At 49.4% G+C, this 42,814-nt stretch carries 40 protein-coding genes, 1 tRNA gene, 3 pseudogenes and 1 riboswitch; of the genes and pseudogenes, 17 read left to right on the top strand and 27 right to left on the bottom strand.

Features of this window, described 5'->3' with window-relative positions:
* Positions 1 to 826: 826 nt before the first annotated feature.
* From NFR61_RS08745 to NFR61_RS08730, 4 genes are all read left to right on the top strand, one after another.
* On the top strand, positions 827 to 1,804 hold the full coding sequence (locus NFR61_RS08745; protein WP_251623142.1) for an IS982 family transposase: 978 nt from the start codon (positions 827 to 829) through the stop codon (positions 1,802 to 1,804).
* A gap of 323 nt (positions 1,805 to 2,127) precedes the next feature.
* Complete coding sequence (locus tag NFR61_RS08740; RefSeq protein ID WP_117703491.1) at positions 2,128 to 2,304, top strand: ribonuclease P; 177 nt, start codon at positions 2,128 to 2,130, stop codon at positions 2,302 to 2,304.
* 13 nt (positions 2,305 to 2,317) lie between these two features.
* Positions 2,318 to 2,647 (top strand): molybdenum ABC transporter ATP-binding protein, encoded by a 330-nt coding sequence (locus tag NFR61_RS08735; protein WP_211478768.1) that lies wholly within the window; start codon positions 2,318 to 2,320, stop codon positions 2,645 to 2,647.
* Between the two features lie 8 nt (positions 2,648 to 2,655).
* Positions 2,656 to 2,913 (top strand): hypothetical protein, encoded by a 258-nt coding sequence (locus NFR61_RS08730; RefSeq protein WP_251623140.1) that lies wholly within the window; start codon positions 2,656 to 2,658, stop codon positions 2,911 to 2,913.
* A 145-nt stretch (positions 2,914 to 3,058) separates the two neighbouring features.
* Here the strand turns inward: NFR61_RS08730 and tatC are convergent.
* The 9 genes and pseudogenes from tatC to NFR61_RS08685 form a co-directional block, all read right to left on the bottom strand.
* A pseudogene (gene tatC, locus NFR61_RS08725) lies at positions 3,059 to 3,463 on the bottom strand (twin-arginine translocase subunit TatC); the annotation flags it as partial.
* A 4-nt stretch (positions 3,464 to 3,467) separates the two neighbouring features.
* Positions 3,468 to 3,662: a Sec-independent protein translocase subunit TatA/TatB gene (locus NFR61_RS08720; protein ID WP_251623138.1), complete on the bottom strand. Its 195-nt coding sequence runs from the start codon at positions 3,660 to 3,662 to the stop codon at positions 3,468 to 3,470.
* 4 nt (positions 3,663 to 3,666) lie between these two features.
* Positions 3,667 to 4,725: an alpha/beta hydrolase gene (locus NFR61_RS08715; RefSeq protein WP_251623136.1), complete on the bottom strand. Its 1,059-nt coding sequence runs from the start codon at positions 4,723 to 4,725 to the stop codon at positions 3,667 to 3,669.
* A complete protein-coding gene (locus NFR61_RS08710; RefSeq protein ID WP_251623134.1) occupies positions 4,722 to 5,855 on the bottom strand; it encodes a cupin domain-containing carboxymuconolactone decarboxylase family protein in 1,134 nt (377 codons plus the stop codon). Before NFR61_RS08710 ends, NFR61_RS08715 begins: the two co-directional genes overlap by 4 nt.
* A 108-nt stretch (positions 5,856 to 5,963) precedes the next feature.
* Positions 5,964 to 6,770: a helix-turn-helix domain-containing protein gene (locus NFR61_RS08705; RefSeq protein WP_251623132.1), complete on the bottom strand. Its 807-nt coding sequence runs from the start codon at positions 6,768 to 6,770 to the stop codon at positions 5,964 to 5,966.
* 107 nt (positions 6,771 to 6,877) lie between these two features.
* On the bottom strand, positions 6,878 to 7,444 hold the full coding sequence (locus NFR61_RS08700) for a flavodoxin (RefSeq protein ID WP_251623130.1): 567 nt from the start codon (positions 7,442 to 7,444) through the stop codon (positions 6,878 to 6,880).
* Positions 7,445 to 7,459: 15 nt separating this feature from the next.
* On the bottom strand, positions 7,460 to 8,671 hold the full coding sequence (locus NFR61_RS08695; protein WP_251623128.1) for an alpha/beta hydrolase: 1,212 nt from the start codon (positions 8,669 to 8,671) through the stop codon (positions 7,460 to 7,462).
* Positions 8,672 to 8,675: 4 nt separating this feature from the next.
* Positions 8,676 to 9,707: an alpha/beta hydrolase gene (locus tag NFR61_RS08690; protein WP_251623127.1), complete on the bottom strand. Its 1,032-nt coding sequence runs from the start codon at positions 9,705 to 9,707 to the stop codon at positions 8,676 to 8,678.
* A gap of 140 nt (positions 9,708 to 9,847) precedes the next feature.
* Entirely contained in the window at positions 9,848 to 10,624 is a 777-nt protein-coding gene (locus NFR61_RS08685; RefSeq protein ID WP_251623125.1) for an alpha/beta hydrolase, read from the bottom strand.
* Between NFR61_RS08685 and NFR61_RS08680 the strand changes: the two genes are divergently transcribed.
* Positions 10,610 to 10,930 carry a hypothetical protein gene (locus tag NFR61_RS08680; RefSeq protein ID WP_251623123.1) on the top strand — a complete coding sequence of 107 codons (321 nt, stop codon included), beginning with the start codon at positions 10,610 to 10,612 and terminating at the stop codon, positions 10,928 to 10,930. The genes NFR61_RS08685 and NFR61_RS08680 overlap by 15 nt on opposite strands.
* Here NFR61_RS08680 and NFR61_RS08675 read toward each other — a convergent pair.
* The 9 genes and pseudogenes from NFR61_RS08675 to NFR61_RS08635 form a co-directional block, all read right to left on the bottom strand.
* Positions 10,900 to 11,619 (bottom strand): dihydrofolate reductase family protein, encoded by a 720-nt coding sequence (locus NFR61_RS08675; RefSeq protein WP_277613066.1) that lies wholly within the window; start codon positions 11,617 to 11,619, stop codon positions 10,900 to 10,902. The genes NFR61_RS08680 and NFR61_RS08675 overlap by 31 nt on opposite strands.
* 2 nt (positions 11,620 to 11,621) lie before the next feature.
* A pseudogene (locus NFR61_RS08670) lies at positions 11,622 to 12,618 on the bottom strand (aldo/keto reductase).
* Positions 12,619 to 12,633: 15 nt separating this feature from the next.
* On the bottom strand, positions 12,634 to 13,731 hold the full coding sequence (locus tag NFR61_RS08665; RefSeq protein WP_251623121.1) for an iron-containing alcohol dehydrogenase: 1,098 nt from the start codon (positions 13,729 to 13,731) through the stop codon (positions 12,634 to 12,636).
* 11 nt (positions 13,732 to 13,742) lie between these two features.
* A complete protein-coding gene (locus tag NFR61_RS08660) occupies positions 13,743 to 15,155 on the bottom strand; it encodes an aldo/keto reductase (RefSeq protein ID WP_251623119.1) in 1,413 nt (470 codons plus the stop codon).
* Positions 15,156 to 15,166: 11 nt separating this feature from the next.
* A complete protein-coding gene (locus NFR61_RS08655) occupies positions 15,167 to 16,681 on the bottom strand; it encodes a 4Fe-4S binding protein (protein WP_251623117.1) in 1,515 nt (504 codons plus the stop codon).
* 5 nt (positions 16,682 to 16,686) lie between these two features.
* On the bottom strand, positions 16,687 to 17,625 hold the full coding sequence (locus NFR61_RS08650) for an EFR1 family ferrodoxin (protein ID WP_251623115.1): 939 nt from the start codon (positions 17,623 to 17,625) through the stop codon (positions 16,687 to 16,689).
* 183 nt (positions 17,626 to 17,808) lie between these two features.
* Positions 17,809 to 18,498 (bottom strand): flavodoxin, encoded by a 690-nt coding sequence (locus NFR61_RS08645; protein ID WP_251623113.1) that lies wholly within the window; start codon positions 18,496 to 18,498, stop codon positions 17,809 to 17,811.
* Between the two features lie 14 nt (positions 18,499 to 18,512).
* A complete protein-coding gene (locus tag NFR61_RS08640) occupies positions 18,513 to 19,667 on the bottom strand; it encodes an iron-containing alcohol dehydrogenase (RefSeq protein ID WP_251623111.1) in 1,155 nt (384 codons plus the stop codon).
* Positions 19,668 to 19,687: 20 nt separating this feature from the next.
* Positions 19,688 to 20,662 carry an aldo/keto reductase gene (locus NFR61_RS08635; RefSeq protein ID WP_251623109.1) on the bottom strand — a complete coding sequence of 325 codons (975 nt, stop codon included), beginning with the start codon at positions 20,660 to 20,662 and terminating at the stop codon, positions 19,688 to 19,690.
* A gap of 228 nt (positions 20,663 to 20,890) precedes the next feature.
* Between NFR61_RS08635 and NFR61_RS08630 the strand changes: the two genes are divergently transcribed.
* From NFR61_RS08630 to NFR61_RS08615, 4 genes are read left to right on the top strand one after another with little or no spacing between them, the layout of a single operon-like run.
* Entirely contained in the window at positions 20,891 to 21,493 is a 603-nt protein-coding gene (locus tag NFR61_RS08630) for a flavodoxin (RefSeq protein ID WP_251623108.1), read from the top strand.
* Positions 21,494 to 21,521: 28 nt separating this feature from the next.
* Positions 21,522 to 23,051, top strand: coding sequence for a M20/M25/M40 family metallo-hydrolase (locus NFR61_RS08625; RefSeq protein ID WP_251623106.1), 1,530 nt, complete (start codon positions 21,522 to 21,524; stop codon positions 23,049 to 23,051).
* Positions 23,052 to 23,079: 28 nt separating this feature from the next.
* A complete protein-coding gene (locus NFR61_RS08620) occupies positions 23,080 to 23,769 on the top strand; it encodes a flavodoxin (RefSeq protein ID WP_251623104.1) in 690 nt (229 codons plus the stop codon).
* Between the two features lie 14 nt (positions 23,770 to 23,783).
* Positions 23,784 to 24,623, top strand: a complete 840-nt coding sequence (locus tag NFR61_RS08615) for an aldo/keto reductase (RefSeq protein ID WP_251623102.1) — start codon at positions 23,784 to 23,786, stop codon at positions 24,621 to 24,623.
* Positions 24,624 to 24,865: 242 nt separating this feature from the next.
* On the opposite strand, the pseudogene NFR61_RS11195 reads toward NFR61_RS08615, so the two are convergent.
* A pseudogene (locus NFR61_RS11195) lies at positions 24,866 to 25,042 on the bottom strand (tyrosine-type recombinase/integrase); the annotation flags it as partial.
* A 282-nt stretch (positions 25,043 to 25,324) separates the two neighbouring features.
* Between NFR61_RS11195 and NFR61_RS08605 the strand changes: the two are divergent.
* A complete protein-coding gene (locus tag NFR61_RS08605; protein WP_251623098.1) occupies positions 25,325 to 26,554 on the top strand; it encodes a site-specific integrase in 1,230 nt (409 codons plus the stop codon).
* A gap of 13 nt (positions 26,555 to 26,567) precedes the next feature.
* Entirely contained in the window at positions 26,568 to 27,788 is a 1,221-nt protein-coding gene (locus NFR61_RS08600) for a site-specific integrase (protein WP_251623096.1), read from the top strand.
* 155 nt (positions 27,789 to 27,943) lie between these two features.
* On the opposite strand, the gene NFR61_RS08595 is transcribed toward NFR61_RS08600, so the two are convergent.
* The 5 genes from NFR61_RS08595 to mtaB all read right to left on the bottom strand — a co-directional run bounded on the left by NFR61_RS08595 (position 27,944) and on the right by mtaB (position 33,362).
* On the bottom strand, positions 27,944 to 29,176 hold the full coding sequence (locus NFR61_RS08595; RefSeq protein ID WP_251623094.1) for a site-specific integrase: 1,233 nt from the start codon (positions 29,174 to 29,176) through the stop codon (positions 27,944 to 27,946).
* Between the two features lie 253 nt (positions 29,177 to 29,429).
* Positions 29,430 to 29,514: transfer RNA gene (locus NFR61_RS08590), tRNA-Ser, on the bottom strand.
* A gap of 89 nt (positions 29,515 to 29,603) precedes the next feature.
* Positions 29,604 to 30,938, bottom strand: a complete 1,335-nt coding sequence (nhaA, locus tag NFR61_RS08585) for a Na+/H+ antiporter NhaA (protein WP_251623146.1) — start codon at positions 30,936 to 30,938, stop codon at positions 29,604 to 29,606.
* A gap of 36 nt (positions 30,939 to 30,974) precedes the next feature.
* Positions 30,975 to 31,991 carry an NAD-dependent epimerase/dehydratase family protein gene (locus tag NFR61_RS08580; RefSeq protein WP_251623092.1) on the bottom strand — a complete coding sequence of 339 codons (1,017 nt, stop codon included), beginning with the start codon at positions 31,989 to 31,991 and terminating at the stop codon, positions 30,975 to 30,977.
* 87 nt (positions 31,992 to 32,078) lie between these two features.
* Positions 32,079 to 33,362 carry a tRNA (N(6)-L-threonylcarbamoyladenosine(37)-C(2))-methylthiotransferase MtaB gene (gene mtaB, locus NFR61_RS08575; protein ID WP_251623091.1) on the bottom strand — a complete coding sequence of 428 codons (1,284 nt, stop codon included), beginning with the start codon at positions 33,360 to 33,362 and terminating at the stop codon, positions 32,079 to 32,081.
* A 97-nt stretch (positions 33,363 to 33,459) separates the two neighbouring features.
* On the opposite strand from mtaB, the gene lpxB reads away from it, so the two are divergent.
* A complete protein-coding gene (lpxB, locus tag NFR61_RS08570) occupies positions 33,460 to 34,599 on the top strand; it encodes a lipid-A-disaccharide synthase (RefSeq protein WP_251623083.1) in 1,140 nt (379 codons plus the stop codon).
* Positions 34,600 to 34,616: 17 nt separating this feature from the next.
* The gene (locus tag NFR61_RS08565) at positions 34,617 to 36,437 is read left to right on the top strand and encodes a thioredoxin domain-containing protein (RefSeq protein ID WP_251623081.1); all 1,821 of its coding nucleotides are present in this window, start codon (positions 34,617 to 34,619) and stop codon (positions 36,435 to 36,437) included.
* 9 nt (positions 36,438 to 36,446) lie between these two features.
* Here the strand turns inward: NFR61_RS08565 and NFR61_RS08560 are convergent, their stop codons facing one another.
* Both NFR61_RS08560 and kbl read right to left on the bottom strand, forming a co-directional pair.
* Entirely contained in the window at positions 36,447 to 37,232 is a 786-nt protein-coding gene (locus NFR61_RS08560) for a glycoside hydrolase family 16 protein (protein ID WP_251623078.1), read from the bottom strand.
* 74 nt (positions 37,233 to 37,306) lie between these two features.
* Positions 37,307 to 38,497: a glycine C-acetyltransferase gene (gene kbl / locus NFR61_RS08555; RefSeq protein ID WP_251623076.1), complete on the bottom strand. Its 1,191-nt coding sequence runs from the start codon at positions 38,495 to 38,497 to the stop codon at positions 37,307 to 37,309.
* Positions 38,498 to 38,604: 107 nt separating this feature from the next.
* Positions 38,605 to 38,727: riboswitch (FMN riboswitch) on the top strand.
* 76 nt (positions 38,728 to 38,803) lie between these two features.
* On the opposite strand from kbl, the gene ribD reads away from it, so the two are divergent.
* The 4 genes from ribD to ribH are packed head-to-tail and all read left to right on the top strand — an operon-like array spanning position 38,804 to position 42,318.
* The gene (ribD, locus tag NFR61_RS08550) at positions 38,804 to 39,949 is read left to right on the top strand and encodes a bifunctional diaminohydroxyphosphoribosylaminopyrimidine deaminase/5-amino-6-(5-phosphoribosylamino)uracil reductase RibD (protein ID WP_251623074.1); all 1,146 of its coding nucleotides are present in this window, start codon (positions 38,804 to 38,806) and stop codon (positions 39,947 to 39,949) included.
* A gap of 1 nt (position 39,950) precedes the next feature.
* Positions 39,951 to 40,583 carry a riboflavin synthase gene (locus NFR61_RS08545; protein ID WP_251623072.1) on the top strand — a complete coding sequence of 211 codons (633 nt, stop codon included), beginning with the start codon at positions 39,951 to 39,953 and terminating at the stop codon, positions 40,581 to 40,583.
* Between the two features lie 28 nt (positions 40,584 to 40,611).
* Entirely contained in the window at positions 40,612 to 41,838 is a 1,227-nt protein-coding gene (locus NFR61_RS08540) for a bifunctional 3,4-dihydroxy-2-butanone-4-phosphate synthase/GTP cyclohydrolase II (protein ID WP_251623144.1), read from the top strand.
* 18 nt (positions 41,839 to 41,856) lie between these two features.
* Entirely contained in the window at positions 41,857 to 42,318 is a 462-nt protein-coding gene (gene ribH / locus NFR61_RS08535) for a 6,7-dimethyl-8-ribityllumazine synthase (RefSeq protein ID WP_251623070.1), read from the top strand.
* Between the two features lie 99 nt (positions 42,319 to 42,417).
* Here the strand turns inward: ribH and NFR61_RS08530 are convergent, their stop codons facing one another.
* Complete coding sequence (locus NFR61_RS08530; protein ID WP_251623068.1) at positions 42,418 to 42,702, bottom strand: hypothetical protein; 285 nt, start codon at positions 42,700 to 42,702, stop codon at positions 42,418 to 42,420.
* Positions 42,703 to 42,814 lie beyond the last annotated feature (112 nt).

The raw sequence follows: 42,814 nt of genomic DNA, 5'->3' as shown, positions 1-42,814 counted from the left end.
TTCCTCCAAAAAGTCAATGCACTTTTGCTCGTCTGAAAACCTCGAATAAATCTCAAAAATTGACTTTGCTTCAAATTTTATCATTTCTAATGCGCTTATTTTGAGATGATAGTGCATAACAAATATACATTAATTCATATTCATCTACACCATATTTTGAAAGAAATTTGAGGTTTTCGGGAATTATTTTGAGATGAAAATCAATAAGTTCTGTTGGAATATTATTGTACAGAAATCTTTATATTTGTAGCGTTCATCAAAGGATGAACGAACATATCGGTTTTAAACACGGAAAGTGTTTAGGCTTTCATTCTCATTAGTAAATCTGGTAAATGTTATTTTAATATATAATAACATGTTATAAATGAGAGTTTTATGTAAATATTTCTCTAAATAAAGAAACAAAATAGAAACAAAAACATCTTTTTTACGATTTCCCGTTTTTTTTGCTTGCACTACTTTTCATTCCTTTCAGTTGTTCACACTCGAAGTCCTTTTTCCAACCTTCTTGCATAATCTTTGTCTTCAGACAAGCATCGCAAACCTCAAAGTGCAAACCTCGATTTTCTTTCAAGGAACATCCGTTTTACAAAGATACGCTTTTTTATAAAGACATAAACATACGGACAGGTAAATGTACCTGCCTATATTTAGTTTAGCATATATATATGACTAATATCCTAAACTAAACTATTTCTTCGGTTCTTTTAGTGGTATATTTTATGCAACCAAAAGAGAAGAGAATCCCACAGCCTGTATTTTCTCTTTTCGCTGCAATCCTATTTTATTTACTCGTTGGTTGAATTAAGGATCTAAATATTTACAAATGGAAAAGTTGCACATATCGCTGATTTTTAGTAATTTAATGGTGACAAAACCGTTGAATACTATTTATCTGCTTATGCGCAACTTCATAACAAATTTCGTCAGAATCCTCGGAATCTGCAAGGATTTCGCCGGAAATCGTGTCAATGAACTCGGAAATGTACCTCGTTGTGGTGTTGTTCCCAAGTTTTCCGATCTGGAAGTCATCGCTCTTGGCATAACAGCTGAGTCATTTCACATTGACAGTGAGAACGATCTGTTTTATCGTCTGCACCATGAGTGCAAAAACGACTTGCCAAACCTGATTAGCCGCAGACAGTTCAATGCCCGTCGTAAGCTGACAGCACGGCTCGCAGAGGAAATCCGCAAGGATGTGGCAACCTCCATTGATGGAGGGGAAAATGTTTTCTGCATTGACACTAAGCCCGTAAAGGTATGTCAGAACGCAAGAGCCAAACGCTGTGCAATGGGACGGGACAATCCCGAAGCAGCTCCGGACTGGGGCTATTGTGCATCGCAAGGAATGTATTATTATGGATATAAACTCCATGCTGTCTGCGGAATAAGCGGTGTTATCCATTCCTTCGACATGACAACTGCAAGTGTCCACGACCTCCATTACCTCAAGGATGTGCAGTGGGAATATCATGACTGCATGATGCTTGGTGACAAAGGCTATCTCAGCACAGAAGTGCAGCAGAATCTTTTTGACGTCGCCAACATTACTTTGGAAGTTCCGTATCGGTTGAACCAGAAGAATTGGAGACCGCCTACATGGGCATACAGAAAGTTCCGAAAGCGGATTGAGACCGTTTTCTCCCAACTCAACGACAGTCTTATGATGATACGTAATTATGCAAAGCAATCCTGCGGACTTTTCACCCGAATGGCAGGTAAAATAGCCGCTATGACTTTCATGCAATATGTCAATCTCGTTAATCATCGTCCGATTGGACAGATAAAATATTCACTAATTTAATTCAACCAACAGGTTTATTTATTCCCTTTTATCGGATCTCCCGTTGTGGGAGTTGCACCATTGCGTACCGACTTTCGGTCTGTTTGATGAGAATTGTGTCGCAAAGGTATATGTCCTGTCTTTCTTTTGTGCAAGGTCGGAGCCTGACGGTTCACGACCAAATCTCCACACACTGCAATCAGAGGTAGTATTTGCTTGTGAAACCCTGCATAAAGAGCCAAGACACCTTATGAGGCGACATAATTTCAATCAATCCCGAAAGTAGTAAATACTACATGAGGGATAAAAAAGAAAATCAAATGACAACAGAAAACAGCAATCGTATGTACGAATCAGAAGAAGTAACCGAAATTATTGGCGCACATTGCAGCCTACTCGTTCCATACAAAGGATACACAGAGGGAACGGTTGTGGGAGATTACGGCAACAAAATAGTCGTCCGTCTCAACAATGGTAAGGAGATAGCGGAATACCGTGATGAAGTAATTATCTATGATTAAAAAGGGAGAAGTTATGGGACAAATAGCATTCAAATTCGTCAAATGGGATGTGCCGGAATTGGCGACACTGAAAGACTGCAAGGTTTACAGGTTACGAGAGTGCCTCAATAATGGAGGCAAATTGACCCGTGATGACAAAAATTGGATAACGGAACAAGTAAGAGGATGCTGCCGTTTTCAGAAAGGCATCGCATTGATGGGCTATTACTTCGATTTCTCGGATGTTCTCAAGCGATATTACGTCAAACAGTACGGACATATTGCTGAATATTACGCAATCGACAAAACAGCCTTGCGTTCCTCACTTTACGGGAGAATTGAGAATATTGTTGAAGTTAAATAACCAAGAACATGAAAGTTACAATCGAACATGTCTTCTGTCGTTACAGCGATGAAGCAACGGACATTTATTTCCGCATCATCAACACAATCCTTTTTTCAATCGACGAAGCGGAATTGCGTGCCAGCATGGAACGTCTGAAAACGGAAATACATCTTGACGATTATTTCGTATTCGGCTACGGGGCACATCATCTGTGGGTCTGCCAAAGACGCCCCAGCGATCAGGCTAAAATTTTTGAGAACCGGGTAATCATGGCTGAATTTTGATGACGGTGGGAACAGGCTGAAATGGATAACGGACAATTTCAGCCACCCGCCATTTCCTTTTGTATAATCCTATCTTTCTTTTTTGGCTGCGCCATATCCTTTTGTAAAACCGGTCATTCGTGAAAAGCGGACTTCCGCTTTACCCATAACCTCCACCGACCACCCGCACGACGTATTTTCGTTCATTGGCATACAGAGCCGGAGACACGAAGCGGAACAACTGGTATAGGATGTATGGCGACGCGCAGAGGATTCCGGCACATAATGCGGCTTTCATGTGGATGATGAACTGCTCGGCCAGTCCCGTGTTGATGAGTTTCACAAGAAAATCCGGCGCATCGGCTTCCGTCACCAGACCGCTGAACGCATAGAGCAAGCGATAAGTGACGAAGTCGGCATCTTTGGGTGCAAGGATGACGGCGAACAATTCCTCCTTGAAGCAGAATGCCGCCACGCCGAACCCGACGGCGACCAGCAGGCTTCTCACGACAGTCGCCCGCAGCACGTCGAAGTGATCCCAGAACGATTGTCTGTCCGCATCCGTTGCCATCCGCTTACTCTTTTTTTGCAGGTTCTTCCTCGATTTCTTTCTCGATATTGTTCATCCCCTCCTTGAACGAACGTACTCCCTTGCCGAGACCTTTCATCAGTTCGGGAATCTTCTTGCCGCCGAAGAACAACAGCATGACCAATGCGATGAGCAGCACTTCCTGCATGCCCAGACCGCCGATAAAAAGTAGATGTGTCATATTATTACATTGTTTTATCAACTTGATACAGCCACTCCGACAAGTGATCTGCTAATACATCATTGTTGAGATCCTGCATCAGGAAGTGTGTATTGCCATAGATGCCGATTTTGGGAAGTTCGACCAACGTTGCATTGCCTCCGTGGCGATTCACGGTCTCCACGAACTTGCGAGCCATTTGCAGGCGCACGCGCCAGTTTTCGTCGCCGAGGTTCTCGGACGGTGTTTCGGGAATATAGTCGCCGAAATAGAGTATAATCGGAATCTGTGTAAGGCGCGCGAACTGCTCCATCGGAACGGGCGTTCCGGCTACGCCTCCCGTTAGCCCGTCGATACGTTCCGGCACTTCGCCCTCGGGAAACACGAAACCGCCCGGTTCATACGCAACGACCGCCTTGACCTCAGGGTTCTGCATGGCAGCTATCCAACCCGGAAATCCGCCGGCCGAGTGGGTAACGAGGACATGGTCGCCGATGCGGTCGGCCAATGCGCCGAGAGCGGGAACGTCCTGCCGGTGGTCGCTCAGATCGGGCGTCATTTCGCGGAAGAACTGCGAGAGCGACACGGAGTCTTTCGGGAACTGCACTCCGTCGTTATAGTTCGGCCATATGCCGAGACGCCATATGTCGAACCAGAACATCTCGTCGGCCACAGGCTTGACCGCAGTGGTCGCCGATGTTCTTCCCGCACGCCCCCGACCGGGCAGATCCATGACATAACTGCTCCACCCGCGGCGCAGCATCAACGTAGCGAATCCGTCGCGGCCGTCGGGTGTCATCTGCCAGCAGACGCCCGAACCGCCGTAACCATGTACATAGACCAGCGGCAGCCGATGAGCGTCGGCGGGTATCTGAAAATCCACAAAGGCATGGTCGGCACGGTAACTCTGTCCGGTCTCTTCCTGCTCCGCCCAGCCGACGAATTTGCGGTTGTCGTATCCGCCCTCTCGCTGTATGGTCACTCCGCCGACAGTGAAATGTCCCTGCTTGGCGATAGTTATGTTCTGCGCTTCCGTTGTTCCGATAAAAGCCATAAGCACTGCCGATAAGATAATCCTTTTCATTTTTGTTGCGTCAATTGGTTCAATACTCCGCGAAACGGTTCAGAATACATTTTGCCGAGGTTCGTCTCCACGATATTCAACAATGCTGAAAGCTGTTCAGCCGTGATGCCCAGATGCAGGCAGATCGACATGTGTCCGTATGCCATCGGCTCCACACCGCCCACGCCGGCGAGAACGGACACCGTAGCGAGTTCCCGTTCTCTGTAAGTAAGCAGGTCGCGCTCGAAAATATCGGCGAACAAATGCTCTTTCAAGAAGCGTTCAACGGTCGGGGCGAATACGGCATATCCTGCTTTCGGAGCATCCGACGGCACACCCGATATTTCGGCGAGTACGTCGCGTCCGCGTTCGTAACGGCTGCGGTTGTCTTCTCTTACCGTCGCTTCCCGACCGACGGGATCGTCGATGCCTTTCGCTTTGCGTTCATCCACTACTTGCATGAACGTCTGGATAGCCCGCAGGCTGCGCGGAAATCCGCAATAGGCGTAGGCGTGAATCAACACTTCATTTACCTCATTGACGGTCATACCGGCCTCCAAAGCCTCCGTGAGTGCCGGTTTCAGATGTTCCAGATCGCCTTTGCCCGTATAGGAAGCCACTGCGACAATGGCCTGCTCTCGGGCGGTCAATGTCTTGTTCGCTTCCGCATAGCGACTTTCGGTCGTCGCTTCGCGGTATTGTTCGTCGCTTACAGGGTCGAGCCAAAGGGTCGCATTCGTCTGCGGATTGCACTCGATAGCCACGTGGGCGAACCAACTGTCGGGCGCTGCACCGTGCCAATGCTCCACATCGGGAGCGATTTCGACGATATCGCCCGGAAACAACCGACGGGCAGGCTGTCTTTTCTCCTGATAGTAACCGATACCTGCCGTAGCGATCAGAATCTGTCCGCCCTTGTGCGAATGCCAACTGTTTCGGCAACCCGGCTCGAAGGTAACGTTGAACATCGGAACATTCAGTTCCCTGTGTTCGCTCAACGGTGCGAGCCATACTTCGCCCGTAAAATTGGGATTCGGGGATATTTTATCGCCCAGCGGATAGGGTTGGCGAAAGGCATTTGCATCCTGTGCATAAGCTCCTGCACATGATATGGATAACATGGCTGTAAGAAATAGATTTTTAATGTTCATATTATTTTTCGTTTTTTGCAAAGGTAATGGCAAGCCCTAAAAACGACGATATAAAAAAATCGGTAAAAACTGCTGTTTTTACCGATTGTATGAACTTGTAAGAATCTGCTACTCCCTGTAATCCGACGGTTTGACACCCAGATTCTGTTGCACGTAGCGACTGAAATAAGCGGGTGACGAGAACCCGAACATGTCGGAGATCTGAACGAACGTCAGCGATTTGTCCCGCAACAGGCGCGTGATGTCGAGGATCGTATAGCGGTTGATCCAGTAGTTGGCCGCATAGCCGCTGACTTTCTTCGACACCTCCGAGAGGTATTTGGAGGTTACGCACAAGCAGTCGGCATAATAGGTCACCTCGCGATGTTCCTGGTAAGTTCCCGCTTCCAGCATCTTCAGAAAACGGTTCATGATGGAGGCGTTCTGCGTGGAGATGTCGCTCTCGCCGTACAGGCGGGCATGAAAATCAAAGAAGTCAAGAATGGCGGCCTGCATGGCATTGACGAGCGTCTCGCGGTAGAACCGGTGTCCGGTATCGGCAATACGCTCTTCGAGCCGCTCGAAATCGCGCCGGCAAACGATCTGCTGCTCCGGCGTGAGGTGCATCACGGGATTGAGGAACAGCGCCAGCGAACCCTTCATGCCGTAGTTGCTCTGCGGCGTGCACAACTCGATGAACCCGGGTTTCGCGTAAATGATCTTGCATCGGAAATCGTTCGACGGTTCGACTCGCTCCACCATTTTCCGCTTGCGGATGATCGACAAGTCGCCGGCGTACATCTCGAAATCCCGCTCATTGAAGCGGTAACGGCACGTACCGTCCAGGCAGAGCAGATGCGCCAGATACTCCTCTTCGGAATCCGTCGGTACGATGCCCAACCTGTCAGCAACTATTATGTCGTTTCGATATTCCATGCCGTTTAACTTCTCAGATGCAAAAATACGAATATTTTAAGAAATAAACGTGCAATCGTTTCAACTGCGATTGCACGTTTTGTTGTTTTTAACAAAGTTGCGACTCTCTATCGTATGATATTTATTGTTCGCAGCCAATTCTCAACTCCGTTCGTATTTCTTCCGGTCGCACCAAATCCTTGTAAATGTAAGGAAGCGGGCGTAAGTTCCACAATCTTTACAAGCGTCTCTTCCCGATAGGTCGAAGCGTAAGTACAGAATGGGATGATAATCTTGTCAGAGAAATCATAGTCCGAAGTTTCGAGGAATGACCATATTGCCATCGGTGCTGTATGCCACCATACCGGACAACCTACAAAAATAACATCGTAATCATCAAGATTATCCACTGAACCTTTCAACTCAGGGCGAATGCCGTTATCCAACTCGTTCCGTGCGACCACCGTACACTCGTTGTAGTCAGACGGGTAGGGATTGACTGTTTCTATACGAAACAGCGTACCTCCAGTCATATCCGCAATTTCCTCCGCCAAGTGTTGCGTATTGCCGCCCCAACTGAAATAGGCGACGAGGATTTTCTTCTCTGCCGGGCGGGCAGTCCCGAATACGGTCTGTGCATCAGCTGCCGTCCAGCACAGCAGGACGGCGAGCAGGGTCATTAATTTCGTTTTCATAATTATCTTTTGTTTTTAATTGTTAGCCATAATTTCAGTCATCCATCTGTCGAAGCTGACCATCCACGTCTCATGGGTATATCCGAAGCCGTGCGGCAGTCCCTCGTATTCGTGCTGTTCCACTTCGACACCCGCTTCGCGCACGGCATCGGCACACTGCTGGAACTGGCGGTAGAACGGGTCGCGCGTGCCGTAGGCGAAGAATGTAGGCGGAATATCGGCTGCCCGGAATTTCTCCACGTCGGTCGAGGCGACGCTCAACCGGCCGTAGAAGGCGTAGATCATGCCGATGGTGCATACGTCGGCCGACACCTCGTCGAACGTATCGGGACGGTAGCCGGCTGCGAGTGCCGTCCCGTTTACCAGTCCGTCGAAATTGAGCGCTTCATCGCCGCAGAGAATACCTCCGGCCGAGAAGCCCACAGAGGCGATGTCATTCGGATCGATCCCATAATCGGCAGCGTGGCGGCGGACGAAGCGGACGGCGCGCGCCAGATCGAGGCTGCCCTCCTCCATCCGGTAGGGCTGCACGCGGTAGTTCACGACGAATGCCTGATAACCGTGCCGGGCAAACCATTGAGCGACGGGCGTTCCCTCCATCCGGTCACTGCGGAACATAAACGCTCCGCCCGCACACACGAGCACCGCGCCCTTTACTTCCGTGCCTTCCGCCACCGGAAAGTAGTTCATGTGGGGACGGAACGATGGCGGATCCTGATAGGAGCCCTGACTGCCCGTATAGTTCGTGACCTTCGCCATATTGCCCTCCGGCCACAGATAGATGGTCGAAGACAGCGGGTTCTGGTCATCATCCCCGACGACCGGCGGCGTGTCGTCATCCGCAGCGGCACGGGTCGTGAACCGGCGTGTTCGGCCGTACACTGCGCCTTCGGCGGTCGTGGCATACGCCCGAAGATAATAGGATGTATTTGCCGCGAGTCCCGTGGCGTAGCAGGCGAACGAAGCAGCATCGCCCGCACCGGCGCTGCGGTTGTCGTCGATGGTCGGATTGTCGGTCGTCGCCCAGCAGATGCCAAACTCCGTAACTGTTTGCGTCTCGCCGATAACGCTACCGCCCGAGAGGGCGTTGTCGGAAGCGATGGCCGTCACTTCGGCGGTTTCGACACGGATGCTGGAATCGGGTGCGCTATTGCCGCTGTCGGCACAACCCGTTGCGGTTGCGCTGACGAGCAGTGACAAGATAGATGATAAAATTGTAGATTTCATAGTATTACAGATTCTTCCCGAAAAACTCTGTCAGCTTGTTTACCGCCTGCTCCACGTATTCCGGCACGTAGTAGGTCTTGATATGCGTGGCGCCGGGAATCAGGAACAGCTCCTTGTCCTGAGTACCCGTGGCACGGCTGTAGCATAATTCCGTCATGTAGAATGTATCTGCAATGCTGCCGGTCATCATCAACAGCGGCCGGTCGATCAGGTACATCCCTTCGCTGGCATCGAACGCCATCAGATCGACCAAACTGCTCTTCGTGTAACGGAACGTGGAATTGGGGTGCGCGTGGGTTTGCAGATAGTATCCGTATCCGTCGCGGTAGAGGTCGAACGGCAGTGCGGCTGCCTGCTCGGGCGTAACGCCGCTCATGTCGCCCATGTATTCAATCTCTCCGCCTTCGGCTTCCTTCTGGCGGGCAGCACAGGCATCGGCCAGACGCTCTTGAACGCTGTTTATCTGCGAGTCGAGAAATCCGTTGCGGCGAACGAGTCCCGTGTTGAACATGCTCAAAGTGGCTATTGCTCTGAACCGTTTATCGGTCTGCGCGGCCGCCAGCGTATAACCGCCACCGCCACAGATGCCGAGGATGCCCACCCGTTCGGAGTCGACGCCCGGATATTGCAGCAGAATATCGGCCGCACGATGGATGTCCTCGATGCGGTTGGCAGGCTTGTCCGTGTTGCGCGGCTCGCCCTCGCTGGCCCCTTGATAGGCGGCATCGAAAGCCAGACAGATATAACCCTGTTCCGCCATGCGCTGGCTGTAAAGACCTGCCACCTGCTCCTTCACGCCGCCGTTGGGATGCGCCACGACGAGGGCGGGATAGCTTTTTGCCGGGTCATAATCTGCCGGTGTATAGACGTTGGCGGCGATTTTCAAACCGCCGAGGTCGTAGGCAATGGGATGAATATTAACCTTGCCGGCTGCATTTTCCGTGATTGCGCCGGTATAGACCAGCCCCCATGGATTCGAATTGTGGCTCTTGAAAGCGGACATATCTGCCACAGTAAATGATTCGTTCGTTTTCATTGTCTCTTGTGCATTTGATGTATTGCATACAGCCAGACCTGCCAACAATACGATTGTAATTATCCTTTTCATTGTTAATCATTTATATTACATATTACTGATATGCAAATGTAAAAAGCTGCCGGCAATCTCAGTTTACATTATTTCCGGTCGGAATTTCCATTTTTACGGAAAATATATTTCTCCCAGAACTTTACGGCATCTTTTTCCCAGCCTTCCGCACTCGTCCCGATACCCAGTCCGAAGCCGTGACGCAGACTCGGGAAGAGATGAAATTCGGCATCGATGCCCAGCGCGTTGAGATTCTCCACCCGCCGCTGCATGACCGACGCACTCGCTATGCCGTCGTTATCGCCGATGACTACGTAAGTCGGCGGATCGTTGCGCGTATAGTCGGTATGGCTGGTGTAACCCATAACGACGACGGCCGGACGCGGGTTATCGGCCTCGATGAATCCCTGTGTCGAGTAGGAACCCAGATAGGCCGCCATGCGCGCGCCTGCCGAGCCGCCCCACAGCGAGTAATCTTCAGTCGATACCTGCAACTCTCCGGCATGGTGCAGGATGAAGTCGATGGCCGCGGCGAGGTCTTCGCACGCCACCTGCGCACCGCCGGTCCGATACTGGATGGAAAAGGCGTTGTAGCCCATTTCGCTCAAAGCGATGGCCAACGGAAATCCTTCGTGAATCGCTCCGACATACGACCAGCCGCCGCCCGGGCAGACGACGGCGAACGGCCGCCCCGCTTCGCCCCGGAAAAAGAAAAGGCCGGTATTGTTCTTGCGTGTATCCGCACGCTTTTCAGCATCGGAATAGATGTCGTAAAAGAGACGATTGCCTGCATGGACATAGTCAATCATTCGGTTGATGGTCTCTACGGCCCGCTCGCCCGTCACGTAGTTGTGATAAGGCAGCATGCTCGCGACGTTTCGAAGCGGCAAATCGTCATCGTACCTCCGTTCGGCAGGCAGGATGAACTGCCCGAATCCTGCGAACGCTTCGTGGGCTATCGCATCTCCGACCGTATGGGAGACGGTCAGGTGGCCGGATGTCGGTCGCGTCGGATCGTCATCGCCCGGCGTTTCGGGCTGCTCTGCCGGCGGTTGCGTATTAGGCTTCGACGGTTCCGCCTCGGACGAGGTACAGGCGACCGACAACAAGCACAGCAAAGAAATAACCATTATGTTCGTTTTCATTTTATGACCTTTTTATGGAATTTATAGCGCAGCCATACGACACCGTGTTCCCGCTGCGAAGCAGAGAGCAGTTGCAGGCTTTGTCCCGCAGCCGGACGGTCGGTCGTACTGCCAATATATTCGAAGATAGAAGGCACACCCAAAAGCCCGTCGATACCGGGATAAACGACAAGACTCAGTTCGTCGATCAGCTCCCCGGCCAGCAAGGCTCCGTTCAATATACCGCCTCCCTGTACCGAAACGGAGCGGATGCCGAACTCACGGCCGACGACTTCGAGACCGGTCCGCAAATCGACCGCATCTTCGACAATGACGTAGGAAATCCGCTTCTCGCGCAGATGGACGAGGTACTCCTCCGTGGCATTCCGCCCCACGATGACGAGTATATTGTCGCCTCTCAGAGAGGAAGAAGTAAAGAAAATGTCGGCATCGGGATCGGCTACGATGAACATCCGCTCCGAACGGCGTTCGCCGATGAATACGGCAGGAGTATCCGGCTGTACGGGATGTCCGGAGATGGTGAATTTATAGGAAAATACGGCACGGACGGTGTTCTTTCCGAACATCCATGCATCCGTGCCCAGTTCGCGGCCGATGGCGGCATAGACCTGCAACAGCGCCGAGGCGGGCGTGCCGTCGAACGGTTCCGACCAACGGTCGTTGAGCAACCGCCCATCGACGGAGCTCATGATATGACAGATTACTTTCGGTTTCATAGCTATTTTTTTACGGGCGATCCTCCGAACACTTCGCTCATCGGCATCGTCGCAAGGGCGTCGTCGATGGACTGCACCTGTTCGGCGGTCAGGCGGATGTCGGCGGCTCCGATATTCTCTTTCAGCCGGCACAGATGGCGCGTTCCGGGAATCGGCACGATCCACGGACGTTTGTTCATCATCCACGCCAGCGCGATCTGCGACGGCGTGGCACGGTGCTCCTCCGCCAAGCGGTCGATAAGCGCGAACAGCGTGCGGTTCTGCTCGAAACTCTCCGGGCGGAACTGCGGCATCGAAGCGCGGTAGTCGGTCGCGGCGTCGAACCGCGTGTCGGCGGTGTAGCACTCCGTCAGCAGTCCGTTCGCCAGCGGCGAAAAGGCCACAAAGCCCACACCCAGCTCTTCGAGCACGGGAAACAGCGCCTCATGTCGGCGCGCCATCATCGAGTAGCGGTTCTGCACGGCTGCGACGGGACAAACCGCATGGGCGCGGCGCAGATACTCTTCCGTCGCCTCCGAAATGCCCCAGTATAGGATTTTCCCTTCTCGGATCAGATTGGCCATCGTGGCTGCTACGCTCTCCGGTTCGACCTTCGGGTCGATGCTGATAATAGAGGTCTATGCGGTCGGTGTGCAGGCGGCGCAACGACTCTTCGACCGAGCGGCGGATAGTCGCCGGACGCGAATCGGGAATCAACGCATGCGGCCCCGCACCGTGAGGATTGTCGAACGTCAGTCCGAATTTGGTAGCCAGCACGATCCGGTCGCGGAACGGTCGCAAAGCCCGGCCCAGCAACTCCTCGTTATCGTGTGGGCGGTCTGCCGTACCATAGACCTCGGCCGTGTCGAAAAAAGTATAGCCCATCTCCACGGCATCGGAGAGCAGTTCCGTCATTTCGTCCTTGTCGGCAGGTGCGCCGTAGGCGTGGCTCATGCCCATACAGCCCAGCCCCACGGCGGACACTCTCAGTCCGCTCAATCCTAATGTTCTGTAATACATGATATTTATCTTGCTTTATCTGATTAATGAATCCATAATGCCAAAAACTTCATCCTCACACAATTCCGTATCGCACGGGATACCAGCGACCTGTTCGCGCGTGATTCTGCCGTCGTAGTACATCTCCACGCCGAGACCGGCGAACAATTCAATCAGATTTCGGGATGATTCTTCGATGGATGAATCGAAACCGAAAGCGTCCCGGTAATACTTCACAATCTCCTCGGCATGGCGTCTTCCCATCGCTTCAAGAAACCTCGGGAAAACGGAGGTCAGACTCCTGCGATACGTGCTGCCGAAGAGTTTCTCGGGCAGGAACTCCAACTCGTAGATGTCGTAGGCGAAAGTCTCCTCTTTTCCGATTCCCAGCCGGGACGAAGTGGAAAGCGAGGCCCCCAGCATGATGATTCCCCGCGCATCGAGGTCATCCGGATTCTTCTGCAAGGTTCGTGTCGCTTCGAGTACGTTGCGGATATAGGAAATCCCCGCATCGTAGGACATCTTATTCTTGTCTCCGAGAATGCAGGCCGACAATTGAACCAACGTGACAAGGCCTGTGTAGGTCGTCATCTCCCGCTCCAAAGTGAGTGAATATCGGGGACAAAGAATCGCATAGTCGGCAGCGATGCCGTAGGCCGTGCCGAAATCTCCGGTTCGCGAATCGACGGAGACCGCACCCAGACCGTTTTCGGAACCACTGGAGGGATAGGTGGGGATCAGCGCAAGCGGCAGACGTTCCAGACCGTAGGGATTTTTCCCTTTCACATAGTCCCAGAGGTCGGATTCGTGATAGAAGCCGAAAGCCATCAGCTTGGCGCTGTCCATCACGCTCGCTCCGCCGGCTCCGATAATCATCGTGATGCCGTTTGCCTTGGCGGTCCGAATGCCCTCCTCTATTTTGGCAAACTCGCGCGAGGAGCCTCCGTATTCCACGAAAGGAATGCCGCTGTCGGTCAAGGTCTGCACGATGTCGTCGTGGCAGCCGTTTCGTTTTACGGAGCCGTCGCCGTAAACGAACATGACCTTGTGCCCTTTGGCTATTTCGGCGATGGTTGTCCGTATATCATTACGAAACAAAAGTTTCGTGTCATTTCTGAAAATAAAATCTTTCATATTCAATTTATCTATTGTAATTTTCCTTGTTTAAGTTGTTCTACGAAATGGTCTATCCGCTGCATCTGCGCCGGAATATCGATGTTCTGCGGACAGTGGTGTACGCACTGGTTACAGCCGATGCAATGGTTCGCCTGTCGCAGGCGCGGTACGCTGCGGTCGTAACCCACGAGGAAGGCGCGGCGAGCTTTCCGATAGTTCTCATCTTGCGAAGATGAGATTATGTTGCCCTCGTTGATGCACTTGTTGTAGTGGGCGAAGATGCCCGGAATATCCAGCCCATAGGGGCAGGGCATGCAATACTGGCACGCCGTACAGGGAACCGAAGAATATTTGAGCATGGTCTGCGCCGTATCTTCGAGCAAGGCGAACTCCTTGTCCGTACAAGGGTCGAGCGGTGCGAAGGTGCGGATGTTGTCCTGCAAATGCTCCATGTAGGTCATGCCGCTCAGCACGGTCAGCACCTGGGGAAACGAGGCGGCAAAACGGAACGCCCACGAAGCGATGCTTTCATCGGGACGGCGCTGTTTGAGGCGTGCGTTCAGGTGGTCGGTCAGTCCGGCAAGGCGTCCGCCCAATAGCGGCTCCATGACCACCACGGGAATATTCCGTTTGTCCAGCTCCGCGTAGAGGTATTCCGCATTGAAATTCCGACCCGACGCATGGCGGTAGTCCATGTAGTTCATCTGAATCTGCACGAAATCCCAATGAAATTCATCATGGCGCGAAAGTAGGTAGTCGAATGCCCGGATATCGCCGTGGTAGGAGAAGCCGAGGTTGCGGATGCGTCCAACTTCACGTTCTTTCAGCAAGAAGTCGAGCAGGTTGTTGTCGAAGAAACGCTCCATCAGCGTGGGCAACCCTTCGCCCATCCCGACAATGTGCAGCAGATAGTAGTCGATATAGTCGGTTTGCAAGTCCCGGAAAGAGTTGCGGTACATCTGCACGGAAGCCTCGAACAGCTCCTGCGGCGACAACCCTTGTCCGACCAGACGGTGGTTGGACATCTTGGTGGCAAGGTAGTAGGAATCGCGAGGATGCCGTTTCAGGGCGATGCCCGTAGCTTTCTCCGAAAGTCCCTGACAATAAGGCGGTGCGGTATCGAAATAGTTGATACCATGCACAAGGGCATAATCGATTAAGGCATTGACAGCTTCCTGATCGATGATTTCGCCGCTGCCGTCATCGGCAGGCTTCATCGGCCAGCGCATACAGCCGTAGCCCAAAACGGAAACCTTTTCGCCGGTTTTCGGGTTGGTACGGTAGGTCATCTTGTCGGTCGGAACCTTGCCCGACGCGGAGCGGCTGCCCGTAACGGGATTATTTTTGGAATCGCAGCCCACCAAGGCAGTGGTCGTGGCGGCTGCACCTATGCCGAGACGTTTCAGAAACTCCCGGCGGTTTATATCTTTTGGTTCACTCATAATCTTTGGTTTTATATGATTCGATGCCGTTCATGTCCTTCGACGTAGATGGCACTGAACGGACGTGCCGGACAAAGGTTTTCGCAGGCGCCGCACCCGATGCAACGCCCGGTATTCACTACGGGGATGCGGGGCGAATCCTCCATATCCGGATTGGACGGAACCATCAGTATGGCTCCTGCCGGGCAATGCCGGGCGCAGTTGCCGCAATCCACGCCGTCGGTCAGCGGCACGCAGTTCTCTTTTATCCATACAGCATGGCCGATCTGAATAGCAGACTTGTCGGCTGTCGTGATTTTCAGAATCGCTCCCGCAGGACAGACCTCCGAACACTTCGTGCATTCCGGACGACAATAGCCCCGTTCGTAGGATGCTTCCGGCTGCATCAGGGTTTCCAGTTTCGTCGAGGGACGCAGTACGCCATTGGGACATACCGATACGCAGAGCTGGCAGGCCGTACAATGCGCGGCCATGTTACGCAGGCTCTGCGCTCCGGGAGGAACGATCGGAGTGCTGCGGTCGGGTATCTTCTTATCGGCAATGACTGCCAGTCCGCCGTCCACCTTCTTCTCTTGCGCTTTCAGGGTGGCGGTCGCTACAACAAGAGTCGTCGTAGTCAGGAAACTGCGGCGGGCGGTATCGATTCGTTCATCACCGGACTCTTGCGCAGGTTTTCCCGTCGCCGAACCGTTGGAGTTCTTTGTTCTCAACCGGAATCCGACAGCCTCATGCTTGCAAGTTTCGATGCAATCCATACATGCCACACAGCGGCTGTAATCTACCCGATGCTCCTTGCCGTCGATGCACGCCGCCTTGCATTTGCGCGAACAGAGTCCGCATCCATTGCACTTTCTCTCGTCAATCGTAATGTGCAGCAGCGAGAAACGGGAGAGAAAGCCGAGCACCGTCCCCACCGGGCAAATCGTATTGCAGTAGGTTCGTCCGTTCCGCCATGCCAACACAACCAGCGCAACGAATGTTACGACAGCGATTGCGAATGTCGGCAGGCTCTTCAGCCACACCTCGGTTTCGTAAAAGGCATAGCTGTCCGCCCGTTCGGCGAAGTAGGCCAGCAGGTTGTTACCCCAGCCGTAAAGCAGGGCGAACAGATTCGAGGCGATACGCCCGTAGGAACTGTACGGGGCAAGCAAGGCTGCGAACGAGCCGATTCCGGCAACCAGAGCCACGACGAATAGTCCCAGCACCCCGTAACGCAGCCACCTCTTTTCGGGAGAATAGGAAAACCGGTATTTCTTCTTTTTCCGCCGTCCGTTTATCCACGACACGATGTCCTGCATCACGCCTAACGGGCAGATGACCGAGCAATAAACCCGCCCCAGCAGCAACGTCAGTACGACCAGCCCGACAACCACTCCGACGTTCAAGGCAAGCAAGGCCGGCAAGAACTGAATCTTCGCCGTCCAGCCAAGCCACGCATGAACCGTTCCCGTGAAGTCGAGAAACAGAGCCGTAACCGCGATGAAAAACACCGCTGCAAAAGCCACTCTTATCTTTTTCAGTACCATATTGTTCAGAATTGATTGTTAGCACGCTTGATATCCATCAGCGAGATGTGTTCGTTGCGGTATCGGGCATCGGGATTTCTTTCCCTGCCGTCCGGAAATGATTCGTCCTCCGACCTAAGGAAACGGATGGCTTTCTGCGGACAGTTCTGGATGCAGGCGAAGCAGTATTCGCAATCGCCGGACATCTTGACACCAGCCGATGTCAGTTCATAATTGCCGCGTGGGCAGACCGAGACACAGGCGCCGCAACCGATGCAGGCATCGGTCACGGTGAAACATTTCTCGCTTTTCATCAGAAAACCCACCTCCGGATCGAGCTTGGTCCACTGCATGAATCCCCGGTGCATCTGTCGCTCATCCTCCGTCACGGGCTCGTGCCACCGTTTGTGTTCGGCAAGATCGGCAGCGATTTTTTGCAGATTCTCCGGAATATGCTTGTCGATCAAGATTTGCTCGTTCATGTCAAAATTAGGCAGCCAGTTGTCCACCATGATGATAGTGCCTATATAATCGAACGCATTGCCCACCTTTCGGGATATATCGTTCCAAATCTCTACAGAATCGCACTTCCGTGCGCCGTAGGTCAGAACAGCGAATTTGTATTCGGCCTTCAGTTTGGCTCTCCGGATGAATTGCCTGACCATATAGGGCGGCATGTGCCCGTAAATGGGATAGACGATTCCTATTTCATCGGCTTCGAATTCGTAGCGTCCCTGTTTGACCATTTGCGGAATGCTCAGCACCTCCGCATGCTTTCCGGCAAGCTGACGGGCAGCATAGAGACTGTTGCCGGTTCCGGTAAAATAAAGCACGATGCGCTTTTTTCGCTTTGCCTCGCACGATGTCAGCGAGAACAAGCCGGACGACGCAGCAGCAACGCTTATTACGGCTGCTCCCATGCGCTTCAGAGCACTCCGGCGAGTAATTTTATTGTTCGTATCCATATCTCTGATATTCAATAGTTATAACTAAGGCAAAGATAGATAATGCAATCAAGGAGCACCTTACAGAAATTACGGGATGTAATGCGATTTTTACGGTAAACATCTCTTTGTCCATTGGCTCATATAAAAGCCGTTTTTCCGGCATGTTGTCGGAAAAACGGCTTGCAGTATCCTTTTGTCCCGCTACTTTTTCATTCCGATTTTCTCCAGCCACTTCAATATGCCCTCTTCGGAATTCGCCACCCGTTCGCGAGCAACAGAGTACCCGTCGAGTACGGTGGCTTGGGGTTCCAGTTCGCGAATGGTTTTGATTGCTCCCGAAAAGCGACTGCCGCCGTGCGTGCAGAACGGGATGACGGTCTTGCCGCCGAAATCATACTCGTCGAAGAACGAGTAGAGCGGCATCGGCATGTCGTACCACCAGTTGGGGAACCCGACGAACACCACGTCGTAATCCTTCAGATTTTTGATATGGGTAGCCAGTTTCGGACGGGCATTGTTGTCGATTTCCACTTTCGCGGCATCGATCAGAGCCTTATGCGAACCGGGATAGGTGTGGACGGTCTTTATTTCGAAAAGATCGCTACCCGTGGCTTCGCTGATAATGGTAGCGACATATTGCGTGTTTCCCATTACCTTGCCGCCGGAAAGCACCCGGCTCGCGCCTGACGAGGCATCCACGCCGTCCGTCTCCGGAACGGAAAAGTAAACTACGAGGACTTTTCCGCCCGCATGGGAAACAGCGGTCGGCGTTTGCTGTCCTGAAACGGCCATCGCACGAGCGTCTGCATTTTCATGGGCGGCAAAAGCACAAAGAACGACTGCACAGCAAGCGGCAGCCAACATTCCGCCGATAATATTTCTCTTTTTCATATTTTTTACCCTGTTTATATTCTCTCTGCCAACAGTTCGAAAATTTCATCTCTCGTAAACTTACGGCAACATCCCGGAGTGATGATACATGTGTCGGCTGCGGCCCTAAGCACCGATTCGTCCGTAATGTCCATTTCGCTCCAACGGGCAGGAAGTCCGATTTCGCGGATAAACGCTTCGAGTGCCTCGACACCACGCATAGCCGTCTCCTCAACCGTGATACCTTTCACACCCCATACGGTTTCCGCCATACGGGCCAGTTTCTCCCTGCCGGCTTCCAGCAAACGACGGTAGAGCGCGGGATGAATCACCGCCAGTCCCTGCCCGTGGTTGCAGTCGGTATAGGCCCCTATGGCATGTTCAATCATGTGGCACTGAAAGTCCGTCTGCTTGCCGAGCTTGAGCATGCCGTTCTCGGCCATTGCCGAAGCCCACATCAACTCGCCGCGGGCGAAGTCATCGTCAGGATTCTGAATGAGGCGGCGCAGATTCCTGATTACGTTCCGCATAATCGCCTCGTTGATCTCATCGGACAGATTCGTCTCCTGAGGCTTGCCCATGTAGGTTTCCATACAGTGGCTCAGGGTGTCGAATGCACCGCTGACGACCTGTTTCATGGGCACGCTTTTCGTCAGATCGCTGTCCAGCACGGCGAAGGAGTGGAATGCACCGAAAAGCGGCTGTTTCAACTTTTTCTCTTCGTGGGTAATCACCGCTCCGTTGTTCTGTTCGGCGCCCGTACCGGATGCCGTGACGACGGCTCCCATCGGGACGAAATCGGTCGGCAACCGATGATGTACGTACCACATGTCCCAGACGTCCTCGTCCGTCAAAGCCTGCGCCGACACAATCTTGCAACAGTCGATGACAGACCCACCGCCTACGGCCAAAATGAAGTCTATATTATTTTCGCGTACAATCTGTGCTCCTTCCTGCACCTTCTGATAGGTCGGATTGGGCATGATGCCGCCGAAGTCCGTTACCTGCTTGCCGCACTCCGTGAGCCACGACACGATACGGTCGTACAGGCCTGTGCGTTTGATCGAACCGCCGCCATAGGCCAGCAGTACATTTGCTCCCGCTTTTTGAAGTTCACTCTTGACAGCATCTTCGGCGCATCCCTTACCGAAATACTGTTTGACTGGATATTGATAAATAAAGTTGTTCATATTGTTATTCTGAATATCATTTATTTCTGTGTCGGAATCTGCATCTTGCCGAGATAGGCACGTTCTTTTTCTTCGAGCGACATGTTGAAGAACCGCTTTTCTTTATTCAATCCACGCATCTGCTCCATCTCCCCGTCGGTCAGCTCGAAATCGAAAATCGCGATGTTCTCTTTGATGTAATCGGGATTCGAGGCCCCGGGAATGGCCGAGAACCCCTCTTGTATATGCCAGCGCAGAATCACCTGCGCCGGGGTCTTGCCGTGCGCTTCGGCGATTTTCATGATGGTCGGGTCTTTCAGCAGCGCACCGTTCGACATGGCACCGCCCAGCGGGAACCAGCAGGTTGTGTGAATGCCGTAAGGCTTTACCTTCTCGCGTATGGTCAGCCGCTGCGCATAGGGATGACATTCGATTTGAAGCACGGCGGGTTTCACGCGCGATTCAGTCATGATGCGTTCGAACACCTCGTCGCTCGCATCGAAATTGCTGATGCCCAACGCACGCACCTTGCCCATTGCAATGGCTTTCTCCATGTCGCGCCATGCACCCACGAAATCGCCCACAGGCTGGTGGACATACAGCAGGTCGATATAATCCAGTTGCAGCCGCTCCAGCATCTCATCGATTGCTTTCATCGTCGTGCCTTCGCCGTACTCCGTCGGCCAGAGCTTCGAGGTAATCCAGATCTGTTCGCGCGGCGTACCGCTCTCGGCCATGAAACGCTTCACGGCACGGCCTACACCCTCCTCATCGTTGTAAGCGTGGGCGGTGTCGATATGCCGATAGCCGGCGCGCAAGGCCGTGAGGCACGACTGCTCGCACACCTCGTCGGAGGGTTGGAGGAAGGTTCCCAGTCCGAACTGCGGCATCAAAATACCGTTATTGAGTTGTACCATCGGTACGTCGGCGGCAGTCTTGTACGTATCTTGCGCGAAAGAGGTGCTGCCTATCATCGAGGCCAGTACAGCAAGGCTGATAAAAATTTTTCTTTTCATATCTGTTTCCGATTTATGTTCGATGAAGCAAAATTAGGGCGAAGCATTCGGATAGCGTTTACGAAAAAATCGGTTGAAACTACACTTATTTCGGTTTTTGCATCGATGCGGAATCGATTCCCGAAAAAATGGTAATTCAACCCGTATTTTTTGTTCGGCTCAAACCATCCGATTGCTCTACTTTTGCGGGCATAAGAAAAATAACTGAGTGAAACAAAGGAACAAAATATGAAACCAAGTTGTATAGTGCGGTCCTTGTCCGTTCTTTGTGTGTTACAGTGCCTGTTTGGTTGCAATCACTTCACAGGTTCAAAGGTTCCGTTATATGAAGCCGATACGATTGCGTGTGATACAAGCAGAACCATTCTTGTCGCATATTTCAGTCGGAGTGGTAATACCCGATGTATTGCAGAAACAATTGCCGAACAGACCGGAGGAACTTTGTTTTGTGTTGAGCGGGCAACCCCTTATTCCGATGAATTCAGAAAATGTGCCGATGAAGCCAAAGAAGAACGAGACAACGACATTCGGCCATTGCTTGCCGGCAAAATAGAAGACTTCGATCGCTATGATGTCATTTTCGTTGGTTGTCCGGTCTGGTGGCATACGGCTCCTATGCCTGTATGGTCATTCTTAGAAAACGAAGGATATGATTTCACGGGAAAAATCGTCGTCCCGTTTTGTTCGTATGCAAATATGTTTCCGGAAGAAACGCTGCTTAAAATAGTGGAGCTCACACCCGGCTCCATTCATCCCAGAGGTTTGCCAGTCAAAGAAAGAGATACGAAAGAAGTGAAAGATTGGTTGCGCACGATACATATCATAGAATAGCAGAGGTAATAATTATAAATGAAGTAAAATGGTAAAACGAATATTCACGGGCATTGCAGCCGTCTGTATGGCAACAAGCCTGCATGCGCAAACTTGTCTGCCCGAAAATGTCGCCTACTTGGTAAAAGAGGAAGCATTTCACCATTCACGAGTGGACGAGTTGTCGCAATTCATGACAGACGAACTCGGTCCGCGCCTTGCGGCATCGCGAATGAAACTGCGAGCGGAACGCCTGGTATTGGACAAACTGAATGAGTGGGGACTGGCGAACCCCCGGCTCGATTTTGCTGCCGAGTTCGACAAAGGCGGATGGGACAATGAGAAAAATTATGCCGCCATGACCGTTCCCTATTACTGTAGCTTTGCAGCCACACCCAAAGCATGGTCAGGCAGTACGGAGGGGTTAGTCAAGGGTGAATGTATCGTCATGGATGTAAAAAGCAAACCGGATCTTGAACAGTATCGGGACAGGTTGAAGGGAAAGATTGTCTTGATGCCTGTACAACAGACCTATGAGATATCTTTCAAACCCCAAGCCAGTCGATACACCGATGAACAATTGGCAGAGATGGAGAAAGATTCCCGTCCGACAGGTCGTCGTTGGACTTCTCGTTCGAGTGACAGGACACAACAGGAATTGCAACGAGCCATTGATTCGCTATTGAAAGAAGAAGGTGCTTTAGCAATAGTCAGTGGCAGCGGCGTCTTCAATGTTCCCAGCTCCCGTGGGGTGGATTACAAATCCGGCCACCCTGAACCACTGCCGGAACTGATTCTTCCGATCGAAGATCACGGTCGCATGGTACGTCTGATAGCTGCCGGAGAAAAGGTGGAAATGGAACTCGACATCCGAAATGTATTTACCGACAACCGAAAGATAAACAACATCATTACGGAAATCCCCGGAAGCGATAATAAGTTGAAAAACGAAGTGGTGCTTATCGGAGCGCATCTCGATTCATGGCATGGAGGAACGGGCGGAGCGGACAATGCTGCCGGCTGTATTGTGATGATGGAAGCGATGCGAATCATTCATACACTGGGAATTTCACCGCGGCGAACCATTCGTCTGGCATTATGGGGTGGAGAGGAACAAGGTCTATATGGTTCGCGTGGGTATGCAACCCGTTACCTCTATGATGACGCAAAAAACAACGCTTTGTCTGGCTATGAGCAATTCGCCCTCTATCTGAATATGGATTTTGGCTCTGGCCGATTTCGTGGCGTCTATCTGGAAGAAAACGATCAGGCAGTCCCGTTTTTTGAAGCATGGAGCAAACCGTTTGCTTCTTTTGGCTTCGGAACACTGTCTCCGATTAAAGTAGGCAGTACAGATCATGTAACTTTTTCTCGACTGGGACTTCCAGCTTATCAGTTTATACAGGACCCATTGGAATATTTCCGTACTTATCATACATCAATGGATACTTACGAACGTCTTTCATTGGATGATTTGAAAGTAAATGCTGCCATTGTTGCGTGGCTTGCCTTGAATGCGGCGATGGACGACAACCGGATTCCGGTCAAACCCGGCTATCCGGGGAATATAAAACGATAAATTTTTGATAACGTATTAAAAAAATGACATGAAAAAGTATCTGATTTATCTGATGATGGCTGCGGCCGTCATGGCATTCGGCGCCTGCTTGCCCGAAGATGAAAACGAACCCCAAACACCGGAAATCGAAACGCCCGAAGCTCCGGATGACGGCGGCGAAGAGACTCCCGACAATCCTGACGAACCGGAGACTCCCGACGAACCTCAGCAGCCGGGCGACGATCCCGATACTCCGTCCGGCAGTCGCAAAATCCTCGTTACCTATTTCAGCTGGGGTGGCACAACGCAGCGCATGGCGCAGGAGATTGTCCGTCAGACCGGAGCCGACGTATTCCGCATCGAGCCCGTCGTTCCCTATCCGACCGAGTACACGCCCTGCACCGAGGTCGCTCTCGAAGAACGCGATACCGATGCTCGCCCGGCCATTGTCTCTACCGTAGAGAACTGGGCGGACTATGACACGGTGTTCATCGGCTGTCCCGTGTGGTGGCACACGGCTCCGATGATTATCAACACATTCTCGGAAAGCTACGATTTCAAGGGCAAGACCGTCGTACCGTTCTGCACCTATGCCGCTACCTACCGCGATGAAACGCTGGCACGCATCGTGGAGCTTACGCCCGATGCCGCACATCTGACCGGCGAGGGACTGACGAGCGGACGAATCAACGAACAAACCATCGCAACGTGGTTGCGCAATATCGGTATTGTCGAATAAAAACAACAGAAAATATGCAAACTGTGAAATTGAACAACGGCGTCGAGATGCCTCAGATGGGTTACGGCGTCTATCAGGTTTCGCCCGCCGAATGCGAGCGCTGCGTTGCGGATGCCCTGAGCGTCGGCTACCGCATGATTGACACGGCGCAGGCCTACCATAACGAAGAGGGCGTGGGTAACGCCGTGCGCCGCAGCGGCATCGACCGCGGAGAGATTTTCCTCGTGTCGAAAGTCTGGATCTCCAACTACGGCTACGAAAAGGCCAAAGCCTCCATCGACGAGAGCCTGCGCCGCTTGCAGACCGACTACATCGACCTGATGCTACTGCACCAGCCCTTCTGCGACCGCTACGGGGCATACCGCGCATTGGAGGAGGCATATAAGGAAGGAAAACTCCGCGCCATCGGTGTTTCGAACTTCTATCCCGATCACTTCATCGACTTGGCCAGCAACATGGAAATAGTTCCGGCGGTCAATCAGGTCGAAACGCATGTGTTCGACCAGCAGATTGAAGCGCAGAAAATCATGGAGGAGTTCGGCACGCGCATCATGTCGTGGGGACCGTTCGCCGAAGGACGCAACAATTTATTTACCAATCCGCTGCTGACCGAAATCGGTCACAAATACGACAAATCGGTGGCGCAGGTCGCCCTGCGCTGGCTCATCCAGCGCGGCGTTGTCATTATCCCCAAATCGACCCACATCGAGCGGATGCAGCAGAACATCGACATTTTCGACTTCGTGCTCTCCGACGAAGATATGGCTGCCATCGCCACACTCGACACGGGCAAAAGTCTTTTCTTCGACCACCACGACGCCGAAACGGCCCGCATGTTCATGGGGTGGAGGTAGAGAATACAGAAACGAATTGAGGAAGTAGCCATTCAATAATGATTTGGCTACCTACAAAATATTGACCACCCAACACTATAAAAATAGTTTGTGGTGGTCAATATGATTTATGCCATTATAATCACTTTACTTTGTTTTTTTCCTATACGTACCCGGATTAAAGTAAACCTAAATTTGGCCATATGCAGATATGGAAACAGTACCATTTTATAGCACTCAACAATGCTACGATTTACATTAGACTAATCGAACAATCCGTTTACCAAATTGACCGCATCGTCCTTTTTCTGATTGATGATTTTAGCGTACACCTGTGTCATTTTCACATCGGCATGACCGAGCAACTTCGAAGTGGTATATAGATCTGCTCCAAGTGTCAGCATCATCGTGGCGAAAGTGTGGCGGGCAGTATGGAAAGTGTTAGGGTATGCAAGGAAAAGCGGACAGGTAAAGATAAAACGTAAGTCGTTTAAAATGAGCGACAGTTCAGTATTTTGCCAAGTGATAAAAATGCAAATGACAACGGAATATTGAGGTCGTTCAGTTACCAAACCATTAGCCAGGCAGCTACCGAAACATGAACAGGTAACTCCGGGCAATAAAAAGAATTTCTCACTGTTTTGTTTACGCTCATACACAGTATTTTGCTTATCGAAGAACGCTTATGGACAACTTAATATTGTCAACAAAACTATAAGCGTATGAAAGTAGAAAAATTCAAGGTATTGCTCTACCTTAGAAGGAGCGGACTGAACAAGTCGGGCAAGGCTCCCGTCATGGGACGTATCACCGTGAACCGGACAATGGCGCAATTCAGTTGTAAATTTTCTTGTACGCCCGATTTATGGAATCCCCGAGAAAGCCGCCTGAACGGCAAAAGCAGAGAGGCCATCGAAGTGAATTCCAAAATAGAAAAGTTGCTTTTGGCAGTGAATACGGCTTTCGACAGCCTCGTGTCCCGCAAGACCGATTTCAACGCCACCGACGTAAAAGACCTTTTTCAAGGCAGCATGGAAACGCAGGTGACCCTCATGAAAATGACCGACGCCGTATGTGCCGACCTCAAGGCGCGTATCGGCATAGACCGGGCGAAAGGCACTTATCCCTCCTATCACTATATGCGCCTGACGCTCGGAGAGTTCATCGAAACCAAATACCGGGTCAAGGATATGGCATTCGGACAGTTGACGGAACAGTTCATCCACGACTATCAGGCATTTGCCATGGAAAACAAAGGCTATGCAGTTGATACTGTCCGCCATCATCTTGCCATCCTGAAGAAGATATGCCGTCTTGCTTACAAGAAAGGATATTCGGAAAAATGCCATTTCCAGCATTTTGTCCTGCCTAAACAATCGGAACACACCCCACGGGCATTGAGTCGGGAATCGTTCGAGAAAATCCGTGACGTGGAAATACCCCCGTACAGGAAAACGCATATACTGGCACGCGACCTTTTCCTGTTTGCCTGTTATACGGGAGTATCCTATGCCGATGTGGTTTCCATTACGAATGAAAACCTGTTTACGGACGAGGACGGAGCGCTATGGCTAAAATACCGCCGAAAGAAAAACGAGCATCGGGCGAGCGTGAAGCTCCTTCCCGAAGCGTTGACCCTGCTTGAAAAATACAAGGACGAAACACGTAAAACGCTCTTCCCGACAATTTATCATTCAAACATGAAACGGCATATGAAAGCGTTGGCGGCATTGGCGGGCATAAAGGATGACTTGTGCTATCATCAGGCCCGGCATAGCTTCGCCTCACTGATTACGCTCGAAGCGGGCGTGCCGATTGAGACCATCAGCAGGATGCTGGGACATTCCGACATATCCACCACGCAGTTATATGCCCGCGTCAGTCCCAAAAAACTTTTTGAGGACATGGACAAATTCATAGAAGCCACCGGAGATTTCAGACTAACCATTTAATACAGGAAACAATATGCGAAGCACATTCTCATTATTACCCTACATTAACCGCAGCAAGGTAAAGGCTGACGGTACAACTGCCGTACTGTGCCGTATAACTGTTGACGGAAAGCAGACTGTCGTAAGTACAGGAATTTATTGCCGGCCGAAAGATTGGAGTAGTAAGAAAAACGAGATTAAATCCATAAGGGAGAACAACCGCTTACGGGAATATCTGCAACTGACAGAAGAAGCCTATAATAAGATACTGAAATCGCAAGGCGTGGTCAGTGCAGAGATATTGAAGAACCACATCACCTTGAACAACATTCATCCTACCACCCTTTTGCAAATGGGAGAATGGGAAAGGGAACGGCTGAAGAAACACTCCAAAAAAATAGAATCGACCTCTTCCTATCGCCACTCCATGTACTACCAGAAATACCTGACGGACTTTCTCGTCTCTTCCGGGAAAAGGGATATCGCCCTCGAAGAGGTTACGGAGGACTTCGGAAAGGCCTACAAGGCGTTTTTGAAGAAAAACAAGAACTTCGGTGCTGCACAAACGAACCATTGCCTGTGTTGGCTGAACCGTCTGTTGTATCTGGCTGTCGATAAGGAAATTATCCGTACAAACCCTTGTGAGGATATGGAATATGAACCCAAACCGGAGGCAAAACACAGGTACATCAGCCGTGAGGAGTTCAAGACGATTCTTGCTACGCCGATGTATGACAAACGTCAGGAACTTGCAAGGCGGGCTTTCATCTTCTCCTGCCTAACCGGATTGGCATATGTGGATATAAAACTGCTGCATCCACACCATATCGGTATGAACGCGGACAGCAGACGTTACATCCGTATCAACCGCAAGAAAACAAAGGTGGAAGCGTTCATCCCGTTACATCCCATAGCGGAACAGATATTGTCAATGTATAACACGACTGATGACGAGCAGCCCGTGTTTCCGCTTCCCAGCCGTGATGCCTTGTGGTTTGAGATTCATGAATTGGGTGTAATCATAGGGAAGGAGGAGAACTTGTCCTACCATCAAAGTCGGCATAGCTTCGGAACTTTTTTGATTTCAGCGGACATACCGATAGAAAGTATCGCCAAGATGATGGGGCATTCCAATATTCAGACAACGCAGGGGTATGCACGGATAACCGATGATAAAATCTCCAAGGATATGGACAAGCTGATGGAACGCAGGAAGATACAACCTGCCAGCGAAAAAGCAGACAACAGTAAATAACAATATCAAATAAAGAGTCTATGAACCGAGGAATCATAACAATCAGTGAAACGGGGGCGGTCACGATGCCGGACGTCCCCGTTTCACTGATTGTTATGATTCCTCGATTCATGATATTCGTGTTGAAATGTCTAATCTTTGTTGCTTTTCCATGTTTATTCTAATCCCTGCATCGAAAATTTTGCGTTGACACCCGTCATGTCCCGCATAATGCTTTTATCCAAGATCTGGGCGTAATGGCGTGTCATTTTGGTGTCGGAGTGTCCTAACATTTTAGCGACATTTTCAATGGATACTCCGTTGGCAAGACATACGGACGTCGCATACGAGTGTCTGGCTGAATGCGTCTTAAGCTCTTTTTCAATCCCACAGATGTCGGCAATCTCTTTCAGATAGGCATTCATCTTCTGATTGCAGGGGACGGGTAGCAAGGTGCCGTTCTTGACGCAAGATGGGTGGTCTTTATATTTCTCCAAAATCCGTCTGGGGATGTCGAGCAACGGGATGTTGCACATGTTGTTCGTCTTTTGCCTGCGTTTGCGAATCCATAAGGCACCGTTGTTGTCCATTGCGATATGCTCACGCTTCAATCCTTTCACATCCGAAAAGGCCAGTCCAGTGAAACAACAAAATATGAACGTATCCCTTACTATTGCCAGTCGTTCAATCTTGATGGGTTTCTCCATTATTTTTTTGATTTCATGGTCTTCCAGAAATACAGGCTCCACTTCGTCCAGATGAAAGCGGATGTTGGCAAACGGGTCTTTTTTTATCCATTCGTTAGCCAGGGCGATACGGATAATCTTTTTAAAGTTCTTTAAGTACTTGGTGGCCGTGTTGTGGCAACAATTGCGCTTTGTCTTCAAAAAGAATTCATAATCAACTATGAACTTGTGATTTACCTCCTCCAGGAGAACATCTTCCTTGTTAAAGCACTCCCGGATAAATTCCCGGGTATGCCGAAAGCTGGTCTCGTAACGCTCTACGGTAGCAGGGGACATGTCTTTTCCAGCCAATAGGGCGCATCGTTCATTGTGCTCTTTGAATACCTTAAGCAGGGTCATCTGTGATTTCTTATCCTTTCCCAGGTATTTCTCGATGATTCCTTTTGCCGTAATCCGTATGCCGTCAAATTCCATTTCCCGGTAGATTTTCATGACTTTCAGCTTAATGGTATCCAAGGTGTTGTTTAACTCTTCGGATTTTCTGTTTGTGCCTGATACCCTGCCCGTGGAGGCGTGCCATAATTCGGGATTTACTTTCAGATTGATGGACGTTTCGGCACGCAGTCCGTCTACGGTCACCCTTAGCAATACGGGAACTTCTCCGTTTCTTGAAACTCTTGTCTTTTTGATAAAAAATAGAATTTTAAAGGTTCTTCTTTCCATACTTTTTTAGTTGTTTTAGGGTTGATAAAAGTATGAAATGTCGTTGAACCAAGCGGAATGCAGAATGTTGCAAAAGTGTGAAAATGAAATATTTGCACGTAAATCGGTGACATTTTTCTGGATTGTGAAAGTGTCACCGAATTTGTTTGTGACTGTCACCGAATTTTGCCATTTTTTGCTATTCCTCTGAAAAGTAAAAACCCTGTAAGGTTTTAATTTACAGGGTTTCTCTTGGCTTTTATTTAAATCTCCGCGGAGAGAGAGGGATTCGAACCCCCGGAAAGTTGCCCTTCAACGGTTTTCAAGACCGCCGCATTCGACCACTCTGCCATCTCTCCAATTGCGGGGCAAATATAAATAGATTTTTAGTAAACACAAAGAATTCTGAATAATATTTAGGGATTTAAATACGTGATTCGTTGATTTCTTAAGTGTTTTCTGGTTTAAGAACTCGTTTTAAAACTGAATATCCACATATCCCGGCGAATACAGAGCCTGAAATGATTCCTAGTTTGGCTTGATTTAAAAGTTCTGCTCCAATTTCAGGAATGTTTGCATAAGATAAATTGGCAATGAATAGCGAGACTGTAAAACCGATACCTCCTAACAGGGCTACACCGAAAAGTGATTGGTTATTCATACGTTCAGGCATAGACAGAAGTCCGCTTTTGGTGGCTAGCCATGTGAAAGAGAATATACCGATTAGTTTGCCGAATACTAGTGATAAAAACAAGGTAGTGGTGACTCCTTGGAGGGAATCTAAGTTAAATCCGCTAAAGTTAATACTTGCGTTAGCGAATGCAAAGAGAGGCATTACAATGTAATTAACCAATGGATGTAAATTGTCCTCAAAGGATTGCAAAGGACTGATGACTTTATCGGAAGCTGATTCGATATGCTTTAAGATGGACAGTTCTGTATTACTTAGCATGTGATTTCCGTATATTTTTTCAGGGAGACGAGCAATACAAGCGCGGAGATCCTCTGAATATTGAGCTAAGTCGAATTTAGGACGAGCAGGAACAGTAAATGCTACAATTACTCCGGCTATCGTGGGGTGGATACCTGAGTTAAGGAATAGGTACCAAATGATAACACCGAAAAAGATGTAAAATAGTTTGCTATAAATATTCAATCTGTTTCCGATGTATAAAATACCGATGACCAAAAGAGACCAAAGCAGATATTTTAGGATGATGCCACTACTGTAAAAGACTCCAATTACAATAATGCCGCCAATATCGTCGGCCACAGCAAAAGTTGTTAAAAAGATTTTCAAACTTAAGGGTACTTTTTTGCCTAATAGGGATAATACTCCTAATGAGAAAGCAATATCTGTCGCCATCGGAATGGCTGCGCCTTTGGCGGCTGCACCGCTGGGACTGATGAGGAAGAATAATAGAACCGGCAGAATCATACCTCCGCATGCTGCAATAACAGGCAATAAAGCTTTGCGGAGTGAGGATAACTCACCGACGAGAGTTTCGCGTTTAATTTCCAAGCCTACGGAAAAAAAGAATATTGTCATCAATGCGTCGTTAATGAACTCTAGCAGATTCATGTTGTGTCCATGGGCTTGGAAGAGATTGAAGTTGCCGAATCTAAGAACAACTTCCTGAGAAAGTAACGCATGGTATTGACTGCTGAAAGGTGAGTTGGCTATAATCATTGCGATAGCAGCCACTACAAGTAAGATAACTCCACTATTGACCTTTGCTTTCATAAAAAGACGAATAGGTACTTTGAGGAGGTCTTTATTCATAAATTGTGAAAAAGTTGATTGTGACATGATTTTGTATTATTTATAAAAGTTTTTATGCCATTCGGTGAATTGTTTTATTCCTTCTTCTAAAGGTGTGGAAGGCGTGTATTTGAAATCTTGTTTTAATTTGCGGGTGTCTGCCCATGTTTGATAAACGTCACCCGGTTGCATCTCGATGAATTCTTTTTGTGCTTCTTGATTAAGGTATTTTTCAAGGGTATGTATGAATTCCATGAGAGGAGTGGGGGAGCCGTGCCCGATGTTATATACTACAGCCGGAGCATCGGTTGTATTTTGGCTCGCTTGTTCGGGATGTTCGGTTATTTTTATAATTCCTTCGATAATGTCGTCAATGTATGTAAAATCGCGGGATAAATTGCCGTTGTTGAAAATACGTATAGGCTGTTTGTTTTTTATAGCGTTGGCAAATAGTATGGGTGCCATGTCCGGACGTCCGTAGGGCCCGTATACGGTGAAGAAACGGAGCCCGATAGTTTGAATTCCGTATAGATGGGAATATGTGTACGCCATAAGTTCATTGCTTTTTTTTGTAGCAGCGTATAAGCTTATCGGCTGGTCTACTCGCTCTGTTTCGTTAAAAGGAGTGTGTGAAGAGTTGCCGTAGACGGATGAAGACGACGCATATATGAAGTGGGAACATTGATGGAGCCGGCAACATTCCAATAAATTTATAAATCCTTCGATGTTACTATGGATATAGGCTTGGGGATTTTGGAGGCTGTACCGTACTCCGGCTTGTGCGGCAAGGTTAATGATGCAATCAAAATGATTGTTTTGGAAAATATTTTCCAACTGTTCGTTGTCGCATAAATCTATTTGTCTGAAACGATAGTTCGGTAATGTAGAGGAAGTGATTTCCTGATTGTAGGACGGGTTGTGAATACCGCCTTTTTTCAGCCGGGCTTTTTTTAGGTTGATGTCGTAATAGTCATTAATAGAATCGATACCGTAGATTTGATGGCCTTGTTTTGCTAAAGCTTCAGCGAGAAATGAGCCTATAAAACCGGCAGTACCTGTAATGAAAATATTCATGATTGTTAAAAATAATTACGGCCTCCAAAAGTACAATAATTTGACTAAAATTCAAACATTGAGGAAACTGTTAGTTGAAGGAAAAAGTTAGTCTTTTCCTAATAATTCTGGGGTTATCGTGACCGGTACGATTTGGTTGATTAATGAAGCGTCAAATTCTTTTTCAATTCGGATGTAATTGTCTGTAAATCCTCCAATCATCCCTTGGGCATGATGCTCTTCAAATAGAACATTGCGGGTTTTGCCAATGAATCGGGCGTAAAACTGATTTAGTTTTTGTTCGGATAATTTTAGTAGAGCTTCTACTCTTTGATGTTTTTCCGTAGGAGGGACGATTTCTTTTATTTCAAGTGCTTTCGTTCCTTGTCGTTCGGAATACGGGAATACATGTAAGCGGGAAATGTCCAGTTTGGAAATGAATGAAAAAGCATCCTCGAAATACGCTAAGGTTTCTCCTCTCATGCCGGCAATGACATCAACGCCGATGAATGCGTCGGGTAATAGGGTTCTGATGGTATTTATTTTTTCCGCAAACAATTCTCTGGGATACCGGCGTTTCATTAGGCGAAGGACTTCATTGCTTCCGGATTGAAGAGGGATGTGGAAGTGAGGCATGAAACGGACGGAATTTGCAATAAAATGAATGATGTCGTCCGTAAGTAAATTGGGTTCAATAGAGGAAATACGAAATCTCTCAATTTCTTCTACTTTGTCTAATGCTTGGAGGAGCTCAAAGAAATTCTCTTGGGTGCCTCTTCCGAAGTCACCGGTATTAACTCCGGTTAAAATAATTTCTTTGACGCCTTTTGTTGCAACAGACTTGGCCGTCTCAACAACTTGTCGGATTGTGGCGCTTCGGCTTTTCCCTCTGGCATAGGGAATGGTACAATAACTGCAAAAGTAGTCGCAACCATCCTGTATTTTGAGGAAGCATCGGGTGCGGTCACCAAAAGAACAAGCCAGGTCAAAGTTTCCTAATTTAAAAATATCACAGGAATGTGGTTCTTGTTGTTGGCGAGCATCATAAAAGCGTAAGTATTCTTCTACTTTGAATTTTTCATGGGCGCCTAATACCAAGTTGACGCCTTCGATTTGCATGATTTCCTTTGCCCGGAGCTGAGCATAACATCCTACGACAACGACATAGGCGTCCGGATTATGGTGAATGATTTTTCGGATAACCTGTCGTCCTTTGCGTTCGGCGACGTCGGTGACGCTACACGTATTGATGACAAATATGTCGGCTTCTTCTTTTTCATTGACGGTTATTACTCCTGCATTCTCCAAACTATGCCGTATTGTGGATGTTTCGGAAAAGTTTAATTTACACCCCAAGGTGATATATGCCGCTTTTTTCCCGGAGAGAATCATATATGTTGTTCTGACTTAATTCGGGCGCAAAAGTAATTATTTTGAGGGTATTTTTTACCTTTGCGTGCTAAGATATGGGGAGTTATAATTAAAAGTTATGAGATATTATATTATAGCGGGAGAAGCATCGGGTGACTTGCATGCTTCCAATCTTATAAAGGGACTGCGGGAAGAGGATAAGGCGGCCGAAGTACGGGGTTGGGGGGGGAATTTGATGCGGGAGGCGGGGTGTGATATTGTACGTCATTACAAGGATACGGCAATCATGGGCTTTCTTACCGTATTGAAGAATTTGGGGAGGATTAAAGAGAACATCTGTATGTGCAGTAAAGATATTATTGCGTGGCAACCGGATGTGTTGATTCTGGTCGATTATGCCGGCTTTAATCTTAGGATAGCCCGTTTGGCTAAGAAAGCCGGAATTAAAATCTTTTACTATATTTCTCCGAAGTTGTGGGCGTGGAATACGGGGCGAGTGAAGAAAATCAAGAAATACATCGATCGCATGTATGTTATTTTCCCTTTTGAGGTCGATTTTTACAAGCAATATAATTATCAAGTCTATTATGAGGGAAATCCGTTGATGGATGCCATTTGTGAACGTCCGTACAGAGAAGAGACATTTGATGAATTTGTCGCTTCCAATCGGCTTGCTTCCAAACCGATTATAGCTTTGTTGGCAGGAAGCCGCAAACAGGAATTAAAGCATGTATTGCCTAAAATGCTGGAAATGGTTGATTGTTTCCCCGATTATCAATTTGTAATAGCAGGAGCGCCCTCTATGACAGCGGAGGATTATGCCCCTTATTTGCGGGGGAGGGCCATTCCGGTAGTGTATGGTCGGACATACCGATTGTTACAGCAGGCAACGGCGGCGTTGGTTACTTCCGGAACTGCTACATTGGAGACCGCTATTCTGAAAATACCGGAAATTGTGTGTTATAGTGGAGAAGGTGGGGCTTTAAGCTACTTTTTGTTTAAGGTTTTTGTGAAAGTAAAGTACATATCGCTGGTTAATTTGATTATGGGTCGGGAAGTTGTAAAAGAACTTCTGATGCAGAAACTGAATGCTAAAAACTTGCGGGCGGAACTTTCGGAAATATTGGAGAATGGGGAGAAGAGACAACGGATGTTGTCTGATTATGATGAACTCAACCGCCGTTTAGGTGCAGCGGGAGCATCCCGCCGTTTTGCAGCCGGAATGGTAAGCTGTCTGCGGGCGGAATATGGTAAATAACGAAAGGGGTGGTGGTTATGAAATGGATTATCCTGCTTATTTTTTCTTTGGGAATAGGGAAGGGGCAAGCACAAGCACAGGAAGTCAGTCCTCTGATTACTGCGATGACGTGGGAAGAAGCGAGCCGGGTTGCTTTAAAGGAACGAAAAATCGTTTTTGCGGTGGTAGGAGTTTCCCCGGAAGAACAGCAGCGGGTTCGGAAGTTGTTTTCAAATGAATCTCTTGGGCTTTTTCTGTCGCGGAATACTGTCGGTATAGCCATTAATATGCAGACCGTGGACAATGAATTTTTTGAACGGAAATTATTGATGTCTCCGTGGCCGGCCTATGCTTTTTTTATGCCCTATGGCGATTTGTTGGAATCTGTTCCGGTGAAAGAAGTAGGTGGAAATGCGGATAAGTTGTTGGAAGTGGGTAGGGAAGCTCTAAGACGGGCGGAAATCAGGAAAAATAACAGCCGTTCAGTTGATTTTCGGGAAGGAAAATTGGAAAACTTATTGGCGGAAGCTGATTCTGATGGAAAATTGTTATTTGTAATGGGACGCACGGATACATGTTGGTCTTGTTTGTTCATGGAAAAAAATGTATTGAATTTAGACAAGGTGGCAGATTTTTATAACAGTCATTTTATCAGTGTCCGCACGGATACATTTGTTTCGGGGGATTTGCATTATCCGTATTATTTTTTTCTCAATGAGAGTGGAAAAATCGTGCATGCCGCAGAGGGACTCATGGATGAGGAGATATTTATCGAAATGGGTAAGACGGCTTTGAAAAAGGCGGAAGGTGTTGTTTTTGAAACAGTCGCTTTTGACTCATTGCTTGTTCGGGCATCCCGGGAAGGTAAGGGGGTATTTCTTGACTTGTATTTTTTGACGGGTGCAGAGAGAAAGCAGTTGGAGAAAAAAATATGGCGGGATCCTCGCGTTGCGGAGTTTTGGGAAAGGCATTTTGTAAGCGGGAGTTATAGTGTACAGGAAGAGGAGGGCAGGCGGATAAAAGAAAAATATGCTCTCGCGGGGAATCAGTTTTTTTGCTTTGTAGATGCCGAGGGAAATATTCAGCATCAGATTGTGAATGTGGAATCGGCGGAAGAGTTGCTCGGCGAGGCACAGCGCGTTTTGGCTGGGAACGGATGGAAGGCTATGAGTGAAAAATACAGGCAAGGAGAGCGGAGTGCCGATTTCATAGAAGAATATATAAGGACTTCAGGACGGGCGGGACGAATGAAGCAGGCGGGAGAAGCGGCATCGTCTTATCTTTCCGGCTTGGGTGGCGACTCGTTGCGGAAAGCGAAATATTGGGAATTGTACAGGACGTATGTAACCGATGCTCGTTCAGAGTTGTTTTTGTATGTCAGGGTGCATCGTGCGGAACTGGGGACATTGTACGGACAGGAAGCGGTGGAACGTAAGATACGGGAGATATGGCAGGCGGGAGCGGGTGATTTTGTACAGGAAACCGATGAGGGATGGCGCTTCGATGAACTGGCTTTCAAGGAGTATGTGAAAGGATTAAAGAAAGAAAAAGTGGATGGCTGGCGTATCATTGCCAGAGCAGCCCGCATGGATGCGGCTGAGAAAACAGGGGATTGGCGTACTTACACCGAATTGGCGGAAGAACGGTGGAATGAAGAGAAAATCTCCGAAGCCGAATTGTATGGCTGGGGGGTAAAGATTAATGAAAACTGTCTTGATAAATCCATACGTTTCAAGGCTGCCCGCTGGTTTGCCGTGGCGGCGGCCGATATGGAAAGAAAAGAGAGATTGACCGGTAAGATCAACCTCTCTTCTTATAAAGGTTTTTTTGAAAAATTAGTGGACGAATTGGTACAATAGGCTCGTGGACTATTGCTTTTTATAAAATCTTACCCAATCGACTTCCATTTTTACCGGTAATTCATCGGGATTCACTTTTCCGACCCAGTTTCCTCCAAGCTGCATATCTATGAGGAGATAAAAAGGCCTGTCAAACGGGAATTGTCCCGGTTGGTCCGTTTCTATCCGGGGATAGGTGAATACGTGTTGCCGATTGACGGAGAACACCAGGCTGTCCTGATATAGCTCCACGCCGTAAATGTTGTAATCTTCTGGATTGATGACAGCTGTAGCGCCGTTTTTCGGATTGTCTTTAATGCCGAGGGTGTGGGAGTAATGAGAGTGTGTCGTCTGGTAGACAATCGTATCAAAATTGAGGTGCTCCATGATGTCGATTTCTCCGCCTGTCGGCCAGGGGGCATTTTCAGGCAACATCCAGATTGCGGGCCAGGCTCCTGTCACGGCGCCCAATTTTGCCCGGATTTCAAGTTTGCCTTCTGTGAAGGTCTTTTTACCTTTGGTGTAGACGCCGCCTGTCAGATAGGGCGCCGTGTCCTGGCATTGGGTAGTATTTCTTATGCCGTATAGGATAAGGTTACTGTTTTTTACTTCATAGCAGGAGTCAAAAGAGCTCATATAGTTATTCCAGTCGGACGGGCCTCTGGAAATCTTACTCCACACGGTAGTGTCCAGCACGCCGTTTTGAGTGAAAGAATCTTCCCAGACCAATTTCCACTCCTCTTTTGGGGAAGAACCACAGCCGTAAAAAAGCGTGTTCAAAAGGATGAGGGAAGTAATAAATAGGGATGTTTTCATAATGCAGTTATAATGAAAGGCTGTACCAAAATTAATTTTGATACAGCCTTATCGGTGGTTGATGAAAATAGATGTTATTTAATAACGTTCAGTTTCTTGCCGATTTTGATAAATGCGGCGATAGCTCGGTCGAGTTGTTCACGGGTGTGAGCTGCGGACAACTGGATGCGGATGCGGGCTTGTCCTTTCGGTACAACCGGATAGTAGAAACCGGTTACGTAGATATTTTCTTTCTGCAACTCGGCAGCGAATTGTTGTGAAAGAACTGCATCATACAGCATCAGGGCGCAGATGGCCGATTCGGACGGTTTCAGGTCGAATCCGGCTTCCGTCAGTTTATTCCGGAAATATTCCGCATTTTCCATAACGCGGTCTCTTAATTCCGTGCTGGCGCTCAACATGTCGAATACGGCGATAGAGGCACCGCAGATTGCCGGAGACAGGGAATTGGAGAACAAATAAGGTCTGGAACGTTGGCGAAGCATTTCGATGATTTCTTTTTTACCGGTGGTATAACCGCCCATGGCGCCGCCCAAAGCTTTACCGAGCGTACCGGTGAAGATGTCTACGCGGTCCATGACTCCGTTGTGTTCGGCAGAGCCGCGGCCTGTCTTGCCGATGAATCCGGCAGCGTGGCTGTCATCCACCATAACGAGAGCGTTGTATTTATCTGCCAGGTCGCATATTTCTTTCAGGCGGGCGATGTCGCCGTCCATAGAGAATACACCGTCGGTTACGATAATGCGGAAGCGTTGTGCCTGAGAAATTTTCAACTGCTCTTCCAGGTCTTCCATATTAGCGTGTTTGTAACGGTAACGTACGGCCTTGCAAAGACGTACGCCGTCGATAATGGAAGCGTGGTTCAGTTCGTCGGAAATAATGGCATCTTCCTGTGAGAACAACGGTTCAAAAACACCTCCGTTTGCATCGAAGCAAGCGGCGTAAAGAATGGTGTCTTCCGTACCGAAGAACTTGGAAATCTTGGCTTCCAATTCTTTGTGTATATCTTGCGTTCCGCAGATGAAGCGAACGGATGACATACCGTATCCGCGGGCATCCAGTCCTTTTTTGGCACCTTCAATCACCCGGGGGTCGGAAGACAATCCCAGATAGTTGTTAGCGCAGAAGTTCAACACGGTTTCGCCTGTGGTCAGTTTGATTTCTGCCCCCTGAGGCGTAGCGATAAGCCGTTCGTTTTTGTACAAACCGGCATCCTTTATTGACTGGATTTCAGTTTTTAGATAGTCTTGAAATTTTCCGTACATAATGTAAGTTTTTTAGAATTCCGGAGGCCAAAATTATACTTTTTTCCGGAGATACTTTCTTTTATATTGTTTTTTGTGGAATAATATTTACTTTTGCGGCGTAAATGACAATTCTTCGGGGCAGGGTGAGATTCCCTACCGGCGGTGACAGTCCGCGACTCCCGTTTTTCGGGATTGAACCGGTGAAAATCCGGTACCGACGGTAATAGTCCGGATGAAAGAAGAAAAGCGGTACGCAAGCGTACAAGAGTAATGACTATATAGACCCCGGACATATTGTCCGGGGTATTTTGTTGGATAAAAGTTATGAAAAAGCAAGAAAAGATTGACCTGAAATATATGAAGTATGCCATGGAACTGGCGGAGAGAGGCCGGGGATGGGTGAATCCCAACCCGATGGTCGGGGCGTTGCTTGTGAAGGACGATAGGATAATTGCGGAGGGATGGCATGAATATTACGGGGATTTGCATGCGGAGCGGAACGCTTTCAAAGAGTGCAGGGAAAGCGTAGAGGGAGCGACGATGTATGTGACGCTGGAGCCTTGCTGTCATTTCGGTAAGACGCCTCCGTGCACGGAAGTGATTATCAAAAGCAAGATTGCGCGGGTGGTAATCGGGATAACCGATCCGAATCCGTTGGTGGCGGGGAAAGGCATCGAATTGTTGCAGAAGGAGGGAATAGAAGTTGTTACCGGTGTGTTGGAGGAGGAGTTGAAGGAACAGAATAAAGTGTTTTTGAAATATATTACCACCCGCAGGCCGTGGGTGGTGTTGAAGACGGCGATGACGCTGGACGGGAAGATAGCCACGTGTACCGGAGACTCCAAATGGATAACGGGGGAGGAAGCGCGGGAGCGGGTGCACCATTTCAGACGGGAGTTTATGGGCGTCATGGTGGGTATCGGTACGGTATTGGCCGACGACCCGTTGTTGAATTGCCGGTTGGAGGGAGAGGTGCGACAGCCGGTGCGTCTGGTGGTGGATTCCAATCTGCGGATGCCGTTCAACAGCCGTCTGGTGGCGACGGCGCGTACGTACCGGACGATTGTCGTATGCACGCCCCAGGCCGACAAGGAAAGGCAGGAGGCACTGGAACGGTTGGGTATCGAGATATTGCGCTGTGAGGCAAAGGAGGGACGGGTGGATTTGGAGGAATTGATGCGGGTGTTGGGAGAGATGGGTATCGACTCCATTTTGCTGGAGGGCGGGGGGGAGCTGAATTACAGCTTTCTGCGGCAGGGACTGGTGGATGAGGTGTGTACGTTTATTGCGCCCAAACTGATAGGGGGACGGGATGCTAAAACGCCGCTCGAAGGAACGGGTTGGGAAAAGATGTACGAGGCGATGGAATTGGGTGACTGGCAGATAGAGCAATTCGGGAAGGATATTCTGTTGCGGGCGAGGGTGCTGCCGTGGGAAGACAAAAAGAGTTTTTCATATAAGGTATATTGATATGTTTACGGGAATCATAGAAGAAGTGGGTAAAGTCGGGAGCATCACGCGGGGCAGCCGCAGTGTGGTGCTGGAGATTGAGGCAAGCCGGGTGATGGAGGGAACGAATGTCGGGGACAGTATCGCGACAAACGGGGTATGCCTGACGGTGACGGAGAAGACGGGCAAGGGATTCCGGGCGGATGTGATGCCCGAGACGATGCACCGGAGTAATTTGGGGCTGCTGCGTCCGGGAGATGCGGTGAATCTGGAACGGGCGCTTTGTCTGAATGCCCGTTTGGGAGGGCATCTTGTGGCGGGGCATGTGGACGGCACGGGGCGGATTTTGAGCCTGGAACGGGACGATACGGCGATATGGATTGCCGTAAGCGCGCCGGAATCGATATTGCGCTATGTCATTGAAAAAGGCTCCATCGCCATTGACGGGGTGAGCCTGACGGTGGCGTATGTCGGCGAAACGATGTTCAAAGTGTCGGTGATTCCCCATACGCAGCAGGAAACGACGCTGATTAAGAAAAAGACGGGCGATACGGTCAATTTGGAAAACGACATGATAGCCCGCTATGTAGAGAAACTGACGGGAACGCAGCGGCAGGGACTGTCTGTGGAGTTCCTGAAAGAACACGGATTTTAAGGAGAAAATAATGAATAAAACAGATAAGATGGAAGAAGTGAAATTTAATACAATCGAGGAGGCGGTGGCCGATTTGAAGGCCGGAAAGATTATTGTGACGGTGGATGATCCCGACCGGGAGAACGAGGGGGATTTGATTTGCGCCGCCGAATTCGCTACACTGGAGAATGTGAATTTTATGGCTTCTTATGCCAAGGGGCTGATTTGCATGCCGATGAGCCGGGCGCTGACGGAGAAGCTGGATTTGCAGCAGATGGTCGCCCACAATACGGACAACCACGCGACGGCGTTTACTGTGTCTATTGACCATATTTCCACGACAACGGGAATTTCGGCATTGGAGCGGTCGGTAACGGCGATGAAATGCGTGGAGGAGGATGCCAAGCCTTCGGATTTCCGTCGGCCGGGGCACATGTTCCCGCTGGAAGCGAAAGCGGGAGGCGTGTTGGAGCGGATGGGGCATACCGAGGCGACGGTGGATTTGATGCGGATTGCGGGGTTGAAAGAATGCGGATTGTGCTGTGAGATTATGCGGGAGGACGGCACGATGATGCGCACGACGGAATTGCTGGCTTTTGCCCGGCAGCATGGATTGAAAATCATTACGGTGGCGGACCTCATAGCTTACCGCCGTCGGACGGAAGTCCTCGTGGAGCGGGTTACGGAAGCGGAGATGCCGACGAAATACGGTATATTCAAAGCATACGGGTATGTGAACAAGATTACGGGCGAGCACCATGTGGCGTTGGTGAAAGGCGATGTGGCGAACGGGGAACCGGTGTTGTGTCGGGTGCATTCGGAATGCCTCACGGGGGATGCTTTCGGCTCGTTGCGTTGTGATTGCGGGGAACAGTTGGCGGAAGCGCTCCGGCGGATTGAGAAGAACGGCAGGGGCGTATTGCTTTACATGCGCCAGGAGGGACGGGGCATCGGTTTGATAAACAAACTCAAGGCTTACCATTTGCAGGACGGCGGCATGGATACGGTGGAGGCGAATTTGGCGCTGGGCTTCAAGGCCGATTTGCGGGAGTACGGGACGGGAGCCGAGATATTGGCGGACCTTGGTGTGAGAAAAATGATTCTGATGACGAACAATCCGCTGAAGATGAAAGGACTGGACGGCTATGGGCTGGAGATTGTGGGGCGGGAGCCGATTGAGATGACCTGTAACGAAAAGAACGAATTTTATATGTATACCAAATACAAGAAAATGGGACACATCCTGCATGTGAAAAATGATTGGAAGAAAGTATAAACTTAAAAATAGGATACCATGAAAACTTTGGAAGGAAAATTATTGGCGGAAGGACAGCGGATCGGAATAGTGGCCGGCCGTTTCAATGAATTTATTACGAGTAAACTGCTGGGGGGTGCCGTGGACGCTTTCGTACGTCACGGGGGAGAAGAAGCGGACATCACGGTGGCATGGGTGCCGGGGGCTTTTGAGATACCCTTGACGGCGCAGAAAATGGTAGAGAGCGGGAAATACGACGCCGTTGTCTGCCTGGGGGCAGTCATCCGGGGGGCGACGCCTCATTTTGACATGGTTGCCAACGAAGCTACGAAAGGCGTGGCACAGGTGGGACTGCGGACGGGTGTTCCGGTTATCTTCGGAATACTGACCACCGACTCCATCGAACAGGCTGTGGAAAGAGCCGGCACGAAAGCGGGCAACAAAGGCTTTGAAGCCGTCACAACCGCCATCGAAATGATCAATCTGCTGAAGCAGATTTAAACAGCCCGCTTGAGGGGCGTTCTTCATTTAAAAGCGGCAGGGGATTCCTGCCGCTTTTTTATTGCGCCGGCGAAGTCTTTGGAGCTCCCACCGGCGACGCTAACTTGGTGATGCAATTTTCTGATTTATAGCATCTTGGAAAAACGCCAACCAAAAAAACCTTGGTTTAAAATGGGCGTTTTTTCCCTTCTGCGGCGGCAAAAGTAAATAAATAATCTCATTCTGCAACATTTTTGTTATCAGAATTTTATAAAAAGTGAGATAAAAAATTTGGGCGCGTATTGGAACTTGAAAATTAGCCATTTTAAACGAAGGTTTTTTTTGGTCAAGAAAAAAGTTGATATTTTGGTGTGTTTCTTGTTTTTGTAAATTCCTTAGTAACATATAAATAAGTATTCATTTTAAAACAAAAGAAAAATTATGGCAAAACAGTATTTTTGGCAAGGTTGGTTATTGGATAATCCGCTGACGGAAGACCCGAATGACTTCACACTCA

The sequence above is a fragment of the Odoribacter lunatus genome (assembly GCF_943193135.1).
Classification (GTDB): Bacteria; Bacteroidota; Bacteroidia; order Bacteroidales; family Marinifilaceae; genus Culturomica; species Culturomica lunata.
This window is presented reverse-complemented; position numbering and strand designations above follow the sequence as displayed.

What these genes read in the sequence shown, in the direction of transcription:
- NFR61_RS08545 (WP_251623072.1), top strand. Translation starts at nt 39,951, where the DNA reads ATGTTTACGGGAATCATAGAAGAAGTGGGTAAAGTCGGGAGCATCACG.
- NFR61_RS08630 (WP_251623108.1), top strand. Translation starts at nt 20,891, where the DNA reads ATGAAACCAAGTTGTATAGTGCGGTCCTTGTCCGTTCTTTGTGTGTTA.
- NFR61_RS08645 (WP_251623113.1), bottom strand. Translation starts at nt 18,498, where the DNA reads ATGAAAAAGAGAAATATTATCGGCGGAATGTTGGCTGCCGCTTGCTGT.
- mtaB (WP_251623091.1), bottom strand. Translation starts at nt 33,362, where the DNA reads ATGATTCTCTCCGGGAAAAAAGCGGCATATATCACCTTGGGGTGTAAA.
- NFR61_RS08600 (WP_251623096.1), top strand. Translation starts at nt 26,568, where the DNA reads ATGCGAAGCACATTCTCATTATTACCCTACATTAACCGCAGCAAGGTA.
- NFR61_RS08615 (WP_251623102.1), top strand. Translation starts at nt 23,784, where the DNA reads ATGCAAACTGTGAAATTGAACAACGGCGTCGAGATGCCTCAGATGGGT.
- NFR61_RS08720 (WP_251623138.1), bottom strand. Translation starts at nt 3,662, where the DNA reads ATGACACATCTACTTTTTATCGGCGGTCTGGGCATGCAGGAAGTGCTG.
- NFR61_RS08690 (WP_251623127.1), bottom strand. Translation starts at nt 9,707, where the DNA reads ATGAAAACGAACGAATCATTTACTGTGGCAGATATGTCCGCTTTCAAG.
- NFR61_RS08710 (WP_251623134.1), bottom strand. Translation starts at nt 5,855, where the DNA reads ATGAACATTAAAAATCTATTTCTTACAGCCATGTTATCCATATCATGT.
- ribD (WP_251623074.1), top strand. Translation starts at nt 38,804, where the DNA reads ATGAAAAAGCAAGAAAAGATTGACCTGAAATATATGAAGTATGCCATG.
- NFR61_RS08705 (WP_251623132.1), bottom strand. Translation starts at nt 6,770, where the DNA reads ATGGAATATCGAAACGACATAATAGTTGCTGACAGGTTGGGCATCGTA.
- NFR61_RS08740 (WP_117703491.1), top strand. Translation starts at nt 2,128, where the DNA reads ATGTACGAATCAGAAGAAGTAACCGAAATTATTGGCGCACATTGCAGC.
- NFR61_RS08560 (WP_251623078.1), bottom strand. Translation starts at nt 37,232, where the DNA reads ATGAAAACATCCCTATTTATTACTTCCCTCATCCTTTTGAACACGCTT.
- NFR61_RS08715 (WP_251623136.1), bottom strand. Translation starts at nt 4,725, where the DNA reads ATGAAAAGGATTATCTTATCGGCAGTGCTTATGGCTTTTATCGGAACA.
- ribH (WP_251623070.1), top strand. Translation starts at nt 41,857, where the DNA reads ATGAAAACTTTGGAAGGAAAATTATTGGCGGAAGGACAGCGGATCGGA.
- NFR61_RS08530 (WP_251623068.1), bottom strand. Translation starts at nt 42,702, where the DNA reads ATGTTACTAAGGAATTTACAAAAACAAGAAACACACCAAAATATCAAC.
- NFR61_RS08700 (WP_251623130.1), bottom strand. Translation starts at nt 7,444, where the DNA reads ATGAAAACGAAATTAATGACCCTGCTCGCCGTCCTGCTGTGCTGGACG.
- NFR61_RS08655 (WP_251623117.1), bottom strand. Translation starts at nt 16,681, where the DNA reads ATGGTACTGAAAAAGATAAGAGTGGCTTTTGCAGCGGTGTTTTTCATC.
- NFR61_RS08745 (WP_251623142.1), top strand. Translation starts at nt 827, where the DNA reads ATGGAAAAGTTGCACATATCGCTGATTTTTAGTAATTTAATGGTGACA.
- NFR61_RS08685 (WP_251623125.1), bottom strand. Translation starts at nt 10,624, where the DNA reads ATGCTGCCTTATCACAACTACGTGACGGGCGAGCGGGCCGTAGAGACC.
- NFR61_RS08625 (WP_251623106.1), top strand. Translation starts at nt 21,522, where the DNA reads ATGGTAAAACGAATATTCACGGGCATTGCAGCCGTCTGTATGGCAACA.
- NFR61_RS08735 (WP_211478768.1), top strand. Translation starts at nt 2,318, where the DNA reads ATGGGACAAATAGCATTCAAATTCGTCAAATGGGATGTGCCGGAATTG.
- nhaA (WP_251623146.1), bottom strand. Translation starts at nt 30,938, where the DNA reads ATGAATAAAGACCTCCTCAAAGTACCTATTCGTCTTTTTATGAAAGCA.
- NFR61_RS08660 (WP_251623119.1), bottom strand. Translation starts at nt 15,155, where the DNA reads ATGAGTGAACCAAAAGATATAAACCGCCGGGAGTTTCTGAAACGTCTC.
- NFR61_RS08565 (WP_251623081.1), top strand. Translation starts at nt 34,617, where the DNA reads ATGAAATGGATTATCCTGCTTATTTTTTCTTTGGGAATAGGGAAGGGG.
- kbl (WP_251623076.1), bottom strand. Translation starts at nt 38,497, where the DNA reads ATGTACGGAAAATTTCAAGACTATCTAAAAACTGAAATCCAGTCAATA.
- NFR61_RS08605 (WP_251623098.1), top strand. Translation starts at nt 25,325, where the DNA reads ATGAAAGTAGAAAAATTCAAGGTATTGCTCTACCTTAGAAGGAGCGGA.
- NFR61_RS08620 (WP_251623104.1), top strand. Translation starts at nt 23,080, where the DNA reads ATGAAAAAGTATCTGATTTATCTGATGATGGCTGCGGCCGTCATGGCA.
- NFR61_RS08650 (WP_251623115.1), bottom strand. Translation starts at nt 17,625, where the DNA reads ATGGATACGAACAATAAAATTACTCGCCGGAGTGCTCTGAAGCGCATG.
- NFR61_RS08635 (WP_251623109.1), bottom strand. Translation starts at nt 20,662, where the DNA reads ATGAAAAGAAAAATTTTTATCAGCCTTGCTGTACTGGCCTCGATGATA.
- NFR61_RS08665 (WP_251623121.1), bottom strand. Translation starts at nt 13,731, where the DNA reads ATGAAAGATTTTATTTTCAGAAATGACACGAAACTTTTGTTTCGTAAT.
- NFR61_RS08640 (WP_251623111.1), bottom strand. Translation starts at nt 19,667, where the DNA reads ATGAACAACTTTATTTATCAATATCCAGTCAAACAGTATTTCGGTAAG.
- NFR61_RS08730 (WP_251623140.1), top strand. Translation starts at nt 2,656, where the DNA reads ATGAAAGTTACAATCGAACATGTCTTCTGTCGTTACAGCGATGAAGCA.
- NFR61_RS08540 (WP_251623144.1), top strand. Translation starts at nt 40,612, where the DNA reads ATGGAAGAAGTGAAATTTAATACAATCGAGGAGGCGGTGGCCGATTTG.
- NFR61_RS08695 (WP_251623128.1), bottom strand. Translation starts at nt 8,671, where the DNA reads ATGAAATCTACAATTTTATCATCTATCTTGTCACTGCTCGTCAGCGCA.
- NFR61_RS08675 (WP_277613066.1), bottom strand. Translation starts at nt 11,619, where the DNA reads ATGAAACCGAAAGTAATCTGTCATATCATGAGCTCCGTCGATGGGCGG.
- NFR61_RS08595 (WP_251623094.1), bottom strand. Translation starts at nt 29,176, where the DNA reads ATGGAAAGAAGAACCTTTAAAATTCTATTTTTTATCAAAAAGACAAGA.
- NFR61_RS08580 (WP_251623092.1), bottom strand. Translation starts at nt 31,991, where the DNA reads ATGAATATTTTCATTACAGGTACTGCCGGTTTTATAGGCTCATTTCTC.
- lpxB (WP_251623083.1), top strand. Translation starts at nt 33,460, where the DNA reads ATGAGATATTATATTATAGCGGGAGAAGCATCGGGTGACTTGCATGCT.